General features: G+C 45.3%; 52 protein-coding genes and 1 rRNA gene. 42 read left to right on the forward strand and 11 right to left on the reverse strand.

Features of this window, described 5'->3' with window-relative positions; genetic code table 11:
• The 7 genes from EGV91_RS01900 to dnaA all read right to left on the reverse strand — a co-directional run.
• Positions 1–478: ribosomal RNA gene (locus tag EGV91_RS01900) — 16S ribosomal RNA — on the reverse strand; the annotation flags it as partial.
• 362 nt (positions 479–840) lie between these two features.
• Positions 841–3,423: a DNA gyrase subunit A gene (gene gyrA, locus EGV91_RS01905; protein ID WP_135500493.1), complete on the reverse strand. Its 2,583-nt coding sequence runs from the start codon at positions 3,421–3,423 to the stop codon at positions 841–843.
• Between the two features lie 33 nt (positions 3,424–3,456).
• Entirely contained in the window at positions 3,457–5,385 is a 1,929-nt protein-coding gene (gene gyrB, locus EGV91_RS01910; RefSeq protein WP_135500494.1) for a DNA topoisomerase (ATP-hydrolyzing) subunit B, read from the reverse strand.
• 266 nt (positions 5,386–5,651) lie between these two features.
• A complete protein-coding gene (gene recF, locus EGV91_RS01915; RefSeq protein ID WP_135500495.1) occupies positions 5,652–6,764 on the reverse strand; it encodes a DNA replication/repair protein RecF in 1,113 nt (370 codons plus the stop codon).
• Positions 6,754–6,993 carry a S4 domain-containing protein YaaA gene (gene yaaA, locus EGV91_RS01920; RefSeq protein ID WP_135500496.1) on the reverse strand — a complete coding sequence of 80 codons (240 nt, stop codon included), beginning with the start codon at positions 6,991–6,993 and terminating at the stop codon, positions 6,754–6,756. The genes recF and yaaA overlap by 11 nt, the downstream gene beginning before the upstream one ends.
• 107 nt (positions 6,994–7,100) lie before the next feature.
• The gene (dnaN, locus tag EGV91_RS01925) at positions 7,101–8,237 is read right to left on the reverse strand and encodes a DNA polymerase III subunit beta (protein ID WP_135500497.1); all 1,137 of its coding nucleotides are present in this window, start codon (positions 8,235–8,237) and stop codon (positions 7,101–7,103) included.
• Positions 8,238–8,393: 156 nt separating this feature from the next.
• Positions 8,394–9,755: a chromosomal replication initiator protein DnaA gene (gene dnaA / locus EGV91_RS01930; protein ID WP_135500498.1), complete on the reverse strand. Its 1,362-nt coding sequence runs from the start codon at positions 9,753–9,755 to the stop codon at positions 8,394–8,396.
• A gap of 913 nt (positions 9,756–10,668) precedes the next feature.
• Between dnaA and rpmH the strand changes: the two genes are divergently transcribed.
• From rpmH to EGV91_RS02005, 15 genes are all read left to right on the forward strand, one after another.
• Positions 10,669–10,806, forward strand: a complete 138-nt coding sequence (gene rpmH, locus EGV91_RS01935; RefSeq protein ID WP_033544046.1) for a 50S ribosomal protein L34 — start codon at positions 10,669–10,671, stop codon at positions 10,804–10,806.
• A gap of 82 nt (positions 10,807–10,888) precedes the next feature.
• Positions 10,889–11,230 carry a ribonuclease P protein component gene (rnpA, locus tag EGV91_RS01940; protein WP_135500499.1) on the forward strand — a complete coding sequence of 114 codons (342 nt, stop codon included), beginning with the start codon at positions 10,889–10,891 and terminating at the stop codon, positions 11,228–11,230.
• 61 nt (positions 11,231–11,291) lie between these two features.
• Positions 11,292–12,143 (forward strand): membrane protein insertase YidC, encoded by an 852-nt coding sequence (yidC, locus tag EGV91_RS01945; protein ID WP_135500500.1) that lies wholly within the window; start codon positions 11,292–11,294, stop codon positions 12,141–12,143.
• A complete protein-coding gene (gene jag / locus EGV91_RS01950) occupies positions 12,140–12,883 on the forward strand; it encodes an RNA-binding cell elongation regulator Jag/EloR (protein WP_135500501.1) in 744 nt (247 codons plus the stop codon). The genes yidC and jag overlap by 4 nt, the downstream gene beginning before the upstream one ends.
• A gap of 299 nt (positions 12,884–13,182) precedes the next feature.
• A complete protein-coding gene (mnmE, locus tag EGV91_RS01955) occupies positions 13,183–14,568 on the forward strand; it encodes a tRNA uridine-5-carboxymethylaminomethyl(34) synthesis GTPase MnmE (protein ID WP_135500502.1) in 1,386 nt (461 codons plus the stop codon).
• A 22-nt stretch (positions 14,569–14,590) separates the two neighbouring features.
• Complete coding sequence (mnmG, locus tag EGV91_RS01960; protein ID WP_135500503.1) at positions 14,591–16,480, forward strand: tRNA uridine-5-carboxymethylaminomethyl(34) synthesis enzyme MnmG; 1,890 nt, start codon at positions 14,591–14,593, stop codon at positions 16,478–16,480.
• Positions 16,481–16,561: 81 nt separating this feature from the next.
• Positions 16,562–17,275, forward strand: a complete 714-nt coding sequence (gene rsmG / locus EGV91_RS01965) for a 16S rRNA (guanine(527)-N(7))-methyltransferase RsmG (protein ID WP_135500504.1) — start codon at positions 16,562–16,564, stop codon at positions 17,273–17,275.
• Positions 17,276–17,388: 113 nt separating this feature from the next.
• Complete coding sequence (noc, locus tag EGV91_RS01970; protein ID WP_135500505.1) at positions 17,389–18,282, forward strand: nucleoid occlusion protein; 894 nt, start codon at positions 17,389–17,391, stop codon at positions 18,280–18,282.
• A gap of 173 nt (positions 18,283–18,455) precedes the next feature.
• Positions 18,456–19,217, forward strand: coding sequence for a ParA family protein (locus EGV91_RS01975; RefSeq protein WP_135500506.1), 762 nt, complete (start codon positions 18,456–18,458; stop codon positions 19,215–19,217).
• Positions 19,210–20,043 (forward strand): ParB/RepB/Spo0J family partition protein, encoded by an 834-nt coding sequence (locus tag EGV91_RS01980; protein ID WP_135500507.1) that lies wholly within the window; start codon positions 19,210–19,212, stop codon positions 20,041–20,043. The genes EGV91_RS01975 and EGV91_RS01980 overlap by 8 nt, the downstream gene beginning before the upstream one ends.
• A gap of 79 nt (positions 20,044–20,122) precedes the next feature.
• Entirely contained in the window at positions 20,123–20,836 is a 714-nt protein-coding gene (locus tag EGV91_RS01985; protein ID WP_135500508.1) for a DUF554 domain-containing protein, read from the forward strand.
• Positions 20,837–20,859: 23 nt separating this feature from the next.
• On the forward strand, positions 20,860–21,768 hold the full coding sequence (locus EGV91_RS01990) for a mechanosensitive ion channel family protein (protein WP_241666088.1): 909 nt from the start codon (positions 20,860–20,862) through the stop codon (positions 21,766–21,768).
• 15 nt (positions 21,769–21,783) lie between these two features.
• Entirely contained in the window at positions 21,784–21,984 is a 201-nt protein-coding gene (locus tag EGV91_RS01995; RefSeq protein ID WP_135500509.1) for a DUF951 domain-containing protein, read from the forward strand.
• Between the two features lie 123 nt (positions 21,985–22,107).
• Positions 22,108–23,208 (forward strand): redox-regulated ATPase YchF, encoded by a 1,101-nt coding sequence (ychF, locus tag EGV91_RS02000; RefSeq protein ID WP_135500540.1) that lies wholly within the window; start codon positions 22,108–22,110, stop codon positions 23,206–23,208.
• A 172-nt stretch (positions 23,209–23,380) separates the two neighbouring features.
• On the forward strand, positions 23,381–23,767 hold the full coding sequence (locus EGV91_RS02005) for a gamma-glutamylcyclotransferase family protein (protein ID WP_135500510.1): 387 nt from the start codon (positions 23,381–23,383) through the stop codon (positions 23,765–23,767).
• Positions 23,768–23,788: 21 nt separating this feature from the next.
• Here the strand turns inward: EGV91_RS02005 and EGV91_RS02010 are convergent, their stop codons facing one another.
• Entirely contained in the window at positions 23,789–24,349 is a 561-nt protein-coding gene (locus EGV91_RS02010) for a DUF3267 domain-containing protein (protein WP_135500511.1), read from the reverse strand.
• Between the two features lie 175 nt (positions 24,350–24,524).
• On the opposite strand from EGV91_RS02010, the gene rpsF reads away from it, so the two are divergent.
• The 21 genes from rpsF (at position 24,525) to EGV91_RS02120 (ending at position 46,638) form a co-directional block, all read left to right on the forward strand.
• On the forward strand, positions 24,525–24,812 hold the full coding sequence (gene rpsF / locus EGV91_RS02015) for a 30S ribosomal protein S6 (RefSeq protein ID WP_135500512.1): 288 nt from the start codon (positions 24,525–24,527) through the stop codon (positions 24,810–24,812).
• Positions 24,813–24,863: 51 nt separating this feature from the next.
• A complete protein-coding gene (gene ssb, locus EGV91_RS02020) occupies positions 24,864–25,358 on the forward strand; it encodes a single-stranded DNA-binding protein (RefSeq protein WP_135500513.1) in 495 nt (164 codons plus the stop codon).
• Between the two features lie 51 nt (positions 25,359–25,409).
• Entirely contained in the window at positions 25,410–25,646 is a 237-nt protein-coding gene (rpsR, locus tag EGV91_RS02025; protein ID WP_006830564.1) for a 30S ribosomal protein S18, read from the forward strand.
• A gap of 973 nt (positions 25,647–26,619) precedes the next feature.
• Positions 26,620–27,570, forward strand: coding sequence for a YybS family protein (locus tag EGV91_RS02030; RefSeq protein ID WP_135500514.1), 951 nt, complete (start codon positions 26,620–26,622; stop codon positions 27,568–27,570).
• Positions 27,571–27,583: 13 nt separating this feature from the next.
• Positions 27,584–29,560, forward strand: coding sequence for a DHH family phosphoesterase (locus tag EGV91_RS02035; RefSeq protein WP_135500515.1), 1,977 nt, complete (start codon positions 27,584–27,586; stop codon positions 29,558–29,560).
• On the forward strand, positions 29,557–30,006 hold the full coding sequence (gene rplI, locus EGV91_RS02040; protein WP_135500516.1) for a 50S ribosomal protein L9: 450 nt from the start codon (positions 29,557–29,559) through the stop codon (positions 30,004–30,006). The genes EGV91_RS02035 and rplI overlap by 4 nt, the downstream gene beginning before the upstream one ends.
• Before the next feature lie 13 nt (positions 30,007–30,019).
• Positions 30,020–31,375: a replicative DNA helicase gene (gene dnaB, locus EGV91_RS02045; protein WP_135500517.1), complete on the forward strand. Its 1,356-nt coding sequence runs from the start codon at positions 30,020–30,022 to the stop codon at positions 31,373–31,375.
• A 132-nt stretch (positions 31,376–31,507) separates the two neighbouring features.
• Positions 31,508–32,794, forward strand: a complete 1,287-nt coding sequence (locus EGV91_RS02050; protein ID WP_135500518.1) for an adenylosuccinate synthase — start codon at positions 31,508–31,510, stop codon at positions 32,792–32,794.
• A 641-nt stretch (positions 32,795–33,435) separates the two neighbouring features.
• Positions 33,436–34,143 (forward strand): response regulator YycF, encoded by a 708-nt coding sequence (yycF, locus tag EGV91_RS02060; protein ID WP_135500520.1) that lies wholly within the window; start codon positions 33,436–33,438, stop codon positions 34,141–34,143.
• Between the two features lie 5 nt (positions 34,144–34,148).
• A complete protein-coding gene (gene walK, locus EGV91_RS02065) occupies positions 34,149–35,972 on the forward strand; it encodes a cell wall metabolism sensor histidine kinase WalK (RefSeq protein WP_135500521.1) in 1,824 nt (607 codons plus the stop codon).
• On the forward strand, positions 35,969–37,306 hold the full coding sequence (locus tag EGV91_RS02070; RefSeq protein WP_135500522.1) for a YycH family regulatory protein: 1,338 nt from the start codon (positions 35,969–35,971) through the stop codon (positions 37,304–37,306). The genes walK and EGV91_RS02070 overlap by 4 nt, the downstream gene beginning before the upstream one ends.
• On the forward strand, positions 37,293–38,111 hold the full coding sequence (locus EGV91_RS02075; protein WP_135500523.1) for a two-component system regulatory protein YycI: 819 nt from the start codon (positions 37,293–37,295) through the stop codon (positions 38,109–38,111). The genes EGV91_RS02070 and EGV91_RS02075 overlap by 14 nt, the downstream gene beginning before the upstream one ends.
• 12 nt (positions 38,112–38,123) lie before the next feature.
• Entirely contained in the window at positions 38,124–38,912 is a 789-nt protein-coding gene (locus EGV91_RS02080; RefSeq protein WP_135500524.1) for an MBL fold metallo-hydrolase, read from the forward strand.
• A gap of 468 nt (positions 38,913–39,380) precedes the next feature.
• Positions 39,381–40,598, forward strand: a complete 1,218-nt coding sequence (locus EGV91_RS02085; protein ID WP_277751529.1) for a S1C family serine protease — start codon at positions 39,381–39,383, stop codon at positions 40,596–40,598.
• Positions 40,599–40,707: 109 nt separating this feature from the next.
• Positions 40,708–41,211, forward strand: a complete 504-nt coding sequence (locus EGV91_RS02090; RefSeq protein ID WP_135500526.1) for a DinB family protein — start codon at positions 40,708–40,710, stop codon at positions 41,209–41,211.
• Positions 41,212–41,506: 295 nt separating this feature from the next.
• Entirely contained in the window at positions 41,507–41,671 is a 165-nt protein-coding gene (locus EGV91_RS02095; RefSeq protein WP_135500527.1) for a CxxH/CxxC protein, read from the forward strand.
• Between the two features lie 89 nt (positions 41,672–41,760).
• Positions 41,761–42,240 carry a 23S rRNA (pseudouridine(1915)-N(3))-methyltransferase RlmH gene (gene rlmH / locus EGV91_RS02100; protein ID WP_135500528.1) on the forward strand — a complete coding sequence of 160 codons (480 nt, stop codon included), beginning with the start codon at positions 41,761–41,763 and terminating at the stop codon, positions 42,238–42,240.
• Between the two features lie 123 nt (positions 42,241–42,363).
• Positions 42,364–43,242 (forward strand): hypothetical protein, encoded by an 879-nt coding sequence (locus EGV91_RS02105; protein ID WP_241666089.1) that lies wholly within the window; start codon positions 42,364–42,366, stop codon positions 43,240–43,242.
• A gap of 275 nt (positions 43,243–43,517) precedes the next feature.
• A complete protein-coding gene (locus EGV91_RS02110; RefSeq protein ID WP_135500529.1) occupies positions 43,518–43,868 on the forward strand; it encodes a hypothetical protein in 351 nt (116 codons plus the stop codon).
• Between the two features lie 43 nt (positions 43,869–43,911).
• On the forward strand, positions 43,912–45,096 hold the full coding sequence (locus EGV91_RS02115) for a phosphoribosyltransferase-like protein (protein WP_135500530.1): 1,185 nt from the start codon (positions 43,912–43,914) through the stop codon (positions 45,094–45,096).
• 519 nt (positions 45,097–45,615) lie between these two features.
• Positions 45,616–46,638: a reverse transcriptase family protein gene (locus EGV91_RS02120; RefSeq protein ID WP_135500531.1), complete on the forward strand. Its 1,023-nt coding sequence runs from the start codon at positions 45,616–45,618 to the stop codon at positions 46,636–46,638.
• 266 nt (positions 46,639–46,904) lie between these two features.
• Here the strand turns inward: EGV91_RS02120 and EGV91_RS17445 are convergent, their stop codons facing one another.
• Together EGV91_RS17445 and EGV91_RS02125 are read right to left on the reverse strand one after the other, a co-directional pair.
• Positions 46,905–47,126: an SDR family oxidoreductase gene (locus EGV91_RS17445; RefSeq protein ID WP_338325006.1), complete on the reverse strand. Its 222-nt coding sequence runs from the start codon at positions 47,124–47,126 to the stop codon at positions 46,905–46,907.
• Positions 47,127–47,128: 2 nt separating this feature from the next.
• The gene (locus EGV91_RS02125; protein WP_277751528.1) at positions 47,129–47,653 is read right to left on the reverse strand and encodes an SDR family NAD(P)-dependent oxidoreductase; all 525 of its coding nucleotides are present in this window, start codon (positions 47,651–47,653) and stop codon (positions 47,129–47,131) included.
• A gap of 410 nt (positions 47,654–48,063) precedes the next feature.
• Here EGV91_RS02125 and EGV91_RS02130 point away from each other — a divergent pair, with 410 nt between their 5' ends.
• Positions 48,064–49,077: an HNH endonuclease gene (locus EGV91_RS02130; protein ID WP_135500532.1), complete on the forward strand. Its 1,014-nt coding sequence runs from the start codon at positions 48,064–48,066 to the stop codon at positions 49,075–49,077.
• Positions 49,078–49,489: 412 nt separating this feature from the next.
• On the opposite strand, the gene EGV91_RS02135 is transcribed toward EGV91_RS02130, so the two are convergent.
• Positions 49,490–50,764: a DUF4153 domain-containing protein gene (locus EGV91_RS02135; protein WP_221300910.1), complete on the reverse strand. Its 1,275-nt coding sequence runs from the start codon at positions 50,762–50,764 to the stop codon at positions 49,490–49,492.
• A 465-nt stretch (positions 50,765–51,229) separates the two neighbouring features.
• Here EGV91_RS02135 and EGV91_RS02140 point away from each other — a divergent pair, with 465 nt between their 5' ends.
• The 5 genes from EGV91_RS02140 to EGV91_RS02160 all read left to right on the forward strand — a co-directional run bounded on the left by EGV91_RS02140 (position 51,230) and on the right by EGV91_RS02160 (position 56,446).
• Positions 51,230–51,835, forward strand: coding sequence for a DUF4230 domain-containing protein (locus EGV91_RS02140; RefSeq protein WP_135500534.1), 606 nt, complete (start codon positions 51,230–51,232; stop codon positions 51,833–51,835).
• A 365-nt stretch (positions 51,836–52,200) separates the two neighbouring features.
• Positions 52,201–53,490 (forward strand): ABC transporter substrate-binding protein, encoded by a 1,290-nt coding sequence (locus EGV91_RS02145; RefSeq protein WP_135500535.1) that lies wholly within the window; start codon positions 52,201–52,203, stop codon positions 53,488–53,490.
• Positions 53,491–53,575: 85 nt separating this feature from the next.
• Positions 53,576–54,517 carry a carbohydrate ABC transporter permease gene (locus EGV91_RS02150; RefSeq protein WP_135500536.1) on the forward strand — a complete coding sequence of 314 codons (942 nt, stop codon included), beginning with the start codon at positions 53,576–53,578 and terminating at the stop codon, positions 54,515–54,517.
• Between the two features lie 4 nt (positions 54,518–54,521).
• Positions 54,522–55,364, forward strand: a complete 843-nt coding sequence (locus EGV91_RS02155) for a carbohydrate ABC transporter permease (RefSeq protein WP_135500537.1) — start codon at positions 54,522–54,524, stop codon at positions 55,362–55,364.
• An 80-nt stretch (positions 55,365–55,444) separates the two neighbouring features.
• A complete protein-coding gene (locus EGV91_RS02160; protein WP_135500538.1) occupies positions 55,445–56,446 on the forward strand; it encodes a LacI family DNA-binding transcriptional regulator in 1,002 nt (333 codons plus the stop codon).
• The last annotated feature ends 85 nt before the right edge of the window (positions 56,447–56,531 follow it).

The following is a 56,531-nucleotide window of genomic DNA, read 5'->3' on the forward strand; positions in this document are numbered from 1 at the left end:
CCAGTAGTTACTTGGTACTTTGTTCTTCCCCTTACAACAGAGTTTTACGATCCGAAAACCTTCGTCACTCACGCGGCATTGCTCCGTCAGACTTTCGTCCATTGCGAGATTCCCTACTGCTGCCTCCCGTAGGAGTCTGGGCCGTGTCTCAGTCCCAGTGTGGCCGATCACCTCTCAGGTCGGCTACGCATCGTCGCCTTGGTGGGCCGTTACCCCACCAACTAGCTAATGCGCCGCGGGCCCATCCTGCAGTGACAGCCGAAACCGTCTTTCCGTTCCGCCCCAGGAGGGGCAAAAAACTATTCGGTATTAGCACCGGTTTCCCGGAGTTATCCCGATCTGCAGGGCAGGTTGCCCACGTGTTACTCACCCGTCCGCCGCTAAACGAAGGGAGCAAGCTCCCAACGTTCCGCTCGACTTGCATGTATTAGGCATGCCGCCAGCGTTCGTCCTGAGCCAGGATCAAACTCTCCATTATAGAGTAGTGTTGATTGCTCAATACTGCTGGCGTATCGCCGTCCGAAGACGCACGATTCGCTTTGATCTGCACGAGGCTGATCAGTAAGTTTTGCGCGGGCCGTTTTGCGCGGCCGTTGCGTGTTGTTGACGTTTTGCTGTTCAGTTTTCAAGGTTCATGTTTTTGTGCCGCGCTCATTGGCGACTTGATAAATATACCACGCTCATTCAATCGCGTCAACACTTTCTGAGAAAAAATCTTCATTCAGTAAATTCTTTTTCGCTAAGGAAACTTTTCAGAATTTCGCGTCAGCTTGAACTCCAAAAAACGCGCCAGAATTTCAGCAAAATAAAAACCCGCTGATCGCTCAGCGGGCTTGAAGATTACTCGTCGTCTTCTGTTGTTTCTTCTTCTACATCATCGACTGTTTCATTAGCCACTGCTTCATCTTCAGCGTAGACGTCTGCTCCAGCACTTTCTTCAATAAGTGCTTCATCCATCTCCGCTTCCATTTCTTCAGCGTCTTCCGGAATTTCAATATCTTTCTTCACGCGGGCCACGGTTGCAACCGTCTCATCTTCTGACAGACGGATCAAGCGGACGCCTTGCGTGCTTCTTCCAGTCGTAGAAATATCATTGACGTCCATGCGGATCAGAATGCCTTTAATCGTGATCAGCATGATGTCTTCAGTTCCATTGACTGTACGCACCGCGACAAGCGGTCCGTTCTTGTCAGTGATCTGGCACGTCCGGATCCCCATACCGCCCCTTGACTGTACGCGGTACTCGGATTCTTTCGTCTGCTTGCCATAACCCTTTTCGGTGATAACAAGAATATTGTCTCCCGGCTCAAGGATTTCCATGCCGACGACACTGTCGCCTTCACGCAGACGGATGCCCCGCACGCCGCTTGCTGTCCGGCCCATGCTGCGGATGTCCGTTTCCGGGAAACGGATCAATGCGCCATCACGCGTTCCGATCACCATCTCCTGGTTGCCGTCCGTCAGTTTCACGGAAATCAATTCATCTTCTTCACGCAGGCTGATCGCTATCAAGCCGTTCTGGCGGATGTTGGCATAATTCGAAACCGGTGTCCGCTTGCTGACGCCATCGCGTGTTGTAAAGAAGAAGAAATCATCGTCCTTGAATTCTTCGACACGGATTACCGCTGTCACTTTCTCGTCTTTGCTGATTTCCAGCAAATTGACTAAAGGCAAGCCTTTCGCAGTCCGGCCATATTCAGGAATCTGGTAGCCTTTCTTGCGGTACACTTTCCCTTTGCTCGTAAAGAACAGGATTGTGTCATGCGTTGACGTATATAGAAGGTGTTCAACGAAATCATCGTCGTTCGTACCCATTCCTTGTACGCCGCGCCCTCCGCGTTTCTGGCTGCGGTACGTATTCGCTGGCAAGCGTTTAACGTAGCCATTATGCGTCAATGTAATAACAGACGCCTCTCTCGGAATCAGGTCTTCATCTTCGAACATTTCAGCGCCGCCCGTAGTAATTTCTGTTCTGCGGTCATCGCTGAAACGTTCTTTCACTTCAGTCAATTCTTCACGGATGATTTCAAGGATGCGGTATTCATTCGCCAAAATCTCACGAAGTTCATCAATCAGCTTAATAAGCGCTTGATATTCTTCTTCAATTTTGTCGCGCTCCAGTCCGGTCAAACGCTGCAAGCGCATATCCAAAATCGCTTGGGACTGCCGTTCCGACAAATTGAAATCGTTCATTAAGCCGTTGCGGGCTTCTTCAGCTGTCTGGGAACCACGGATCAATGCGATGATCGCATCAATATGGTCGAGCGCAATGCGCAGTCCTTCAAGAATGTGTGCCCGGTCTTCCGCTTTCGTCAAATCGAATTGCGTACGGCGGCGAATCACCACTTTTTGGTGTTCTAAGTAATGGTAGAGAACTTCTTTCAATCCAAGAACTTTCGGATGGCCGTCGACCAATGCAAGCATATTGATGCCGAAGCTTGTCTGCATCGCCGTTTGTTTATAGAGGTTATTCAATAATACGCTGGCGCTTGCATCACGGCGGACTTCGATGACAATCCGCATGCCGTTGCGATCGGATTCATCGCGAAGGTCGGTGATGCCGTCAATTTTCTTGTCGCGCACAAGCTCCGCAATTTTTTCAATCAAACGCGCTTTATTGACCTGATAAGGAAGTTCGTGCACCAGAATGACTTCTTTGCCATTCGGTTTTGTTTCAATTTCAACAACAGAACGGATCAGAACAGACCCTTTACCAGTTTCATAAGCGCGGCGGATGCCGCTCCGCCCAAGGATAATCCCGCCTGTCGGGAAATCAGGGCCTGGCAGGAATTCCATCAATTCTTCTGTGCTGATCGCCGCATTTTCCGCCAATGCTAAAACTGCGTCAATCGTTTCGCCCAAATGATGGGGGGGAATGTTCGTTGCCATCCCTACTGCAATCCCTGACGTACCGTTAACCAGCAAGTTCGGGAATCGGCTAGGCAAGACAATCGGCTCTTTTTCCTGGCCGTCGTAGTTTTCTTTGTAATCAATCGTGTTTTTGTTCAGATCGCGCAGCATTTCCATGGCGATTTTCGACATTCTGGATTCGGTGTAACGCATTGCAGCTGCTGCATCGCCATCAACCGAACCGAAGTTGCCGTGCCCGTCAACGAGCATATAACGGTAGCTGAAATCCTGTGCCATGCGGACCATTGTTTCGTAAACCGCGCTGTCACCGTGCGGATGGTATTTACCAATTACATCCCCGACGATACGCGCCGATTTTTTATAAGCTTTATCTGAAGTGATTCCTAAATCATGCATCGCATAAAGGATGCGGCGATGAACAGGCTTCAGCCCATCGCGTACATCCGGCAAGGCACGGGAAACGATAACGCTCATTGCATAATCCAAAAAGGATGTACGCATCTCCGTGCTTATATTTATTTCTTCAACACCACTGCTTGGCCGTTCAGCCATAACCGCAGCCTCCTCTCAACTACTCGATCCAAATTAAATATCCAAGTTTTTAACGTAACGTGCATTTTCCTCAATGAAGTTCCGGCGCGGTTCCACGTCGTCACCCATCAGGATGTGGAAAGTTTCATCCGCGGTCATGGCGTCGTTCAGCGTAACTTGCAGCAATGTCCGTACATCCGGGTCCATTGTGGTATCCCATAATTGTGTAGCGTTCATCTCGCCGAGCCCTTTATAGCGCTGAATATTCGGTTTAGGCGTACTCGGCAGTTTGCCAAGCGCTTCTTTCAGCTGTGCATCGGTGTATACATAATCCACATGCTTGCCTTGCTTGATCTGGAACAATGGCGGCTGGGCAATGTAGATATAGCCTGCTTCAATCAATGGGCGCATGTAACGGAAAAAGAATGTCAGCAGCAATGTGCGGATATGGGCGCCGTCGACATCAGCATCAGTCATGATGACGACTTTGTGATAGCGCGCTTTTTCCAAGTTGAACTCTTCTCCGATTCCTGTGCCAAGTGCCGTAATGATGTTGCGGATCTCCGCATTCGACAAGATTTTGTCGAGACGCGCTTTTTCAACGTTTAGGATTTTACCGCGCAGCGGCAGAATCGCCTGGAAATGGCGGTCACGGCCCGATTTGGCCGAACCTCCGGCCGAATCACCCTCAACAATGTAAATTTCACTGACTTTCGGATCGCGTGAAGAACAATCCGCCAATTTGCCGGGCAGGCTCGATACTTCGAGAACCGACTTGCGGCGTGTGAATTCACGGGCTTTTTTGGCAGCCATTCGGGCATGGGAAGCCATGATCCCTTTTTCAACAATTTTGCGTGAAATGGATGGATTTTCCAAAAGGAAACGTTCAAAACCTGCCGAGAATAAATTATTGACGATTGGGCTTACTTCGGTGTTGCCGAGTTTCGTCTTAGTTTGGCCTTCAAACTGCGGATCCGGGTGCTTGACGGAAATAATCGCAGTCAACCCTTCCCTAACGTCATCGCCTGTCAGATTCGGATCTTGTTCTTTCAACATGCCATTTTTGCGTGCGTAATCATTGATGACGCGCGTCAAGGCCGTTTTAAAGCCGGATTCATGCGTTCCGCCTTCATGTGTATTGATATTATTGGCAAATGAGAAAATATTGGCTGCATAGCCCGCATTGTATTGCATTGCGACCTCGACAGTAATGCCATCTTTTTCAGACTCGACAAAAATCGCTTCCTCGTAAAGAGGGTCTTTGGATTTATTGAGATGTTCGACGTACGATTTGATGCCGCCTTCGAAGTGGTAGATTTTCTCTTTTTCTTCGCCTTCACGTTCATCACTGGCCACAATTCTCAACCCGCGGTTCAAGTACGCAAGTTCGCGCAGACGATGGTCCAGGATATCAAATTCATAAACCGTCGTTTCCTTGAAGATATCGGAATCCGCTTTAAAACGGATCGTCGTGCCTGTATTTTCAGCGTCGCCGATGACGTGCAATTCTTCAGTCACCGCTCCGCGTTCAAATTTAATGTAATGGCGTTTGCCGTCCCGGTTCACATAAACTTCTGTAACTTCAGACAAAGCATTGACCACTGATGCGCCAACGCCGTGCAAACCGCCGGAAACTTTATAGCCTCCGCCGCCGAATTTACCGCCGGCGTGGAGTACAGTCATAATGACTTCTACAGCTGGGCGCCCCATTTTTTCCTGCATGCCGACTGGAATTCCGCGTCCGTTATCAACGACGCGAATCCAATTGTCGGATTCGATCGTGACTTGGATTTCATCGCAATAGCCTGCAAGCGCCTCATCGATGCTGTTATCAACAATTTCCCAAACCAAGTGGTGAAGCCCTTTCGCACTTGTAGAACCAATATACATTCCGGGTCTTTTGCGGACAGCTTCCAACCCTTCAAGAACTTGGATTTGACTAGCTTCATAAGATGGTTGAAGATTTTTTTCTTCCATTGCCATTCCCGTTCACCTGCTCTTCCTTACTGCATTCTTTTTTGCACTTTTTTTGCTAATGGCCCAATGTCCATGAGTTGTTTAATAATGGCCTGCGCCTTTAAGGGCGATCCATAAATGAAATCATCCGTGATCACGAATGATTTCACTTTATCTATCGGTACGAGCAGCCGCGTAAAAGCGGACGGCGCATAATTTGGGGTTGAAATGACGGCGATAATCCTGCTGGCCTGAATGGTCTGCTCGGTGCTTATTGAGATATAAACGGGAAATCACTCCTTGACTTCGCCTTTCACAACTTCAAAAAGGCGCGCATTTTGAATGGTTTCGTGCTGTATCCCTTCCACGCTGGTCGTAGTGACGAACGTCTGGACCGAGCCATGGATCGTATTCAATAAATGCGATTGCCTGTAATCATCCAATTCCGATAGCACATCATCCAGCAACAGCACAGGTGCTTCTCCGACTTCCTGTTTGATCAATTCGATCTCAGCCAGTTTCAGCGATAAAGCCGTTGTTCGCTGCTGGCCTTGAGAACCGTAAGTCTGAATATCGTAGCCATTGACGAAAAATTGGAGATCATCGCGGTGTGGGCCAATAAGCGTCACTCCCCGCTCAATTTCCCGTTTCCTTGACTCTATAAGTTTTTGCTCTAAAAAAGACGCCATTTCTTCGGGCGTCCACTCAGGCTTTAGTCCACTGATCGGCTGATAGCGGATTTGAAGTTGTTCCAGCCCCCGGGAAATTCCGGAATGGATCGGTTCAGCCCATTTTTGCAACAGCTCCATGAACTGGTAGCGTTTGCGGATGATTTTCACCGCTGCTTCGATAAACTGTTCTGTATAAACGTCGAACATGACATCATTGATTGTCTGTTTTCCATAATGCTGCTTAAGTATATGATTGCGCTGTTTTAAAAGTTTTTGGTACATCAATAAATCATGCAAATAAACCGGGGAGATCTGGCCGATTTCCATATCGATAAAGCGTCTGCGCACTTGCGGGCTGCCTTTTACGAGATGAAGATCTTCAGGCGCAAACATGACCACATTCAATTGCCCGATATAATCGCTAAGCCGCCGTTGTTCAAGATGGTTGACTTTCGCTTTTTTGCCTTTTTTCGACAAGATGATTTCAAGAGGCAATTTACCGTATTTACGGTGCACATCACCCTTTATTTTACCATATTCAGCTTCCCAGCGTATCAATTCTTTATCATTAGCCGTCCGATGTGATTTTGCCATTGACAATACATACAGCGATTCCATGATATTGGTCTTCCCTTGTGCATTCTCTCCTATAAAAACATTGATGCCCGGCGAAAATGTCAGTTCAAGCTTTTCGTAGTTCCGATAATTCGAAAGCTCGAGATGCTCAATCCACATCGAAGCTCAAGCCTTCAGCTACCACAATACGAAACTCCCCGACTTCTGGGATCGATACGGTATCTTCCGGACGGAGTTTTTTGCCTCTGCGATTTTCAGCTTCGCCATTGACGAAAACTTCATGTTCGCTTAGGAACCATTTCGCCATTCCTCCTGAACTGATTGTGTCAGTCATCTTAAGCAATTGGCCAAGTGTAATAAATTCTGTCTCAATACCGATTTCTTTCAAAATGCACTCATCCTTCGCTTCGTAGTCTATCCCTCTATTTTACCCTATTTAGGGTAAAAAGTAAAAAGGATAGCCGTATAGGCTATCCTCGAGGGTCTTTTTGTTTTTTAATACGTTCGGACAGGAAGAATCAACTGTAAAATCGAATCGTCCAAAGCCGACTTCAAAATGAATGGGCGCATAGGTCCTGTGAATTGGATCAGCACGTCTTGCCCGTCAATCGCTTTCAAAGCGTCCATCATAAATTTCGCGCTGAACGAAATTTTCAAATCTTCGCCTTCAATGCTTTGTGCTTGAAGCTGCTCTTCAACTTTCCCGACTTCCGGTGAATTAGAAGAAACTTCGATTTCATTGCCTGAATTTGTCGAGAAACGCACCACATTATTGCGTTCTTCACGTGCCAATAATGACGCACGGTCAATAGCCTGCAGCAAAGAACGTCCATTGACTGTCACTTCCGTTTTGTATTCAGCAGGAATCAAGCGGGATGTATCCGGATAATTGCCTTCCAGCAAACGGGAGAAAAATAGGATGTGCTTTGTTTTGAACAAAACCTGCTGGTTGGTCATAACGATTTCAACCGGATCGGAATTGTCATCCAAAATTTTGTTCAGTTCGTTCAAGCTCTTGCCTGGAATAACTACGCTGTATTCATCTTCTGGCAAAGTTTCCAACTTCGTCTTACGGCGCGCCAAACGGTGGCTGTCAGTTGCGACACAAACCAATTCCCCGTCTTTCACTTCCCAATGGACGCCAGTCAAGACAGGTCGAGTTTCAGAACTCGATACTGCAAAGATCGTTTCGCGGTTGATTGTTTTCAAAAGATCTGCCGGGATTGAGAATAAACGGTCATCCTGGATTTCAGGAAGCTGTGGATAATCCATTGCATCCAGTCCGATTAAATGGAATTCCGATTTCCCTGAACGAATATGCGTCTGGAAGTTCCCCGTAATTTCGATTTCAACATCGTTTGTCGGCAATTTGCGGATAATTTCCCCGAATACTTTTGCTTGAAGAACAATGCTTCCTCCTTGGGATACGCGGATGATCTGTTCTCCATCTTCTTCAGCCGGGATGAATGTCTGGATTGTGATATCGGAATCACTTCCTGTCAATCTCATTCCTTCAGAAGACACGTCCATTTTAATACCAGTCAAAATTGGAATTGTTGTTTTTGAACTGACTGCTTTCATTACATCGTTTAAACCTTCGACTAACCGTTCACGCATTATCTCGAATTTCATTCTCGAACCTCGCTTATATATATATTTTATTTAATGCTTTTAAAGTAATAATAGTAGTAGGGCCTGTGAATATGTGGATAAGCCCAAAATTCCGAATCACAGCAGGTTATCCACATGTAGATAGGCTGTGTACAAACCCGTTGGGCATTTTGTGGGTTATCCACAAGCGATTTCACCTTTGCCGAGCGTACTCCGGATATCTTTGACTTCTTGCTGGAGCTGCTGGTTGTCTTTCAGCATCCTCGAAATCTTCTCGTGGGCATGGATGACCGTCGTATGGTCCCGCCCTCCGAATTCCTCCCCAATTTTAGGCAGCGAAAAATCCGTCATTTCCCGAGATAAATACATCGCAACTTGGCGCGGATAGGCAATGTCCTTTGTCCGGCGCTTGGTCTTGAAATCTTCTAATTTCACATTATATTGATCGCCTACAGCATGCTGAATGTCTAAAATCGTGATCACTTTAGGTTTTGAGTTCGGCATGATGTCTTTTAAGGCTTCAGCGGCCAGTTCAGCGCTCATATCACGGTTGATCAGCGAAGAATACGCCACTACCCGGATCAGAGCTCCTTCAAGTTCACGAATATTCGAATCGATTGAATTGGCGATATACGTCATGACGTCATTCGGAATATCCAGGCCGTCCGCTTTCGCTTTTTTGCGCAGAATCGCAATGCGCGTTTCAAGGTCCGGCGGTGTGATATCGGTGATAAGGCCCCATTCAAAGCGGGATCTCAAGCGATCTTCCAGCGTCGGAATCTCTTTTGGCGGCCGGTCGCTGGAGATGATGATCTGTTTGGATTCTTCGTGCAGCGTATTGAATGTATGGAAGAATTCTTCTTGCGTCTGCTCTTTTCCAGCCAAAAACTGAATATCATCAATCAATAAAATGTCGACGCTGCGGTATTTATTGCGGAAATCGACGGTTTGGTTGTCACGGATCGAGTTGATGAACTCATTGGTGAATTTTTCCGAAGACAAATAAACCACCTTGGCGTTCGGGTTGTGTTCAAGGACATAATGTCCGATTGCGTGCATTAAATGTGTCTTGCCAAGTCCAACTCCACCGTAGATAAACAACGGATTATACGCTTTAGCTGGCGCTTCGGCGACCGCTAGCGAGGCAGCATGGGCAAAACGGTTGCCGGACCCGATTACAAACGTATCGAATGTATATTTCGGGTTCAACATCCCAGGAAGAAATTCCTGCAGCTCATTCTGGCCAGGCTTTACACGTGGGGCTGGTAGTTGAAAATCATCCATATCCTGATTTTTGGGCACAACAAACTTTATCAGCAGATCATCGCCCGTCAAATCTGAAAGGATTCCAGTAATTAAATGCACGTAATGGTTTTCCAACCAATCACGTGCAAACGAATTTGGCGCTGATATTGTGACTGTATCGCTCTGATAAGACAAAAGTTTTGTTGACTTTAACCACGTTTCAAAACTGGGTTTGGAGATTTTTGTTTCAACTTGGGCTAAGACACTTGACCATATTTCGTCTAAGTGTTCCAATAGCGTTTCTCCTTTATATGTAAATATTTTTTTAGTATACCATACACAAAATCACAGCCTGTGGATAACACTTGCAAACAGACAGTTTATTAACTGTCCACACCTTACCCACAGTTTGTGGATAAGTTTTTTGGACGAAAAATTATCAACAAGTGAAAACAAGTTAATGTTATCAAAATAATTGAGACATTACAAGCGATTAATTAAGTTATCCACATTACAATTATTACACACAAAAATTCTATCCACAGGGGGTTTGTATGTGAGGAAGTTGTAGATAAGGGGTGTGGATAAAATAGTTTACCAAAAAAACGGCGCACAGGGAAATATAATTTTTCTGGAGGGTGTGTGGATAACTTTATGGTGAGAGAAGAACGGAGAAAAGAGGGAGGAGAGAAACTTTTTGCCTGACTTTTCATTACGCTGGATAGAAAGATTTTTAATTGTTGATAGAGATACTCCGCAAAACCGCCTCGCTTGCCGCGGGCAAGAAATGGTACGAAGCTAGCGAGGCCCATTTCTTTGCGACGAAGCGTGTAGCGCTGCAGGAGCAGAGCTCTATCCCGCAGGCGTCTCGGCAGTTTTGCTCCGTATCTTATAAGAATTTTATTCTTGTATCCTACTTAATTTTCAAAGAGTGCATCTAGCGGAGGCGCAATAATCTTTGCTCTGCCCAAAGCGACCGAAGCGGCATTCAGTAGAATTTCTATCTTGGTTCTATTTATATAAGAATGAAGATCCGGCAGTATATTTAAACTTCCGAGGGAGGGAGTAAAACTATTTCAATTCCTTAGGCGGGAATTGGACAATGGCTTCTTTTTCAATAAGACATTGACATTTGATGCACAGCGACTATATAATAGTCAAGACTGTCTTTGAGAAATAGTTAACTTATATTCAGGAGGTGTCACCAATGACATTACGCACATACCAACCAAATAAACGTAAACACAGCAAAGTACACGGCTTCAGAGCACGTATGAGCACAAAAAACGGACGTAGAGTAATCGCAGCACGCCGTCGTAAAGGAAGAAAAGTACTATCAGCTTAAGTCCACTGACCGCATCAGTGGTCTTTTTTTTCTTTTCTGCCGATTTTTGAGCAGAAATGAACCACAATAAGCAGGTGAAAAAATGAATAAGCACCAACGGATCAAGAAGAATAAAGAATTTCAGCGGATTTTCAAAAAAGGGAAATCTTTCGCAAATCGCCAGTTTATCGTCTATGTATTGAAAAACGATCAGCCGGAGTTTCGCCTGGGATTGTCCGTCAGCAAAAAAGTGGGGAACGCAGTTACGCGGAACCGCATCAAGCGTTTTATAAGGCAGGCATTTCTTGAAAATCACACCCTTTTGATGCAGAACGCTGATTATGTCATCATCGCACGGCCGCAATCGGCCGATTTGGATTATCATGAAAGCAAAAAGAGTCTGGAGCATGTGCTGAAAATCGCGCGCGCTTTGCCAAAGAACTAGAAAACACCGCAAATTGAATGTTATTATAGAAGCAACTGAAAAGTAGTTTGGGGGAACAAGCTTGAATAAACGCATCGTACTGCTTATTTCACTGATAGCGGTTTCATTGCTGCTAGCCGGTTGTACTGAATTCGAACAGCCGATCAGTGCCGACAGCGAAGGATTTTGGAACAAGTTTATCGTTTGGCCGCTGGTTTCAGCGATAACGTATTTTAAAGAGTTGCTTGGAACGTACGGATTGGGAATTATTGCTGTAACCATCATCATCCGGGTGGCTTTATTGCCGCTGATGGTCAAACAGACGCGCAGCTCGAAGCGCATGCAGGAACTTCAGCCAGAGTTGGCGAAACTAAAAGAAAAGTACAAATCGAAAGATGCGGTAACGCAGCAGAAATACCAGCAGGAAATGATGGCGATGTTTTCAGAGCGCGGCGTCAATCCGATGGCTGGCTGTTTGCCGGTATTGGTCCAGATGCCGGTATTGATCGGTTTCTACCATGCGATCAGCCGGATGAACAATACGCCGACAATCGATTTGGGCTCGTTCTTGATTTTCCCGCTCGCTGAACCAAGTATCATTTTGGCAATCATTGCCGGATTGATGCAGTTTGTGGTTCTGTTGACGGGGCCTGCGATGGATAATCCGCAGATGAAAATCATGATGTATTTCATGCCGATCATGATTATCGGATTTGGTATCATCCTGCCATCTGCACTGACATTGTATTGGGTAATCGGGAATATTATTTCCCTTATTCAGAACTTGGTCATTTATCGTCCGTGGGAAAAGAAAAAGAAAGTTGCTTCGGCGGCTGTTGAGCTTGAAAAGCAACCTGCTGGCAAAAAGCAGACGAAACAAGTGAAACAAACGAAACAGCCTGTTAAAACGAAAGCAGGAGGGGCTAAAAAGTGAAACAGATTACGCAAACGGGTCTTACTGTTGAAAACGCGATATCTGCAGCATTGGAAAAACTCCAAGTAACTCGTGAAGAAGTCACAGTTCATGTAATTCAAACCGAAAAAAAGGGATTTTTAGGCTTCGGATCAAAGCAAGCTGAAGTTCAAGTGACTGTAAACGAACCGGTGCCTGTTGAAAATCCTCCAGCAATGGAGGAAGAAGAGGCAGCAGATGAGGTTGTTTCCAGTGAACCGGAAGAAATTTTAGAGGAATTGGTCGAAGAAGCGTCCGAAGAGTGGAACGAGCGGGCAATTGAAGAAACCAAAGCTTATATCCAATCGATTTCAAAGGGCATGAACATCGAAGACCTGAAAATCACGCATAAGCGCAAAGGCAAGCAAGTCAGTTTTTATCTGGAAAGTGAAAAAGTGGCGATGCTGATCGGAAAACGTGGCAACACGTTGAATTCCCTCCAGCAATTAGCACAGCTTGTCGCCAATAAACATTCGGACCAATTCATGATCGTTGAGCTTGATGCCGAGAATTACCGGGAGCGGCGCCAGGAAACATTGGAGCAGCTGGCTGATCGGATGGCTGACAAAGCAATCCGCACAGGCGGCCGCGTCCAGTTTGAGCCGATGCCTTCCTATGAACGGAAAGTTATCCATCAGGCGCTGTCAAGGCGGCTTGATATCGACACGTATTCAGAAGGAAAAGAACCGAATCGTTATCTGGTCATTGAACCTCTAAGATAATAAATAGCAAGGAGCCGCCGGGAAATCTCCCGGCGGCTATTTTTATGGAGCGAATTCCGGTAAAAAATAAATGGAAACGGAGCGCTCACCCTTTCGAAATAAGGGCATTTATGCTAATGTAATATGTTAGAATGTCACGGGCATTTATCGGTTGTCCACATGTGGACAACTTTCAAAGTGCAAAGGTGAATCCCGGGCTAACGAAATCTTGGGGATAATTTTTTGATTTTACATTTCAGGGCTTCGGAGTTTTGTGGAAGCTGTTCGTTTTTTTTCGATACTAAGGAGGATACAATTACATGGAATTCGATACAATAGCCGCGATCTCCACGCCGAGCGGTGAAGGAGCTATAGCAATCGTCCGTTTGAGCGGGCCGGAAGCTATCGGGATTGCAGATCGCATATTCCGGGCACCAAGCGGAAAAAGTTTGGCCTCACAAGCTACCCATACGATCCATTATGGCCATCTCAATGATCCGTGGACGGAGGAAATCGTGGAAGAAGTCATGGTATCGTTCATGAAAGGGCCAAAAACCTTTACGCGGGAAGATGTCATCGAGATTAATTGCCACGGCGGCATTGTTTCAGTCAACCGCGTGCTTTCCCTCGTTTTGCGGGCAGGGGCGCGTTTGGCGGAGCCGGGGGAATTCACAAAGCGTGCATTCCTCAACGGCCGCATTGATTTGTCGCAAGCGGAAGCGGTAATGGATTTGATTCGCGCCAAAACGGACCGGGCAATGGACGTGGCGCTCAACCAGATGGAAGGGCGCTTGTCGAAACTGATCGGCACCTTGCGCCAGGCGCTGCTGGAATCGATTGCCCAAATGGAAGTGAACATCGATTACCCGGAATACGACGATGTGGAAGAAATGACACGCCCGATTATGCTGGAAAAAGCGCAATGGGTGCGTGCCGAAATCGATAAGCTGCTCCAGACATCGTCCCAAGGTAAAATTCTGAGAGAAGGGCTTTCTACGGTCATTGTCGGCCGCCCGAATGTCGGAAAATCTTCACTTCTCAATAGTTTGGTGCAGGAAAACAAAGCAATTGTCACAGAAATAGCGGGCACAACCCGTGATATAATAGAGGAATACGTCAATGTCCGTGGAGTGCCGCTGCGTTTAGTGGATACTGCAGGGATCCGGGAAACCGAAGACATCGTCGAACGCATCGGCGTTGAACGCTCCCGAAAAGTGCTGAAAGAAGCGGATCTCATCCTTTATGTACTGAATTATTCGGAGGCGTTGACGCCGGAAGATGTTTTGTTATTTGAAGCGGTGAAAGGCATGGATTATATTGTCGTCATCAACAAGACCGATTTGCCGCAGAAAATCGATTTGGCTGAAGTGCAAAAGCTCGCTGGCGACAAACAGCTGATCACCACTTCTTTAATAGAAGAAGAAGGCATCGACCAGCTGGAAGAAGCCATTGCAAAACTGTTTTTTGAAGGATCGATCGAATCAGGGGATATGACGTATGTTTCCAATGCACGCCATATTTCGTTGCTTCACCAAGCACACACAACCATTTCAGACGCCATTGAGGCAGCCCAAATGGACGTGCCGGTGGATATGATCCAAATTGATGTTACGCGAACGTGGGAACTTCTCGGGGAAATCGTCGGCGATACCGCAGATGATGGGTTATTGAACCAATTGTTCTCGCAGTTCTGTCTAGGGAAATAAAACTCGAAGGGAATGAACGGACATGCCACAATATGAAGCAGGCACGTTCGATGTCATCGTCGTAGGCGCTGGCCACGCAGGAGCGGAAGCTGCTCTTGCATCAGCACGGATGGGCGCAAAAACGCTCGTTTTGACGATGAATCTGGATATGATCGCATTCATGCCTTGCAACCCGTCAATCGGCGGACCAGCAAAAGGCATCGTAGTACGCGAAATCGACGCACTTGGCGGAGCCATGGGGCGCGTTATCGATAAAACACACATTCAAATGAGAATGTTGAATACAGCAAAAGGACCGGCAGTGCGCGCTTTGCGTGCGCAGGCCGATAAAGTGCTTTACCAGCAGGAAATGAAGCGTTTGATGGAAGAAGAGCCGAATTTGTCGCTCCACCAGGGCATTGCGGAAGAATTGATCGTTGAAGACGGCAAAGTCCAAGGCTTGATCACACAAGTAGGCGGCATTTACCGCGCCAAATCTGTCGTTATCACGACAGGGACGTTCCTGCGCGGTGAAATCATCATCGGGGATCTGCGTTATTCAAGCGGCCCGAACAACCAGCAGCCGTCGATCAAGCTTGCGGAAAACCTGGAAGCGCTCGGTTTTGAAACCGTCCGTTTCAAAACAGGGACACCGCCGCGCGTCAACAGCAATTCGATCGATTACAGCAAGACGGAAATTCAGCCGGGTGATGATGTGCCGCGTGCTTTCAGCTACGAAACGACTGAATTCATCATGGACCAGCTGCCTTGCTGGCTGACCTATACAAATGAAAAAACCCATCAAATCATCGATGATAATCTGCATTTGTCACCGATGTATTCCGGCATGATAAAAGGCACCGGGCCGCGTTATTGCCCGTCCATCGAAGACAAAGTGGTGCGTTTCAACGATAAGCCGCGCCACCAGATTTTCCTGGAGCCGGAAGGCCGCAATACGCGCGAGGTTTACGTACAAGGGCTTTCGACAAGTTTGCCTGAACACGTCCAGCGCCAATTGCTGGAATCGATTCCAGGGCTTGAGAAAGCCGAAATGATGCGTGCTGGCTACGCGATTGAATATGATTCCATCGTACCGACGCAATTATGGCCGACGCTCGAGTCGAAACAGCTTGAAAACCTCTACACCGCAGGCCAGATCAACGGTACATCCGGCTATGAGGAAGCAGCGGGGCAAGGCTTGATGGCCGGCATCAATGCGGCAGCGAAAGTGCTGGGCAAAGAAGAAGTCATCCTGAGCCGTTCAGACGCTTATATCGGTGTGCTGATCGATGATTTGGTGACAAAAGGCACAAACGAACCGTATCGTTTATTGACATCGCGCGCGGAATACCGCTTATTGCTGCGCCATGACAATGCGGATATGCGTTTGACGGAGCTTGGTTTCAACATCGGCATGGTATCAGCGGAACGCTACGCGCGTTTTATCGCGAAAAAAGAGCGCATTGAAGAAGAAATCAAGCGCTTAAGAGCCATTATGATCAAACCGACTGAAGCGACCCAACAAGCTATACGGGATGCCGGCGGCAGTGAGCTGAAAGACGGCATTCGTGGAGCGGATTTGTTGAAGCGCCCGGAAATGACCTATGATATGATTTCACAATTGACCGCTTCCGAAGTGGAACTGGAAGATGAAGTGAAAGAACAGGTCGAAATCCACATCAAATACGAAGGCTACATCGAAAAATCGTTGCAGCAAGTCGATAAGCTGAAGAAAATGGAAAACAAAAAAATCCCAGAAAACATCGATTACCACGCGATTTCCGGGATTGCGACCGAGGCCCGCGGCAAGCTGACGGAAGTCCGGCCGCTCTCCATAGCACAGGCTTCACGCATCTCCGGCGTGAACCCTGCTGACATTTCGATTCTTTTGGTGTATATTGAACAAGGAAGAATTGCGAAAATACCCAGTTAAGTAATACCGATAAAATGTGGGCTGGTCTGCGCCAGCCCATTTTTACATAGAAAATAGAACGGAAGAGGGAGGGAAGAGCGCATGAACGAACAACAATTCAAAGACGCCCTCAGCGAAAAAGGGATTGAGCTCACGGATGGACAATTGGCTCAATTCCGGACATATTTCGAAGAATTGGTCGAGTGGAACGAAAAGATGAACTTGACCGCAATCACGGATCAGCCTTCTGTTTACTTGAAGCATTTCTACGATTCGATTACGGCCGCTTTCTACTTGGACTTCACAAAGCCGATGAAATTATGTGACGTCGGAGCGGGTGCCGGATTTCCGAGCATTCCACTGAAAATCTGTTTCCCACATATTGAAGTGACAATTGTCGATTCATTGAATAAACGGATTCAATTCCTGACGCATTTGAGCGACAAGCTGAATTTGTCCGGCGTGCGCTTTGTCCATGCCCGGGCAGAGGATTTCGGCCAGTCGGAACATCGTGAAAAATACGATTTGGTGACGGCCAGAGCGGTTGCCCGCTTGTCGGTGCTGGCAGAATTATGCGTGCCGCTTGTGAAAAACGGCGGATTATTCGCAGCGATGAAAGCTGCTTCGGCACCGGATGAACTGGCCGACGCAAAAAATGCGTTGGAAAAGCTCGGCGTTAAAAATGAGAACGTATATTCGTTTAAATTGCCGGTCGAAGAAAGCGAACGCTATATCCAAGTGTTCCGCAAATTCAAAGCAACACCGAAGAAATACCCGCGTAAACCGGGAATGCCGAACAAATCACCCATTGCTTAAGCAACAGAAGCCAAAGACCGTTATTGTTTCACGTGGAACATTGACATAAAGGTATCGAGTCACGGAATAGCGAATACTATGCAAGTGAGCTTTTTAAAAGGTGGTGCTTGAGGATGAAAAGTCCTTTCTCCCGTTTCTTCGGGGGCAGCGATAAAGCAAATGAACCAACAGAACAAGTGAATGAACAAGCGGAAGTCCAAGAGGCGGCAGAAAGTTCCGAGGAAGTTGTTAAAATTCCGCGGGATAAAATCAGCGCCAATAAATTTCAGCCGCGGACCGTCTTTGATGAATCCAAAATTGAAGAGCTGGCCCGCACAATCCATATGCACGGCGTCATACAGCCGATTGTGGTACGCCTTGCTGAAACAGGCGAAACGGGCGACCCACATTATGAAATCATTGCAGGTGAGCGGCGTTTCCGCGCCATGTCTTCGCTTGGCTGGGATGAAGTGCCGGCGATTGTCCGGAACTTGAGCGATAAGGAAACAGCTTCTATTGCATTGATAGAAAATTTGCAGCGGGAAGAGCTGACGTCGATCGAAGAGGCGAATGCTTACCAAAACCTGCTGGAACTCCATGGCATCACCCAGGAAGCGCTTGCCCAGCGCCTTGGCAAAGGGCAGTCGACTGTCGCCAATAAATTAAGGCTGCTGAAGTTGCCAGCGGAGATCCAGCAGGCATTGCTGGACCGCAAGCTAATGGAACGCCATGCGCGTGCATTGCTGAAAGTGAAAGATGTGGACATGCAGAAAAAGCTCTTTGATGAAACATTGGAAGAGAACCTGAATGTGAAGCAGCTTGAGCTGAAAGTGGAAAAGCTTTTGTCGACCGAGCCGAAAAAGGCAAAGCCTAGGCGCAAAGCGTTCAGCCGTGATGTGCGTATTGCTGTCAACACCATCAAGCAATCGTTGACGATGGTGTCAAAAAGCGGCATCGATGTATCCACGGAAGAAGAAGAGCACGATGAATATTACCAGATAACGGTGAAAATCCCGAAGAAAAAATGACGAAAAGCTCTTTCCCTAGGCGGAAAGAGCTTTTTTAATGTGAATGTAACCATAATTTGTACATGGATTTGCTACAATAGATAAAGATATATCATTATTTTATGTGTTATAGATGGTATTAACGCTGTGTGCGCAGTAAAATGAGAGAAGTATGAAAGAAAGTTGGTGCAAGTGTGGGTAGAATTATTGCGATCGCCAATCAAAAAGGCGGCGTAGGAAAAACGACATCTTCAGTGAATTTGAGTGCCTGCCTTGCTTATTTGGGCAAAAAGGTCCTTTTAATAGATATTGATCCGCAAGGGAACGCCACCAGCGGAGTAGGTGTCAATAAAGGCGATGTAGACCAATGTATTTATGAAGTGCTCATTGATGATGTGGATGTGAAAGACACGATCATGGAGACGAAAGTGGAAAACCTCCATGTCGTACCTGCCACCATTTCACTGGCGGGAGCGGAAATCGAACTGGTTTCGACGATGTCGCGCGAAGTTCGGCTGAAGACCGCGTTGCAGGAAGTCAAGGAAATGTACGATTACATCATCATCGACTGTCCACCATCGCTGGGCTTATTGACGATCAACTCGTTGACGGCTTCTGATGCGATCGTCATTCCGGTTCAATGTGAGTATTATGCATTAGAAGGACTGAGCCAGCTGCTGAGCACAGTGCGTTTGGTGCAAAAGCATTTAAATCATGACCTGGAAATCGACGGTGTTTTATTGACAATGCTCGACGCCCGTACGAATTTAGGGCTGCAGGTGATTGAAGAAGTGAAAAAATATTTCCAGGATAAAGTGTACCGGACGATCATTCCGCGGAACATCCGTTTGAGCGAAGCGCCAAGCCACGGCGAACCGATCATTATCTATGATCCGAAATCCAGAGGCGCAGAAGTCTACTTAGATCTAGCAAGGGAAGTGATTCGTAATGGCTAAAGGATTAGGAAAAGGGATTAACGCGTTATTCCCGGGCGAATCATTGAGCGAGACAGAAAAAATTACACAGCTGAGCATCGGCCAATTGCGCACGAACCCTTACCAGCCGCGCAAAGTTTTTGATGAGACGGCATTGCAGGAATTGTCGGAATCGATCAAAGAACACGGCATCCTTCAGCCTGTGGTGGTCCGCAAAAAAGGCAATAATTTTGAGTTGGTAGTAGGGGAGCGGCGTTTCCGTGCGGCTAAACTCGCGAAATTGGAAGAAGTTCCAGCGATCATCAAAGAGCTGAACGACCAGCAAATGATGGAACTTGCTATTCTGGAAAACCTTCAGCGTGAGGATTTGACGCCTATCGAAGAAGCAGAAGCCTACCAAAAGCTGATGGAAGCATTGAGCCTGACGCAGGAACAACTGGCATTCCGCCTTGGGAAAAGCCGTCCACACATCGCAAACCATGTGCGCCTGCTTGCCTTGCCGGAAAAAGTCCGTGAGATGATTTCAGACAAAAAGCTGACAATGGGCCATGGCCGCACGCTTCTAGGTTTGCGTTCCAAGAAGCTGATTCCGGAAACAGCGGAAAAAGTAGTAAAAGAAAGCTTGAACGTCCGCCAATTGGAAAATTTGGTGCAGCGCCTGAATGAAGATGTTCCACGTGAAACAATCGAAAAGAAAAAAGACCTTTTTATAGAAGAAAAGCAATCCGAGCTGAGAGACCGCTTCGGGACGAGTGTCCAAATCAAAAAAACGAAAAATAAAGGGAAAATCGAAATTGAATTTTTCTCTGAAGAAGACCTGGAACGCATCCTTGAACTCCTAAACTAAGACGCGCCTATTCCTCAAAAGGGAATAGGCTCTGTTATGCAAAGAACTGGGAAGCACAGGCGGAAGGGGAAATGAATAGATGGTTCTCTTAGGGACATTGATTAATGCCGTTTTAATCGTTGCCGGCACCTTAATCGGGCGGGCACTTCGCAATATTCCTGAAAAGATGAAGGAAACGGTATTGTATGTAATCGGTTTGGCAGTTGTCGTACTGGGCTTGCAGATGGGGATTGAGAGCGAGAATTTTGTGGTGGTCATCATCAGTCTCGTATTCGGAGCAGTAATCGGTGAGTGGATCGACTTGGATAAAAAGCTGAACAGTTTCGGCCATTGGATTGAAGTCAAAATGGGTGCGAAAGAAAGCAAAGGCAGTATCGCACAAGGATTCGTCACAGCAACGCTGATTTTCGTCATTGGCGCTATGGGCATTATCGGCGCACTTGAAAGCGGCTTGGCAAACGAACACGGCGTGTTGATCTCGAAAGGGCTGATTGATGGATTCACTTCAATCATCCTGGCATCGACGCTTGGCATCGGTGTATTGCTGGCTGCCATCCCGGTTTTCGTCTACCAGGGGCTGATAGCGCTATTCGCTACACAAATCAGCTTGCTGATTCCGGAAGCGGCGCTTGACATGTTCATTACGGAAATGTCAGCGACAGGCGGCGTCATGATTGTCGCCATCGGCTTGAATTTGATGGGCGTCACCAAAATGCGCGTCGCTAATTTATTGCCAGGAGTATTGGTTGTTGCTATCATCGTCACGGTCATGTTTAAGCTGAATTTGGGTTAATTGTAAGTTAGGATGGTGTAATAATGAGTGCAAAAGCTATGGCAGATGTAGAACAGGCGGCAGAACAAGGGAAGAAGTTATTATTGGATGAAGAAATGTGGCTAAGCATCGGATTTGTCGGATTGAAAGTGGTTTTGATCGTCCTCCTGGCGGCGATTGTCGTAAGGGTGGCCAAGGTGCTGATCCGGAAAACATTTGCGGTGCGCATCAAAGGGCCGTTGAAATACAATGAACGGCGGCAGCAGACAATGTCGAAATTGCTGGAAAACGTCATTGCGTATGTGGTATATTTCATGGCCATCATTGCGGTGCTGTCAGCATTTACGATTGATATAACCGGTTTGATCGCCGGGGCCGGGGTGCTCGGGCTGGCCATCGGTTTTGGCGCACAAAACTTGGTGCGCGACATCATCACCGGATTTTTCATCATTTTTGAAGACCAGTTCTCGGTCGGCGATTATGTCCGCATCGGCCAAGCCGAAGGGACCGTCGAAGAAATCGGGCTCCGGACGACGAAAGTCAAAGGCTTTACAGGAGAATTGTTCATCTTCCCGAATGGCAATGTAACGGATGTCGTGAATTTCTCCATCCACAATTCCATTGCGGTGGTCGACATCAACATTTCGTACGAATCGGATATGGCGAAAGTTGAGCAATTGATCCAGGAATTCCTCGAGGACATACAGGATAAATACGAACAAATCATCAAGCCGCCTGAATTGCTGGGCGTACAGAATTTGACGACGACGGAAGTGGTCATGCGCATCATTGCGGAAACGCTGCCGATGCAGCATTTCGCCGTTTCGCGTGGACTGCGCCGCGACTTGAAGGAATACCTCGACAAACAAGGCGTAGAAATTCCATATCCGCGGATGGTCATGGTGCAGCGGTCGCCAGAAGACACCAACCCGTCAGTGATTGCCAAAAAGTAAGAAGGGGGCAAAGTCATGGAAATGAAGGAATTCGGACTGAACGACATCGTGGAAATGAAAAAAGGCCATCCATGCGGGGCGAATGCCTGGAAAATCATTCGCATGGGTGCTGACATCCGCATCAAATGCGAAGGCTGCCAGCACAGCGTCATGATTCCGCGCGTTGAATTCAATAAAAAGATGAAACGGGTACTGGTCAAGGCTGAGCAGGAATAGAATTATACTTAAATAGTATATTTGTATAAGTTTGGAAAAATGGACAGATTTGATTTTCATTCCTATAATAGAATGGTTGCAAAAAAATAATTCGTTTTTAAAAGAAGAGAGGTCGTGAATCCTATGGCATTGACTGCAGGGATTGTAGGATTACCAAACGTGGGGAAATCCACATTATTTAACGCTATTACAAAAGCGGGGGCTGAAGCAGCCAATTACCCGTTCTGTACGATAGATCCGAACGTCGGGATTGTAGAAGTTCCGGACGAGCGCTTAGACAAATTGACGGAATTGGTCGATCCGAAGAAAACGGTTCCTACCGCTTTCGAATTCACCGATATTGCGGGCATCGTGAAAGGCGCCAGCAAAGGGGAAGGTCTTGGAAATAAATTCCTTTCTCATATCCGTGAAGTGGATGCAATCTGCCAGGTTGTCCGTTGCTTCGCCGACGACAACGTCACGCATGTATCCGGCAAAGTGGATCCGATTTCCGATATCGAAGTCATCAACTTGGAATTGATCCTTGCGGACATGGAAAGCATCGAAAAACGCATTGCGCGCGCTGCCAAACTTGTGAAGCAAAGAGACAAAGATGCAGTTGCCGAAGAGCCGGTTCTGATGAAGTTGCGCGAAGCATTCGAAGATGGCCAAATGGCCCGTTCAATCGACTTTACGGAAGACGAGCTGCGCATCGCGAAAAACCTGAACTTGCTGACGCTTAAGCCGATGCTGTATGTAGCGAACGTAGCGGAAGATGAAATCGCGGAAGCGGACAACAATGAATATGTGCAGCAAGTACGCGATTACGCGGCACAACAGAATGCAGAAGTTATCGTGATTTGTGCGAAGATCGAGGAAGAAATGGCTGAATTGGACGACGAGGAGAAAGCGATGTTCCTTGAAGAACTGGGCATCAAAGAATCCGGTCTGGATCAATTAGTCAAAGCATCTTACAGCTTGCTCGGGCTTGCTACTTACTTTACTGCTGGTGTGCAGGAAGTGCGTGCATGGACATTTAAAAAAGGCATGAAAGCACCACAATGTGCCGGCGTCATCCACTCCGATTTCGAACGCGGCTTTATCCGTGCCGAGACCGTAGCTTACGAAGACCTTGTGGAAGCGGGTTCGATGGCGGCTGCAAAAGAAGCCGGAAAAGTGCGCCAAGAAGGCAAAGAATACATCGTTAAAGACGGCGACGTCATGCTTTTCCGTTTTAACGTTTAAGCCAAAAGCTTTAAATTTTTAAAATTTTTTTCAGGGACCAGGTTTAGAAAACGTCCTGAACGGCAATTAACATTTCAGAGCTATCATACAAGACAATGCATCACGCCACGGAACATTATGAAAGGGACCGAATGCCTTAGCGCTCGGTCTTTTTGAATTAGGAGGATCAGAAATGCTTTTGTTCGTATATGGAACATTGAAAGAAGGCGGGAAATATCATTGCTATTTGGGTGAAGCCGCTTTAGTCGCAGAACACGCCATGGCAAAAGGAACGTTATATGATACAGGGATGGGCTATCCGGCAATGGTCAAAGCTGCACAAGGGGACATCCAAGGGCAGGTTTACGACATTCCGGAAGAGCTATGGCCGGCTATCGACGATCTTGAAGGGTATGCTGCTCAAGCAGAAACTGACCTCTTCGATAAACAGACGACCGAGGTCTACGCGAACGGTGAAGTTGTGGAAACCATTGTGTACGTGGCGAATGCAAAAGGGTTATTGAAAGAAAAAGTGGAAACGGGCGTCTGGGATGTCCGGGTTGCACAAGAACAAATGTAAATCAGAAAAGCACCGGAGGATTTATTCTCCGGTGCTTTTTTCGTTCGGGTTGTCGGCGTAGACCCGCAGGCGCGGCAGCTTGGGGTCGTCAAGGACCCAGCTGTCATTGCGCTCTTGCAGCAGCGCCCGGTACATGTGAAAATCGCCGTAGGTACCCGCAGCGAGCATGGCGCCCAACAGCATGAGGGTCTGGCTTTCGAGCCAAAAGCCGAGCGCTGCCGGTATGGCTGCGGTCATCCAAAACGGCAGCAAAAGGGCCTTTTTCATGGCTTTGATCGGAATCGCTCGGCTTGTGGTGGCGTACGCGATGCCCATATCCAAATCGAATCCGTAATCGAGCGATGAAATCGGCGTTTTGCCGAATACGACGAAGCCGATCAAATGGAATAATTCATGGAGCACGATCAGTGCGGCGTAGCCTGCCGTGAAGAACAAGACTGCCCACCAGGAAAAACTGAACGACAGCGGCTCTGCGAAGAAATGATAGGCAGCGGCAAAAATCACCACGAGCAGGACGTTCGCCCACAGCGCTTTTGGTGCGATTTCCCTGATATCCAATTCAATGATGCGGACCGGTTCCACTCAATCACTTCCTTTGGGCATTTGCCTAAAGTATAGCGCAAGCGGCAGTGAAAAACATGCTTGCGGCGGCTATCCAAACGTGGTACAATACATTGATGTGAGTAATAATATGAATTGCTTGCTCCTTGCCCGCTGGAAACAGCAGGGCCCAAGTCCATGAGGAGGTGACAACACGATGAGAGAATATGAATTAATGTATATCATTCAGCCTGCAATTGAAGAGGAAGCTAAAAAAGCTCTAGTTGAGCGTTTTAACGACATCCTAACTACAAACGGCGCTGAAATCATCGAGTCGAAAGAGTGGGGTAAACGTCGTTTAGCTTACGAAATCAACGATTTGCGTGAAGGTTTCTACCAGATCGTAAAAGTAAACGCTGGTTCTGAAGCTATCAACGAATACACACGTCTTGCGAACATTAACGAAGACATTATCCGTCATATCGCTGTACGCAAAGACGTATAAGCAAAAGACGGCAGCCTTAAAAATATTGACTTAAAAGGAGGTTGAATTCTGATGATTAACCGAGTTGTTTTAGTCGGAAGACTGACAAAAGATCCAGACCTTCGCTACACGCCAAGCGGTGCGGCAGTTGCCCGTTTTACACTTGCTGTAAACCGGACATTCTCCAATGCGCAGGGTGAGAAGGAAACTGATTTTATCAATTGTACTGTTTGGCGCAAACAAGCTGAAAACACAGCGAATTTCCTGAAAAAAGGAAGCTTGGCTGGCGTAGAAGGCCGCATTCAAACTGGAAGCTACGAGGGGCAGGACGGAAAGCGCGTTTATACGACGGAAGTCGTTGCAGACAGCGTCCAATTCCTGGAACCGAAAAGTTCTGGAGCTGGTGCAGACCGTTCACAAGGACAACAGCCGTCCTATCAACAGAACCAATCGCCAAGCCCAAGTCAGCAAAACCCAAGCCAACAAAACTATACACGCGTAGACCAGGATCCGTTCTCAAGCGGTAGCGGCCCGATCGAAGTATCGGACGACGATCTGCCATTCTAATGAACGCTGGAACTAGCGGCTAAAATCCAACAAAAAAGGAGGTAATTCGATATGGCACCACGTCGCGGAGGCAAAAAGCGTAAAAAGGTTTGTTATTTTACGTCAAACAACATCACGCACATCGATTATAAAGATACTGACCTATTGAAGAAATTTATTTCTGAAAGAGGAAAAATCTTGCCACGTCGTGTTACAGGCACTAGCGCTAAATGGCAACGTAAGTTGACAATCGCTATCAAACGCTCACGTATCATGGCACTTCTACCATTCGTAGCTGAAGAAAGATAATTTTCGAAAAGACCGGGAAACCGGTCTTTTTTTTGTTTTCATACTCCTTCATACTCCTTTTCATTGCGCTTCAGGCAGACGCTTTCCGCGGGCCTGGCTTCTGTCTCCTCGTCGCTGCGCTCCTGCGGGGCCTTCAGCTCAGGCTTTGCCCGCTGGAGTCGCTGCCCTTCGCTTCATTTCAAAGGGTGTTCTTAATAGTGAGCCAGTTCTTTGATCAAAGAGCTTCAAGATAGCGATAGCTGTAGTTTCTCTGTGATTCTATTTGGTTTTTGAGAGAAGCTTCTTCTATTAACAAGCCTTATTTCTTGGTTATCAGGAACTATCTTGAATTTAACATGCACTGGCAGAGAATCAACAGGCGTTGCTCGGATTTTAACCGGCATTATGTAAGGGGCGTCGCTTTTCTCCAAGCTCAAGAGCCCAATATGAAAAGCCGTTCGCCTCGGCGAACGGCTCCTTTAATTGAAAGGGCGCATTCCGCCATTGGCAAAATGCCATCAAGGACCTTTCTTAATAGAGAACTCCTTCTATTATCAAGAGATGGAAAGGTACACTTTCTTCTGCTTCTTCAACTACTCCAGATATGGAGCAAAACAGCGGAGAAAACCTTACTGCTCCTGCAGCGCTGCGCTGCTTCGTCGCAAAGACTTGGCCTCGCTAGCTTCGACCAATGTCTTTCCAGCGGGCTAAGCGAAGTGTCGAAATCCGCTCGGGCCAAAGCCCGAGTTAGTTCGGCGCGAGCCCCGCGGAAAACATTGTGCTCCTGCAGCGCTACGCGCTTCGTCGCAAAGGCATTGCCCCAATTCTTGGGTCCATGCCTTCGCAGCTGTTTTGCGGAATATCGGCTTTCATTTTCACAAACATTTTCATGTTTGTACGAGACAGCCAGCATTCCGTTCTTTTGTTCAGGTTCCTTAATCATGATACAATTACAAGGATGAAATAAACCCGAAAGAAGGGGACACTCACACGGATGCAAAATCAACAAACAAGAAAACTTACAAATGGTGCGATGATGGCCGCAGTGTTTACAGTGCTATTGGCTGTCTCGGTTTATGTGCCTCTTTTAAATGTAGTAACGACGCTCTTTTTGGCGCTGCCGGTTGCCTGGTACAGCGCGAAATATGATTGGAAGGCTTCTGCGCTTTTCGCTGCGGTGTGCCTGTTTTTGGCGTTCATTATCGGGGGGCTGTTGTCCTTGCCACTGGCGCTGATTCATGTGCCGCTCGGTTTGGTGATCGGATTGTCGATTTATTACGGCAAAAGCAAGCTCTTCATGTTCATGGGCTCAGGGGTAGTGCTTCTGTTTTCAATCATGCTGCAATACCTGGCTTCTATCTGGCTGTTCGGCATCAACGTCATCGAAGAAATGATGACGGCGATGGAAGCTTCCTATAAACAGACGAGCGCTATGATGGAAAGGTTCGGCGCGCCGAATGAAGATTACGATGAGTTCATCAGCCAAATCATGTTCTCGTTCGAGACTTTATTGCCGGCGCTGCTTGTGCTGTCGGTATTTATGGTTGTTTGGATCTTGTTATTGCTCCTTTTGCCGATTTTAAAGCGGCTGGGCACGGACGTTCCGAAATTTCCTCCTTTTCGGGATATGAAATTGCCGAAAAGTGTATTATGGTATTATTTAATCGTTTTGCTCGTCCCGCTATTGTCTGATTTCCAGCCGGGGACCATGCCTTACATGATATTCATCAATGCATCCATTGTGCTGCAATTCCTGATGTTCCTGCAGGGCGTTTCGTTCTATCATTTCTATATCCATCAAGAAGGATGGCCGAAATGGGTGACGGTCCTTGTCAGCATTCTGGCTTTCCCGCTGCTGTCGTTTACGAGCATCGTCGGGATCGTCGATCTTGGATTCGATATCAGAGGCTGGGTGAAACGGGCACACGAGTTTAAAGGAAAATGAGGAGCTGAAACGAATGTCGGCTTTTTTTAGACAACGAAAACTTCGGTATCCGCTCTTGGCGCTGCTCCTCCTGGGAGCGGCCGCAATCGTTTTGATCACCCTCTGGTCCGAATGGGCCGCCGGCATTTTTACGTTATTGTTCGGTTTGGCTTTTACCGCCGCCTGGGTGACCGAAAAACGGGTATATGAAGAAACTGAAAAACACATAGAGACCTTGTCCTACCGGATGAAAAAGGTCGGAGAAGAAGCACTCCTCGAGATGCCGATCGGGATTCTCCTCGTCAATGAGAATTTTGACATTGAATGGGCGAATCCGTATATGACCTCGACTTTGGAGTACGATACGCTGATCGGCGAATCGCTTTACAGCTTATCGGATGAATTCCATACATTGGTGAAATCGGATGAAATAAAAGACATGACCATCACGCTTGGCGAACGGAAGTACCGGGTTTATTACCGCGCGGATGATCGGTTGTTTTATTTGTTCGACATTACCGAGCAAGTGGAAATCGAGACGCTATATTACGCAGACCGCACCGTCATCGGCATCCTGTTCATCGATAATTACGATGAATTGTCGCAAGGCATGGACGACCAGACGCGGAGTAATTTGAATAGCCTGGTCACGTCGCTAGTCAACGAATGGGGAGCGAACCACGGCATTTTCGTCAAACGGATTTCGTCAGACCGCTTTCTTGCCGTGTTCAATGAATCGATTTTGAAAGATCTTGAGCTGTCGAAATTCGCGATTCTCGATGACCTGCGCGAAGTAACGTCGAAAGACAATCTCGCATTGACTTTGAGCATCGGCGTCGGCGCCGGTTCGGCATCGCTTGTCGAGCTTGGCAGCATGGCGCAGTCCGGCCTGGACCTCGTCCTTGGCCGCGGCGGCGACCAAGTGGCCATCAAGCACCCAAGCGGAAAAGTGAAGTTTTACGGCGGCAAGACGAATCCTGTCGAAAAACGCACCAGAGTGCGCGCACGCGTCATTTCACATGCGCTGCGCGACTTGATCCAGGAAAGCGACCAAGTCTTTGTCATGGGCCATAAAATGCCCGATATGGACGCGATCGGCGCCGCTGTCGGCGTGGCCAAAATGGCTGCGATGAATAAAGTCCAAGGCCGCATTGTCCTCGACTTCAATGAATACGACCGCAGCGTCATGCGCTTGATGGAAGAAATTGAAGGGGATGACGAGTTGTTCGAACGTTTCATCACGCCGGAAGAAGCGTTGGCGGATATGACGGAGAACTCTTTGCTTGTCATCGTCGATACGCATAAGCCCTCGATGGTCATTGATGAACGGCTGCTCCAGCGCATGGAGCGCGTCGTGCTGATCGATCACCACCGCAGAGGCGAAGAATTCATTACCAATACATTGCTCGTTTACATGGAACCTTACGCATCGTCCACGGCGGAGCTGGTGACCGAATTGCTTGAGTACCAGCCGAAGCACGAGAAATTATCGATGCTGGAAGCGACTGCAATGCTTGCGGGCATCATTGTCGACACCAAAAGCTTTACGCTGCGGACAGGATCGCGGACCTTTGAAGCGGCATCGTATTTGCGCTCGAACGGCGCGGATACCGTATTGGTCCAGCGTTTGCTGAAGGAAGACCTGGAAACCTATATGGAACGCGCGAAAATCGTCCAAACGGTCGAATTCGTCGCGAACGGCATCGCGATTGCCAGAGGCGAAGCAGGCAAGATCTACAGCCCGGTGCTGATCGCCCAAACCGCGGATATTCTGTTGACGATGAAAGACGTCAATGCATCGTTCGTCGTCGCGGAGCGCGCGGAAGGCGGCATCGGCATTTCAGCCCGTTCGCTGGGTGAAGTCAACGTCCAGATCGTTATGGAAAACATGGGAGGCGGCGGCCATTTGACGAATGCCGCGACCCAAATGCCGGATGCGACGCTGGATGAAGCGATTGCCCAATTAAAACAAGTGATAATGGAACAATACGAGGGAGGCCAAACAGAATGAAAGTGATATTTCTAAAAGACGTTAAAGGCAAAGGCAAAAAAGGGGAAGTCAAAAACGTGGCGGACGGCTACGCACACAACTTCCTATTGAAGAATAATTACGCCATCGAAGCGAATACGGCGGCTGTCAGCAAATTGGACGGCCAGAAGAAAAAAGAGCAAAAAGAAGCTGCGGCTGAATTGGAAGAAGCGCAAAAGCTGAAAGCGACATTAGAAGGCTTGACGATCGAATTGACGGCTAAATCAGGCGAAGGCGGCCGGTTATTCGGTTCGATCACCACGAAACAAGTAGCCAAAGAACTTGAAAAAACACACGGCATCAAATTGGACAAACGCAAAATGGAATTGGACGATGCCATCCGCGCGCTCGGCTACACGAACGTTCCGGTTAAAGTCCACCCGGATGTTGTCGCGACGCTTAGAGTCCATGTAACAGAAGAAGCGTAAGGTGATGAACTCGATGAATGAAGCAATAGATCGCGTCCCGCCGCATAACCATGAAGCCGAACAATCGGTCATTGGTGCCATTTTCCTGGAACCACAGGCGTTGATCACGGTCGCAGAGATTGTAAATCCTGAGGATTTCTATCGCATTGCCCACCAGAAAATCTTTGATACGATGATCAATTTGTCAGACCACGGCAAAGCGATTGACGTGGTGACGGTGACAGAAGAACTGTCGGTCAAAAAAGAGCTGGAAGATGTCGGCGGCCTGTCGTATTTGGCGGAAATCGCCAATGCTGTCCCTACCGCGGCGAATGTTGTGCATTACGCGCGCATCGTTGAGGAGAAAGCGCTGCTCCGGCGCTTGATCCGAGTAGCGACAACGATTGTCGAAGACGGTTTCACGCGCGAAGATGAAGTGGAAACACTTCTCGCCGAAGCGGAAAAAAAGATGATGGAAGTATCGAGCCGCAAAAATGCCGGTGACTTTACCCACATCAAGGACGTTTTGGTCAGCACCTATGACAATATTGAATTGCTGCATACCCGCAAAGGCGATGTCACCGGAATCCCGACCGGCTTCCGCGACCTCGACAAAGTCACTGCCGGTTTCCAGCGCAACGACTTGATCATCGTGGCTGCACGGCCATCTGTCGGTAAGACGGCATTCGCGCTGAATGTCGCACAGAACGTCGCAACGAAAACCGACGAGAACGTCGCCATCTTCAGTTTGGAGATGGGCGCCGAACAGCTCGTCATGCGTATGCTGTGCGCAGAAGGCAACATCGACGCGCAAGTGCTCCGTACAGGGGCTTTGCAGACGGAAGACTGGCGCAAACTGACGATGGCCATGGGCAGTTTATCGAATGCCGGCATCTTCATTGATGACACGCCGGGCATCCGGGTCAACGACATCCGCGCCAAATGCCGCCGCTTGAAACAGGAGTATGGCCTTGGCATGATCATGATCGATTACTTGCAGCTGATCCAAGGGCCTGGACGCTCAGGCGAAAACCGCCAGCAGGAAGTATCCGATATTTCCCGTTCATTGAAAGGGCTGGCGCGTGAACTTGAAGTGCCGGTCATCGCATTGTCGCAGCTGTCCCGTGGAGTGGAACAACGCCAGGACAAGCGGCCGATGATGTCGGATTTGCGGGAATCCGGCTCGATTGAGCAGGATGCCGATATCGTTTCCTTCCTGTACCGGGAAGATTATTACGACAAGGAAACCGAAGACCAGAACATGATTGAAATCATCATCGCCAAACAGCGTAACGGCCCGACCGGTACGGTGAAATTGGCTTTCGTCAAAGAATACAATAAATTCGTCACCATCGACTGGAGCCAGCACGAATCCGGCGGAGACTTTTAAACACGAACGATTAATGTGAAGACACATTAATATGTTCGTGTTTTCTTCTGTTTAGGATTGACGAAGGGCGATTTCGTTGGTACAATGAAGACTGTTTGAAACAAGGGCATAAGCCTAACGGAGGTGCGGACGATGACATCAGTCGTAGTAGTAGGAACGCAATGGGGAGACGAAGGAAAAGGGAAAATCACTGATTTTCTATCTGAACACGCAGAAGTGATTGCGCGTTACCAAGGCGGAAATAACGCAGGGCATACCATCATTTTCGGCGGAGACACGTATAAATTGCATTTGATTCCATCCGGGATTTTCTATAAAGACAAGATTTCCGTAATCGGCAACGGCATGGTCGTTGACCCGAAAGCGCTTGTCAAAGAATTAAAAGGCCTTCACGAGCGTGGCGTCACAACGGAAAACCTGCGCATTTCAAACCGCGCACATGTTTTATTGCCATACCACATCAAGCAGGACGAAGTGGAAGAAGCACGCCGCGGAGTAAATAAAATCGGAACAACGGGCAAAGGCATCGGCCCTGCTTATATGGACAAAGCAGCGCGTGTCGGAATTCGCATGGCGGATTTGTTGGACCATGTTGTGTTCGAAGAAAAGCTGCGCATGAACCTAAAAGAGAAAAACCGTCTGTTCGAGAAATTCTATGAGACAGAAGGATTCACGGTAGAAGAAATCATGGAAGAGTATTACGCGTACGGACAGGAAATCGCGAAATACGTAACCGATACATCAAAAGTGCTTAACGATGCCATCGACCACGGCCGCCGCGTATTGTTTGAAGGCGCGCAAGGCGTCATGCTCGATATCGACCAGGGTACATACCCATTCGTTACGTCTTCGAACCCGGTAGCGGGCGGCGTGACAATCGGAGCCGGCGTTGGCCCGACAACGATCCAGCACGTCATCGGCGTCTGCAAAGCATACACATCACGCGTCGGCGACGGACCGTTCCCGACCGAATTGTTCGACGAAGTCGGCAACCGCATCCGCGAAGTCGGCAAAGAATACGGCACGACAACAGGCCGTCCGCGCCGCATCGGCTGGTTCGACAGCGTTGTTGTCCGCCACGCGAGACGTGTCAGCGGATTGACGGACCTGACAGTCAACTCGATCGACGTATTGAGCGGACTGGATACGGTGAAAATCTGTACAGCTTACCGCCACAACGGTGAACTGATTACAGAATACCCGGCGAACCTGCGCATGCTTGCTGAGTGCGAACCGGTATACGAAGAGCTTCCAGGCTGGTCTGAAGACGTAACAAACTGCAAATCATTGGATGAACTTCCTGACAACGCGCGCCATTACCTTGAGCGCATCGCACAATTGACAGGCGTCCAGATTTCCATCTTCTCAGTAGGGCCAGACCGCAACCAAACAAACATCGTCACAAGCGTGTGGCGTTAAATACCAAGATTTAGATGAAAGAGCTGAAACGGCATCGTTTCAGCTCTTTCGCTTTAAGGAGCCGTTCACCGAGGTGAACGGCTTTTCATATTCCGCCTTTGAACTTAGAATATGTATGGCACTAGTTAGCTAGTGCTGGTTAAAATTCGAGCAATGCCTGAGGATTCTCTAATAGTGCATGTTAACTTCCAGACAGGCCCTGATAACCAAGAAATAACGCCTGATACTTGTTAACGGAAGAACCTTCTCTCAATGACTAAACAGGATCACTAAGAAACTCCAGCAATCTCTATCGTGAAGCTTTTTAATCAGAGAACTGCTTAACTATTAAGAGTTCTCTTTGAATGGAGCGGCAGGCGGCGACTCCTGCGGGATTAGCGAGGCAGGCGAGACCCTGCAGGAGCGAAGCGACGAAGCGGCTCGGCGCTCGCCCCGCGGAAAGCGCTCGCCTAGAGCGCAATGAAAAGACTGTACAATACGCCTCATCTATTTCAATTCTACTACGCATTATTTCCCGGGAAATAACCGCCGGGGAATGAGAGATGCGAAACATGCAAAACAGTGATAAAGTAAGGGTAGAAAAGAATGCATAACGGTGGGAATTCCATATACAAAAGCTGGAATACGAAGGGGAGAAAATGATGAATAAGACGATTTTAGTTGTAGACGATGAAAAGCCGATTGCAGATATTCTGCAGTTTAATTTAAAAAAAGAAGGCTTCAATGTCGTGTGTGCTTATGACGGCGATGAAGCGGTCAAATTGGCGGAAGAACTTCAGCCGGATTTGATGCTATTGGATATCATGCTGCCGAACCGCGATGGCATGGAAGTATGCAGAGAGATTCGCAAGAAGTTCGATTTCCCGATCATCATGCTGACGGCCAAGGATTCGGAGATTGATAAAGTCTTAGGCCTTGAGCTCGGAGCGGACGATTACGTCACGAAACCGTTCTCGACGCGCGAATTGATTGCGCGGGTCAAAGCGAATTTGCGCCGCCAGAACGTCGTGCCGCCCGATGAAACCGGACCTAACTCGAACGACATCGAAGTCGGCGTGCTGACGATTCAACCGGACGCTTATCTGGTCCAGAAACGCGATGAGACAATCGAGCTGACGCACCGTGAATTTGAATTGCTGCATTACCTTGGCAAGCACATCGGCCAAGTGATGACGCGTGAACATTTGCTGCAGACGGTATGGGGATATGATTATTTCGGAGATGTCCGCACAGTGGATGTCACCATCCGCCGCCTGCGTGAAAAAATCGAAGATAATCCGAGCCACCCGGCCTGGATCGTAACCCGCAGAGGAGTAGGCTATTACTTGCGGAATCCTGAACAGGAGTAGGTTGAATGCATAAAGTAAGTTTTTTTAAATCGATTCACGTTAAGTTTGTGCTTATTTATATCCTGCTGATTTTATTGGCGATGCAGATCATCGGCCTTTACTTTGCCCAGCAGCTTGAAGAAACGCTGATCGATAATTTCAAAAGCTCGATCGAGGACCGCATGAACATCGTAGAGTTCAGTGTGCGGGAAGAATTGATCAAAGAGCGGACGGATGAGGACTTGACCGCTGAGCAAAGCTTGCGGTCGGTCCTTAATGGCTTTAAATCGGACGATATCGACGAAATTCGCGTAATTGACTCACGCTACCGGATTTTGGCGTCTTCTGCTGTGGAAAATCAGTCGCTTGTTGGCCAGCGTTCGACAAGCGACGTTGTCATGCAGTCGATTGTCGGCGAAACACCTTATGACCGAAATTACGTCAACGGCCAAGCCGAACGCATTTGGGTCCGCACGCAGCCGATCATGGCTGAAGGCGGCGAAGTGCTCGGCACTTTGTATATGGAAGCGGATATTGAAAATGTCTATAACCAGATGGACGACATCAACTCGATCCTGGCAGGCGGAACAGCGATTGCTCTCGCAGTCACTGCGATTCTCGGTGTGCTGGTCGCGCAGACAATCTCCAAACCGATTTCAGATATGCGGAGGCAGGCGCAGGCAATGGCCAAAGGGAATTTCTCCCGCAAAGTACGCGTCTATGGGGACGATGAAATCGGCCAATTGGCGAAGTCGTTCAATAACCTGACCAACCGGCTGCAGGAATCCCAGCAGTCCACAGAAAGCGAACGGCGCAAATTGGCGTCGGTGCTGTCGAATATGACAGACGGCGTTTTGTCGACCGATCGGCGCGGCCGCGTCATCCTCATCAACGACCCGGCGCTGCGCCTGCTCAATGTTTCACGTGAAACGGTTATCAACCGCCCGATCACATCGGTCCTGAAATTGGATATGGAGTATACGTTCGAGGACTTGATCCACCTGAAAGAAGCGATTACGCTCGATTTCAGCAAATACGACGAAAGCACGCTGCTGCGCACGAGTTTCTCGGTCATCCAAAAAGAGACCGGCTTTGTCAACGGAGTTATCGCCGTGCTGCACGACAATACCGAGCAGGAGAAAATCGATGTCGAGCGGCGCGAATTTGTTGCGAATGTATCGCATGAGCTGCGGACGCCGCTGACGACGATGAGAAGCTACCTCGAGGCGCTGGCAGATGGCGCATGGGAAGATCCGAACTTGGCACCGAATTTCCTGAACGTCACGCAGACAGAGACGGAGCGGATGATCCGCCTGGTCAACGATTTGCTGAAACTGTCCAAGATGGATGCCGCTGAAACGGAACTCAATAAAGAAATGGTTGAATTCGGCCGTTTCTTCAACCGCATCATCGACCGGTTCGAAATGTCGAAATCCCAGAAAGTGCGTTTCGAGCGCTATTTGCCGAAAGAACAATATTTCGTGGAAATCGATCCGGATAAATTGACGCAAGTTATCGATAACATTGTCTCCAATGCCTTGAAATACTCACCGGAAGGCGGGAAAGTGCGCTTTGACATGACCGTTGAAGATGGCTTCTTGCTGATTCGCATCAGTGACCAAGGCATGGGGATTCCGAAAGAAAACGTCGACCGTATTTTCGACCGGTTCTACCGTGTCGACCGTGCCCGTTCGCGTGCAATGGGCGGTACAGGGCTCGGCTTGGCGATTTCCAAAGAAATGATCAATACACATGGCGGTGCCATTTGGGCGGAAAGTGAATTTGGAAAAGGCACATCCATTTTCTTCACGCTGCCATTCGAAGAGGATGACGGAGGTGAGTGGGAATGAAATACGTTGAACAAGTAAAAACGATCTTTTTATTCCTGCTGATTTTCCTCAGCTTGGCGCTGACATTCACAATCTGGACCTTTACGCCGACATTTCCGCAAATTGAAAGCACTCCGGCCACCGAAGTGGCATTAGGTGCGAGTAAGGCGGTTGACGAAGTGGTGCAGCCGACGAAAGTGCTTTACCATTCGGAAGAAGAAGCAAAAGGCACAACGAACCAGGAGCAGATCGATTTGCTGCTGGGTGTCATGAAACTATGGCAAATCCATGATATTACAACGATTTCAGAAGATACGCCGGTCAAGAAATTGACATCTTTCATGCACGGTCCTGACCGCGCGGCGATTTACTTTCCTGGCCCTGTGCCATTCCCAGTCATCGACAGCATTATGAATATTACCGATGACAGCATGCCGGAGGCGTCATTCGACCGCATAGTTGTTGCATGGGGAGAAGCGAGTGAAACGGATTTCATGTTGTATTTCATCAATTCCAAATCCGGCCGTGTCCATCAGGGCAATGTCTCAACAACGGAACTGGAGAACTTGAAGAACCAAGTCGTAGAACCGGCTTTCGCAAATTATTCAACATATATCACCAGCAAAGAAGTCGGTGTGCTGCCGATTTACATTCCGGAAAGTGCGGAAAAGCTGAACACCTATCGCTACCTGCAGGAAGACATTCCGGAGCAGAAGCTGGTTGACGGCTTGTTTGAAAATCCGAGCAGCGTGACAACGACCGGCGATTTGGTGAACCGGGAGTACAGCGATGAATCAGATGCGCTGATGAACTTCGATGAAAGCGCCAAAAGCGTCAATTACGTGCAGCCGCAGGCAGAAACGAACGATCCAGCCATCCCGTCCGAATTGATTTTTAAGACGGCGGATTTTATCAATACCCATAGCGGCTGGACGAATGATTACCGCTATTTCGGCATGGAACCGCTGAATCAGAAAATCGATTACCGCCTGTATCAGGACAATCTTCCGGTCTTCAGCCAGACATTCGAAACCGATCTGGAAGTGGTATGGGGCATAGAAGATGAGACGGAAAAGGTTTTCCGCTACAAACGCCCATATTATGTACTGGAGTCGTTGGGGGCATCGGGTTCGCAGGAATTGCCTTCCGGCGCAGCCGTTTTGCACGCCATCGAGCATATGGACATCGAACCAAAAAATGTTTCGGAAATCGTACAGGGATATACCATGGCCCGTGATGAAAAAGAACCGGAGCGGCTGATCAGCCTGCAGCCAGCCTGGTATTACAAAACGAACGGCATTTGGACGCAGCTGCCGGAAGACGTGTTAGGAGGCGATCAGTTTGGATTGGAATAAAACCAAGTCCATATTCATCATTGTTTTTGCCATACTGAACATCTTCCTGTACTGGCTGTACCTTGACCGCTACAATGAATCGCAGAACGTTGTTTTCCTTGTCGAATCTTCCAATGAAGAAAAGCTGGAAGCCGATAAAATCAGTTATTCCAATCTTCCCGAAGAGGTGGAAAGCCAACCTTATGTGACAGGCAAGATGAAATCTTTTGTGGCATCGGATGTTCCGGGTTCAGGCTCTGCAGGGGACGTATTGAACGATAAATCCTTGGCCGTGAGATTCAATGAACCGATGCCGCTTGGCGAAAAAGTGAGCACAGAAGTGCTGCAGGAATTTGTGGATACAACGGTCTACAAAGGCGACAATTACGTCTTGTGGCGGATTGATGAAAAAGAGCGCCAAGCCATCTTTTTTCAGGAAATCAGCGGCCAGCCGCTTTATTACAGCGATGGCGGCAAGTTGACGGTTTACTGGAACGAAAATGCAGAAGTGGTGAACTACGAACAGACGATTTTTGAAAATGTGGAAGAAAGCGAACAGCAGAAAACCTTGATCCCGGCTATCCAAGCGATCCATACACTTTATCAGAAGCTTTTGCTGCCGACGAATACGGAAATCGATTCAGCTGAAATCGGCTACTCGGAATACGTGACCGTATCGGAAGACACGCAGATGTTCCTGCCCACATGGCGCATCAAAGCGACGCTCGAAGACGGCACCCAGAAAGAGTTTTTTGTGAATGCTGTAAAAGACGGTGTCATCGAGCTGAAGGATAAAGAAGAGGAAGAGGAAGAACCTGCACAATAAGGAGTTTTTATTATGCGTTTTAGTGTATTAGCAAGCGGCTCTAAGGGCAACGCTATTTATATAGAAAGCGGCAATCAATCGTTCTTGGTCGATGCCGGACTGAGCGGACGCAAGCTGGAAGCCTTGTTTGCGTCGATCGGCAAAAGCATGAGCGACCTGGACGGCATCCTGGTGACGCACGAGCACAGCGACCACATCAAAGGCCTCGGCATCGTGGCGCGCAAGCACAAGGTGCCTGTATACGCCAATGCCAAGACGTGGACGGCGATGGATGGGCTTGTCGGTGCGATTCCGGTCGAGCAGCGCTTCCATTTTGACATGGAGACGGTGAAAACTTTCGGCGGGCTCGATATCGAGTCGTTCGGGGTGTCGCATGACGCCGCCGATCCGATGTTCTACGTCTTCCATGAAAATGGCCGCAAGCTATCGCTCATTACGGATACGGGCTATGTCAGCGACCGCATGAAAGGCATCATCCAGGCATCGGATGCGTTCGTCTTCGAAAGCAACCACGACGTCGGCATGCTGCAGATGGGGCGCTACCCGTGGTCAGTCAAACGGCGTATTTTAAGCGACGTGGGCCACGTGTCGAATGAAGATGCGGCAGTAGCGATGAGCGAAGTGATGGCCGAAAAGCCGACTCGGATTTATCTGTCCCACTTAAGTGCGGATAACAATATGAAAGACCTGGCGCGCATGAGCGTCGAGCAGACCTTGCAGACAAAAGGCATCATCGTCGGCGAGTATGTCGATCTCCTGGACACGGATGCCAATATCCCGACCGAGCTGGTTATTGTATAGAGGAACCAAAAGGCTGCACCGAAACCAGGTGCAGCCTTTTTTCTTTTACTATATAAATTGAACTAAGGATACTAACGTTTATAAAACGCTGCGGACGCTTTGGGCATGGCTCTCGCAAGAAGCCGAGAAGAACACTCGTCTCCTTGCTTCGCCTAGCCCTTTGCCGCGCCTCCGCTAAGAGATTTCTCGATATGGAGCAAAACAGCGGAGACGCCTGCGGGATAGCGAGACAGCCGAGACCCCGCAGGGAGCGAAGCGACTGAGGAGGCTTGGCGCTCGCCCGCGGCAAGCGCAGCTGTTTTGCGGAATATCGACGATTAAAAATCATTAGTTCATCTTTTAGAAAAAGAGATGCGAAACAGCAGATTCAAATTACATTGTCGAGGCAGTTGCTGTGGCTTGCCAATGCCGTTTCGGATTCTTAAACTAAGGCTATACAACAGTAAAGAGCAGGAGAGGATGGGTGCAGTGGGATATTACAATCAGCCGCCAGAGAGCCGGCGACGGCCGCGGCGTACGAGTTCGTTTTTAGCAGGGCTTGCCGGAGTTGCGGTCGGGGCATTGCTGGTGTGGTTTTTGTTTCAGTCGGTGCCGCAATTGATGCCGGGCGCAGGCAATAATAACGCAGGGAATGGCGCAGGCAACGGTGCGGGAGCCGGCCAGCAGGAGCGGCAGTCCGAATCGGTTTCTGTGGATGTGACGACCGATGTGACGGAAGCGGTGGATAGTGTGGCGGATGCGGTTGTCGGAGTGACGAACCTGCAGGAAACTTCGGATTTTTGGTCGCAGACCGAGGAGCAGGAAGCCGGGACAGGATCGGGCGTCATTTACAAAAATGACAATGGACGTGCGTTTGTGGTGACTAACAATCATGTTATTGACGGTGCCAATAGCATCGAGGTGACGCTCGCAGACGGCACGAAAGTAGCAGCGACGCTTGTCGGCACGGACGTTTGGACAGATCTCGCCGTCATTGAAATGGACGGAGCAGCTGTCCAGGATGTAGCGGAATTCGGCGACTCGGATGCGTTGAAGCGCGGCGAACCGGTGATTGCGATCGGCAATCCGCTGGGCCTTGATTTTTCCGGGTCGGTGACGACGGGCGTCGTGTCCGGCAAGGACCGGGCCATTCCTGTCGATTTGGATGGAGACGGTACGGAAGACTGGCAGGCGGAAGTGCTGCAAACGGACGCAGCGATCAATCCAGGCAATAGCGGAGGCGCGCTGGTCAACCTCAGCGGGCAGCTGATTGGCATCAACTCGATGAAAATCGCCACATCGAATGTCGAAGGGATCGGTTTTGCGATTCCGATCAATTCAGCAATCCCAGTCATTGAGTCGATTGAAGAAAACGGCGAAATGATCCGCCCGGCAATGGGCGTCACCTTGATTGATCTGGCGCAGGTGCCGCAAGCACAGCGTGAAGAGACACTGAGCCTCCCTGCAGACGTCAAGGAAGGTGTTGTCGTCAATTCGGTGCTGGATGATTCCGCAGCCGCTAAAGCGGGCATGCAGCAGTTTGACGTCATCATCGAGTTGGATGGCGAAGCTGTGGGCGATTTGATTGAGCTTCGCAAGCATTTGTACAATACGAAAGAAATTGGCGACACGATGGCCGTCAAAGCTTACCGCAATGGCGAATTGATGGACTTTGAACTGGAGCTTGTCGACAATTCCGCGTTATAGCATTTGAAAAAGATCCGGGAGCCCTCACTTCCGGATCTTTTTTATGGGCAGGAAATGGCGAAGCAGTGGCGAATAAAAGAAAAGACAGTAAATGACCTGGAGGGATTCGATGTTTAGAACCTTGGAAGATTTTTTCAAAGAATGGAAAGCCGAAGAGCAAGCGACGCAGAAAGTGCTGGATGCGCTGACAGATGAATCATTGAGCCAGCCGGTTGCGGACGGCTACCGCACGCTCGGCCGTTTGGCTTGGCATATCGCAACGGCACTCGATGAAATGGTTGGCCATACAGGCTTGCAGTTCTCGGCGGCTCGATTCGGCAATCCGGTGCCGGACACGGCGCAGGAAATTGCGGAAGCATACCGTTTTTCCAACCAGTCGATGGTGAGGGCGATGCGGGACAATTGGACAGATCAGACTCTGGCGGAAGAACACAATATGTACGGTGAAATGTGGAGTGTCGCAACCATTTTGAAAGTGCTGATGACGCACCAGATCCATCACCGTGGACAAATGACGGTGCTGATGCGCCAGGCAGGTTTAAAAGTTCCAGGGGTCTACGGACCGGCAAAAGAAGAATGGGCAGCAATCGGAGCAGAGCCTCCGGAAGTATGAAAATTAAGTCCCCGATGCGAAGCCTCGCATCGGGGACTTTTTCGTTCTCTTTTCCTCTTTATTGTTATTGTAAGTTTTGTAAACAATCCAGTTGGTTTTGACCCCTAATGTTCGTGAAAGCAAAAAAACGTTATGTGGATAACTTATTTCTATCATCGAAGGAAATAACTATCCACAGGCTTTTGAAGCTTTGCTATTCCCGGGCTTTCACTTCTGTTAAAATAGGGTGTGGATAAACGTGAACGAAATGTGTATAACTATGTAGAATATTCGGAAATCGAAAGGATTTGATAAAATGAAGATTTTTTGCTGTAAAACCCATGTGGAGCATGCGTTAGACGTGTTTGTTGCCAAGACAGAAAGTTATCCGATTCTTACAGAATTGCCAGACGAAGAAAAGTTATCCACAAAGTGCGAATACTGTGAAGAGCCCGCGATGTATCTTGTGGCAAATGCTTGAAGGAACACAATATGTAGAAACGCCTGTGGATATGTGTATAACATCTGGGGGTAACTTGTTTGTAAATTTTAAGTAAAGGGGGATAAGTTGTGAATATCTCAATTATCAGCGTCGGCAAGCTGAAAGAGAAATACCTGAAAGCCGGCATTGAAGAATACACGAAACGGTTGGGAAGCTACACAAAGATCAATGAAATCGAAGTAGCGGACGAAAAAGCGCCCGAGCAATTGAGCGACGCCGATATGGAGATTGTAAAGAGGAAGGAAGCCGACCGGATCCTGGCGAAAATTTCTCCGGACGCCTACGTCATCGCGCTTGCGATCGACGGCAAGATGAAAACGTCCGAAGCGCTGGCCAAAGACATCGAATCGCTCATGACATACGGCCGCAGCAAAATTGTCTTCGTCATCGGCGGCTCTCTTGGCCTCCATGATGACGTATTGAAACGTGCCGATGAGAAATTGTCGTTCTCTAAAATGACGTTTCCGCACCAATTGATGAGACTGATCTTGGTGGAGCAGGTTTATCGGGCTTTCCGGATAATGAAAAATGAGCCTTATCATAAGTAAGTGAGGTTTTCTGTATAATATGTATTGTTTATCAAACACACAAAATTTTTATAATCATGCAGAGGTTTAATAAGTTTAGTAAATCTTTTTAAATATAATTGAATAAAAATGGAGGAATACTACTTGTATAGTAGAGACCATATAGATTTTTTAGAAAAAATAGATGCTTTACAATTAATCGAGAAAATTAGTAAATTTAGAAGTTTGAATATAGCATTAATGACCCCATCTGCAATTAGAGATGCCATTTATGATGTTTTAACATATGAAGGAAAATTTATTTATTTTACTAATTTAAATAGCTATAAAAAAGGTACTTTGTTTTATCGTGCTAGAATATTGGATTCCTCTTTACTACCGAATGAAAATTTATTGTATGAATCTCATTTTTGGAATGCGCCACCAGAGTATATAAAGACTTATGGCAGGCTAAATAAACCAAGTGAGTCTTTATTGTATACTACACCTATGATTCCTGAAATTACCTTAATGGAAACAAAGATTCCAGATAATTCAAACTATGCTTTGATGGTATATGAAGCTATGGATGACATTAAAGTCAATTTAATTGGTCAAAAGTATGATTATGAAATGGTAGGTATTTTTAATGAAAAAGTTAAATTGATTAATAATATCTATAATGATTTTTTGAAAGATGAATTCAGCAGAGATATTGGAGTGGGTACAGAGTACTTGTATATGGTCTCTGAATTAATTACTAAAGACTTTTTCGATTTACCACCAAGGGATGTGCAAGACGCCTGGGCTTACCCGTCATTAAAGGATAAAGAGAAATATAATGTATGTTTTAGACCAGACATTGCAAAACAGGTATTGAAATTAAAAGGAACTATGATTTGTGAAAAGCTACCGCAATCTTATGAAATCAATGTGAAATTTATCCAATCAGGTTTTGATAAGTTAGGTAAAGCTAAGTTCTATAAATTAGGTAGTAAAGAACAATTAAAAGTTTTTCCGGAAATTAAAATTCATAATAAGTAATTTATAATTGCATCTAGATATTGAATACAATCGCTACTTACCAGCAGTTCCCAAATCGTCCCTGTGTACGAAACAATTATGGCTATTTGTTAACTCATATAAACATGAAAAAGGAATCCGCTCCATTTTTGGTTTTAGCGGATTCCTCATGCAGGTTTGCTGTATATTTGGAATTGTGTTCAACACAGGGGCGCGATTTTTAAAAAACAGAACTAGTCAATACATGAACGAGCCATGTAGACGGAGTTTTGAGCCACTCATTCCTTTCAAGCAGCATGTTGATTTTTGAAGAGCTCGGCCGGTTTTCTTCTTTGCTGTATATTTCAAATTGTGTTCAACACAGGGGAGCGATTTTACAAAGGGAAACTATTCAGCAAACAGAAGGGTTGTTTAGTATTACTTCGGGGAGAAAGTCTTTAACTTACACATTAAGTGAAGAACTTATTGATGAAAGCGATGTAAAAGGAACAATAGTGAGAATGAAAATTAATTTAAGTAATTTAAGATATGTAAATTCCCAAGAAATATTACAAGAAGCTGAAGTAGAAGCCCAAGAGAAAGGTCTTGTTCAAATAGCTTCAACTGCTTCAAAAACACTTAAAAGTAAAACTAGAAAATCCCTCTAGTTTTATTACGGAGATCCTTATCAGTAGAAAGTGTGGCTAAACAGTGATTGATAAACTATCAATATTAAAATTCTGGGAAACACTAAACAAAAAGTTGAAAAATTTTTTAAGAAAAAAGAATATCATAAGTAAAACGATCAATCTAAATAAACTTGTATCAAACTGGGATTTATATCCTGATAAACAGAAAGAAAAAATAGAAATTTTAAAAAATTGGAAGAGTCAACTTAATAAAGATGAATATAATGTTATATTAGAAATTTGTAAAAAATTTAACTATTATTCAGAAAGGTTAACCTCTGAAGTCTATAAAAATATCTACATAGAAAAATCACTTTCTATTAAAGATTTTGAAGATTTTACGACACATTCTTTATTTTTACCGTTAAGAAAAAAAGAGAGAATAGAATCTGCAGTAAGTATGTTTTCTAGTTTTATATACACAAACAAAATAGATGTTAACCGCACTCATGTAAATGGCCCAGCAGACTATTTGAAAAAATTTAAATCAAGTACAGAATATTATGTGAATTTTATTGAGAATTACGATAAAGAAGATAAAGAACTGAGGAATACTATTGAAGTTTTAAAGTTGGAATTAAATAATTATCCTAAAGGACAAAAAATATATTCTAAAGTGAAAAAACGTATTGGGAAATTACAAAAAAGACAAAATAAGAAAGAACTTTTTGCCCAAAAATTGTTAGAAGATTTTCATAGAAATTATCTTTCAATAAAAAATTTAATTCTTATTGATGATTTTATTGGAACAGGTGAGTCTGTAATTAAAGTATTAAAAGAAATAAATAAAATTTTAAGCGGTAGTTCTATTAATATTAATTTATTTTTATGGGTCATTGAAGCTAACGAATCGGGAATAAACTCGATTAAAGATAAAGCAAAAGAATTAGAGATTGAAATCGATATAAGCGCTTATAAGTCATCGATAGATGTATTAGAAGAAGACATAATTTTTCCTTCGGATGATATAAATAACGTAAAAGAAATTATTAAAGATATAAATAAACGTAATAAATTAAAACAAAGTACATATTGTAAAAATCATGCAATTGCTTCTTATGTAAATGCACCCAATAATAATTTAACTTTGCTTTCAGAGGAAAGTGCGACTTGGTCAGCTCTATTTCTCAGAGATAAAAGAAATGAAATTAAAAGAAATGTGAGCAGTTCAGAACTAAAAGACACCCTTCAATTTTTAAGACAGTGAGAAAGAAGGTAATTAAACTGAGATTCTCTCCTTTAAAAAGAAATATTGCACTATTAATTATAAGAGATCAGGAAATGGCCGTAGTTATAGATATGATTAAGGAATATTTAAATATGACAACTGAACAAGTATTATACGTAATTGATTATCTTATTAAATCAAATTGGGTTGAATTTGAAGATGGGAAATTAATTATTACAGCTGATGGAGGAAGTATATTGAAGTCTTCGAAACTTAACACGTTTTCTCTTGAAAACATAAATGAATTCAGGTACACAGTAAAGGACAGATTTTTAGAGACTTATATACCAAAAAAATTCTAGAGGAGGTATAATGTTTAATAGTGACTAGACTTTTAGCAAGTGCTAATCGAAGTAAGTATGTACTTAATTCTTACTTCAAAACCCTAATGATAATTCTGCAAAAAGACGCAGAATCATCATCACCTTTAAATTAAGAATTAAAACACTAAAAGCTTCTTAATTTAAAGGTGAAGTAGTCACTAAACATATTTAAAATATGATAAAACAAATTTTACATAACATTATATCAAGTAATTTATCGAAGGAAGACAAAGAAATTCTCACACAATACGCTGAGAACTTATATTTAAAAAATTTTCCAATTATCTTTGACGTTAATCAATTTTTTCTGCTTTTTGAGTTGACAGATAATGATTTAGAAAAATTTATAATAGATAATACTAATCATTATCATATCAATAAACGCAATGGAGAATTAAGGGAAGTTTGGCAACCCAATCATAAGGTCAAAATAATTCAAAAATGGATACTCAAAAACATCTTAAATAAAATTGAAGTATCCCCTTATGCCCATGGCTTTATAAAGAATAAATCTATTCTAACAAATGCAGAAGTACATTTATATCAAGAACCTTTTTGGATATTTTCCACAGATATCAAAGATTTTTTCCCTTCTATTAGTTATAATGACGTTAAGAAAATATTTATGGAAATTGGGTATTCAGATAAAGTGAGTGAAGCATTTAGTCTATTGACGACAGTAGATGGAAAGCTAATACAAGGATTTCCAACTAGTCCAATGTTATCTAATATTTTCTTACGTGATATTGATGAAGAGTTTCAAAAAATAGCCGTTCGATACAATATTCGATATTCAAGGTATGCAGATGATATTACTTTTTCAGGGATTCAAAAAAAAGGATATCTGACATTAGTGAAAAATATAAAAAGAATAGTTTCTTTTATATTAGAAAAGCATGACCTTGCTATTAATAATGAAAAAACTAGATTAATGAAAGATAAACATACAAAAATCGTTACAGGTTTAATTGTTACATCCAAAGGTGTCAAAATACCTCAAAGGTTCATTCGAAAACTAAGTAAAGAAATTTATTATTGTCAAAAATTTGGCGTAAACGACCATTTGAAATACCAAGGAATTATTACTATTGCTAATTATAAAGGGTATTTAATTGGATTAGCGAGATTTATTTACATGGTTGATAAAATTCAAGGTGCAAAATTTATTAAGGAAATTTATGATTTAGATTGGGATTAATTAATAACTTTAAATGATAAATGGTAATTATAATAAATAATATAACGTCCTTCAGATATAGTACGAAGAGCCTTATCGTAAATAAACGTAACACTACTAAGGGACTCTATTGGGTCCCTTTTATATTTATTAGCTGAAATAGAGCTTAGTGACCAAATATTTAGCTGCTGTTCGAGCTCTTTCCTAAAGTAAAGGCCAATCATAGTAGCATAAAAAAAGGGGCAGAGACTTTGTCTTAAAACAAAGTCCCTGTCCCCTAAATCTGCTTATTTTAATGAGTAGCCGCCATCTATGACTATTTCTGCACCGTTTATATAGGATGCTTTGTCTGAAGCTAAGAACAGCACGACTTCTGCGATCTCGCTTGTTTTCCCGTAGCTTCCTCTAGGGTGACCCTGTGATTGTTTTTCATAATTCTCTTTTCCGCCATATGCAGTAATGGCCAGGTCGGTTTCTGTAGGGCCGGGGGATATGCAATTGACTCGGATTCCTAGTTAGCAAAGCGAAGGGCCGTGCTTTGCGTCATTGCGACAATTGCTGCTTTTGTTCCGCTATAAGCCGGCAGCATAGAATTGACCTTATGGTTTCCAAGGATGGCCGCATTATTAATAATGACACCTTTTTTTTGTTTATTCATTACAGCTAAAGAATATTTCATGTAGAGGAAGATCGCCGTTTGATTGACGGCAATCAACTGATTCCAGTCATCCAGCTTTACTCGAGATAATGGTCCCATTCCTGTAGACAGAATACCGGCATTATTGAATAGAATGTCAACAGTATGCCCATCATTTTCAAGTGCTTTAAAAAAGCTTTCGATTTCTTCCGCGTTTTCGTTATAGACTTGGTAAAAATGAGCCTTTCCGTTGCATTCACTTTCTACCTGCGAGCCTTTGTTGCGATCTCTTCCAGTAAAATGGACAGTAGCCCCTTCTTTACAAAAGAAACGAGCCACTTCCTTGCCAATTCCATCCGTTCCACCATTAACAATGACTACTTTGTTTTCGAACATCATGAGATCTCCTCCGAACGTCATAGTAAAGTCATAGAGCATGTAATCAGTATATAACATTTGTATAACCATAGGAAATCTAGGTACTCACCACTTATGGGAACGTATACGTTATCTTAGCAGTATGTTCGTAGATAGCTATATTCTACATACACACTGCCTTTTAGCTAAGGTTAATGTTTTACTCTATTCCAACGCTACAGTGAACCTTGTCATAAGTGAGTGAGGTTTTTGTATAGGGTTATTTAAGTAAATGATTAGTTGAAAAACTTTTATAACAAATATACTTTGATATTAGAGACAGCAGAGTTTAATTTTCTGCTGTCTTTTTAACATTTAAAATTTCATAATACTATGTATACGCCAATGAATTGATATAAAAATATACATATTGAATGTAAGGAGATTATTTAATGGCCAATCCAATAACAATTGTGAAAAATGATGAATTTTTATTTGCAGCAACAAATATTCAAGAAGCAGCAAGATTCTTAGAAGAGCATCTTAATACAAGGAAATCTAAATTTTATGATCCGATTGAAAGGGGATATGTATATAAAATTCCCTTCTATTTTGAGAAGGATACATATCGATTTGTTGCCTCCGAAGAAATCGCAACAAATCGTCGTAAAGAACTAGAAGAAAAAGGTCACAAAAATGCGCGTCGTGTTTGGTTAATACCGGCTAATCCATCTGAATATGATTTAGAAAGAGCATTTAGCCGCTACGATACATTGGATTGGAAACGTTCATTTAAATATGAGAATGGAGACATCTTATTAATATACGTCTCTGGAAATGTGCAAAAAGTCCGCTATAAAGTTGAAGTAATAGAAGGATTAATTAAGACAAAAGACGTTTTTCATAATAAAATATTTTGGAATAATGAAGAAAAGTTTAAGAAATCGAAAGAAAAGGATTGGACCCGTATTCGACTTGTAGATGAAGTTAATACAACGAAATTATCTCTAGAACAATTACGTCAACATGGTTTAAAAGGAAACATTCAAGGGTCAATGAAGCTTATTGGAGAATTATTGGATTATATTATGCCGTTTTTTAAAAATGATTTAACTGAAGGGTATTATCCGGATGAAGTCTCTGATACTTTAGAAGAAGGAAAGCGGAAATCTGTAATGGTGAATATTTACGAGCGTAATCCTATCGCTCGCAAACAATGTATTGATCATTACGGAGTCCTCTGTCAAGTTTGTGATTTAGATTTTGAAAGTGTATATGGCATAGTAGGTAAAGATTTTATACATGTACATCACATTAAGCCACTTCATGAAATCCAGCATGATTATACTGTAAATCCAAGACAAGATTTAATTCCAGTATGTCCAAACTGCCACGCTATGCTTCATCGAAAAGAAAATGGAATGTTTTTATCAGTAGCGCAATTAAGAGAACGTGTTTTGAAATGAGAAAGCGTGTCTCCATATCCATGGAAACATGGTAGTGCTCGAAAAATTGGCAAAAGAAGAAATATTGAATGTTGATTTATATTAAGTTATGATTATTGTGAACTTGCGGTGTCCTTGTTCGGCTTAAAATCGAATTAAGCAAGGACATATTAGTTCTGTGAAGAGCTAGTAGACTTATTTAGTAACGCAATCTCGCAAAAGAGCTTAGTCATCTGACTGAGCTCTTTTTGTTTAAAGTAGAATAAATTGAATAAAACCTCATTTAGAACTAATACGGTGAGCCTTATCATAAATCTGGTTTTATAAAAAACAAGCCAAGAACACCAAGCTAGAGAGAAAACTTGCTTGGTATTCTTGGCTTTTATTGATTCACGATGAAAAAAATCCTATTGCACAAACAAAGCTTTTCTAATTAAAAAATTAGCGGAAAAGTAAAGATAACGATAGCCGCCCAAATTCCGTAGACCGGCAAATATTTCGTAACGGCATCTTGGATGGTGGAAGGGCCGGTTTTGTTTCGCAGAAAACGCAGATAGGAAAGCATGATCCAGATTAAATTGGCCCAAATCACGATGTTTACGCCTAAAACCGCAATCCGGTTGGGCGTAATGCCATAAGAAGTCAGCCTGAACATGATGGCGGATAAAGCGACACTGTCGATGATAAGCGCCAGACCAATCAAGGAAAAATTTACATAATCAGAGATGTTCTTTTTCTCATCTGAGCCGCTTTCGGTAATGGAAAAGATGGTGACGGCCAGCACGCCAAGAAGGATGCCATTGAAGATTAGCAGGAAATCACGGTCCAAGAATGGATTTTTCCCCAGCCAAATAATTGCGATAAGATAAGCTATTAATGTTACCAGGACGAGCGGGCTGAAAATCTTCGCTATATACGGGGCAACATTTTTAGCGAGTTTCAGGTTCCGTGAAACCACGTATGCTGTCACGACAGCGAGGGCAGCAGCTCCAAATAAAACGATATTGCTGAAATAGAAGTCTTCGATATTTAATCCGATAAAGCTGAACAGCTGCATCGTAACTGCCGCCAGTAGCATGCCGCTGATCGCCAAACTGGCGTAGAGCATAGCGAAATTCAAATTGAATTTGAGATACGCTAACCGGGTGCTGTCATTGCCGAATTTATTCCCTGCGAATGCAAGGCCAACCAATAACCATAGGAATACGGGAAGGTGCAAGTAGGCAAGAATGATGCTGTCTGTATATTCCAAGGGCAGCAGATTGAGGTAAACTCCCGAGATTAAGAACAGCAGCACAAGAAAGTACAGGACGCTTTTTTTCGGTGGATTTTTATAGACAAAATAGGCGGCAATAAAGGGAAGCACGCCGAAAGCAAGGTTAATGGGGGCGATTGTCTGCAGTTCGACAAAATGGAAGATGATCCGGGTGCTGATGCCGGCCAGAATGGCCAACATGCCCATGAATAAGAATTCCTTTTGAAGAAAGAAATCTTTTTCGGTAGTTGCCGCTTCCTTGAAATGCAAGCGCTCATGCCAAACGGCAAGAACCGGTGAATCAGGATTTTGTTCGAAAGCCTCTGCAAAATCTTTTTTAAAGTCTTTTGGATCTTCCCGGAACAATCTTTCCAGCCCGGTGGGATCTGCGATATTCTCAATGACCTTATTGTTATTCTCCACAATTTTACCTCCTCTTTTAATAGTTATCATTCAATGATTGGCGTTTTATGAAAGTAGTTCATATCGGTAGCGCCGATTTGATTTTAACAGATTATTTATTGATTAACAATAAATAAGTATTTATTATCATTGTATTTTTATTGTTAATTGGTTTGCATAAAGGGGATATGAGAGGGAGTGGTGAGATTATCATATTGCTGTTGAATACAAGTGAAGTTAAAGTCGAATTCATTTAAAATGAACTTCCCATATAAATATTTCATCCTAAACTCTATAATAAATAAATGAGAATATAAGTTAATTTTTTCAATTTATTGGGTATTAGATGTGTATAATAATAAAAGATATAGATGGAATACTAAAAAAGAAATCAAAGATATTTAGCAAGCGATTAATAAGCGGACTTTTCCAAGCATGATTTAGGTTTCGAGTGTAAAAAGTGTACGAGAGAATCTTAGAATAATTAAAAACGAGAAGTATAAGAGGAGAAGTTAAATGATGAAAAGAATGATAATAAGTATGTTAGCTTTTGTAATGATCATTGTTGTAATTGGTGTATCTTTGGTTGTATTTTTTAAACCATTTGGAATCTCTAATAATGAAAGTTCTGATGTATCTTTAGTAAAAGATAGAGTAGTAGAGTTGTCGGAGTGGACAACATTAAAATATGAGTACAGCAATGTGATAATAAGTCAGACAGATAAGAGTCTTGCTCTGCCTGGTATATCAGATATTAAATTTGCAGAGGCAATAAAGCTAATCGAGTATTCGGGTTACTTAAAAGCAGGATCAGATTTATCAAAATTAGAAGTATCACACGATAATGAAAAAGAGCAATTATCTATTAGAGTCCCAAAAGCTCAAATACTCGATAATGTTGCACAGACTGAAACAGCGGTTGTCAAAGATATTAAAGGTGAATTATTTTCAGATTATCCTACTCAAAAAGTTTTTGACGATATAAATACTAATAAAAAACAACTTGCAGAAGAAAAAATTGACCAAGGTTTTTTGGACGAAGCAGACAAAAGAACAAAGGAATTATTAACTTCTCTTATAAGTTCTATGGGGTATAATGATATTGAAATCGAGTTTTACTAAAATAATAACGAAAAAACAGAAAGGGGCTGCAATATGCTTCTTCTTTTTTATGCCAGCTTCGATGCTCCTATCTATTTTCCAAAAAAATTTTATCCCCTTAAAAAACTCCCAACAGCGCCACATATACGTTTTATCAGAAATTACCGACAATTAACGAAACCGGTTTACATATTTTTTGAAATATTAGATTGATTTATATAAAAATACCGTTTATATTGTAAATGTAAGCGGTTTAACTCTATTTTTTTTACAAATTAACGAAACCGGTTTCGTTAATTATCGAAAGAAATAGACTTTCTGTACTCGGAATCGGAATTATCGTTTTTTTGTAAGACAAGACAATTTAAAAAATAGGGGGAAACACATTGAAAAACACGAAAAAATGGCCTGTACTTGGAGCTGCATTCGCTTTATCTCTAGCACTTGGAGCATGCAACTCAGAAGAAGAGGCAAGCGGATCTGGCGATGGCAATGAAGAAGTAACATTGGATTTCTGGTCTTTCGGCGCCACTAATTACGAAGAGCTGGCAAAAGCATATGAAGCGGAAAACCCGAATGTCACGATCAAGGTGAAGGCGTCGGAAACGGCAGAACACCATGACTCATTGTTCACATCTTTATCTGCCGGCAGCGGTGCACCTGATATCGCGATGCTGGAAGTCGATCAATTCGACCGTTTCAAAGAAGCACAAGGCAGTTTTGAAAACTTATATGATCTGGGCGCTGAAGATGTCCAAGATGAATACTTAGAGTGGAAATGGAATTCAGGCGAAAACCAGGAAGGTGATTTCCTATTCGGCTTGCCGACGGATATCGGACCAAAAGCATTGTACTACCGTGCTGACGTATTTGAAGAAGCCGGATTGCCTACGGATCCTGCAGAAGTGGAAGCGTTGATCAATTCTCCGGAAGCGTTTAAAGCAGCTGGCGAAAAAGTCTTGGCGGAAACAGGGAAACCGTTTGTTGACAGCATTGAAATGGCGTTTAGAGCATATTTGGATGCTTCAGAACAAACGTATTTAAATCCTGAAGGTGAGTTATTGATTGCTGAAGGAGATAACGACGTGAAGAAAGCGTACGACTACGCTGTTGAATTGAACGAAGCAGGCGTCGTCGGGAAATTTGAAATGTGGTCGCCTGAATGGGCGAACGCTGTGAACGACGGTGAATTTGCAGTCGAGCTTGGCGCAGGCTGGCTGAAAGGCTGGATGGAAGGGAACGCACCGGATGCTGTAGGCAAATGGAAAGTTGCTACACTTCCTACTGAGTTCGCAGCAAACTGGGGCGGATCGTACCTGGCAGTTCCAAATGAAACAGAAAATGCACAAGCAGCCTATGATTTTGCTGAATGGTTAGTTTCTGCTGAAAACCAATTGGAATCGTTCCAAAGCAAAGGCTTGTTCCCATCAGCCCCAGCGGTTTACGAAATGGATGAATTCAAAGCCAACGAAGATGAATTCTTTGGCGGCCAAGTAACATCTTCTGTCTTCGCTGAAGCAGCGCAAGATATCGATACAGCTGTTTACAAAGGCGTTAAATACTTCCCTGTAAACAATGAAATATTGAATGCATTGAAAAACGTACAAAATGGCGCAGATCCTGAAAAAGAATGGGATGCAGCCGTTAAACGTGCGCAAGACTTAGTAGACCGTTAAAGCTTGGCTTAAACAGACATTTTCAATGGATATGGTGACCTGACGGAAGCCATATCCTTATTTTATGTAGAAACGGGGAGTGAAAATGGACTCTGCTTACCAAAAAGAAAAAAAAGTGAAGAAAAGAAGATTGTCTGAAAAGAAGAAGGATATGGTTTCTGCCTATTTGTACATAGCACCTTTCTTTGTGATTTTCGCAGTGATCGGTCTTTATCCGGCAGTTTTCAGTTTCTATCTGGCTTTCCAAAGCTGGAATGGCTTAGGTGATATGAGCTTTGTTGGCTTGAATAACTTTCGAATCGTACTCGAAGATCCTCTTTTTTGGAAGTCCCTCTATAATACGATCATTATCGGTTTAATGGGGACAGCCCCACAAATCGTGATCGGCATCATTTTAGCTATTCTACTCAATGCTGCATTTCTCCGTTTCAGAAGCTTTTTCAGAGTTACGATCTTTATGCCATACATTACGTCGATGGTTGCCGTCGCCTTGATTTTCAGCGTATTGTTCAGCGACCATGAGTCTTCATTAGCCAATTACGTGCTCGGACTGTTTGGTATGGATCCGGTCAGCTGGGGATCTTCCGAATGGGGCACGAAAATCGCCATCTCGATCATGGTGTTCTGGAGATGGGTCGGCTACAACACAATCATTTACCTGGCCGGCATCCAGAGCATTCCGAAAGATGTCTATGAAGCTGCCACAATAGACGGCGCAAGCAAATTTCAGCAGGCGATCCACATTACGCTGCCTTTGCTGAAACCGTTCATTATTTTAACGGTGTTCTTCTCAACCGTCGGCGCCCTGCAATTATTTTCGGAACCGACCGTGTTTTTAGGCGCATCAGCCTTCACGCGGGACGAAGCGATGACTGTTGTTATGTATCTGTACCGTGATGCGTTCAGGCTACAATCGTTCGGGACTGCTTCAGCAACCGCCATCATTTTGCTGGTGATTATTGTGATTTTTGCGTCAATTAATACGTATTTAACATCTGGAATTGGTAAAAAGAAGAGAAGGGAGTAAAATAATGCATAAACCAACTAAAAAAAGAAAATTATCTGCGGGTACATTAGTTGCTTATCTATTTTTGTCGCTTGCTTCCATCCTTTCTCTTTTCCCGTTTTACTGGATGTTCGTAATGGCTACTCAAACAAGTTCAGCTTATAATTCCATCCCGCCTACGATTACACCGGGCAATATGATGGTCGAAAACTTTCAGAAGGTTTTGTCCCAGATTGATTTCTTTGGGGCATTATGGACCTCTTTCGTTTTGTGTTCGGTTGTCACACTTGTCGTTTTGTTTATCAGTTCATTGGCAGGATTCGCTTTTGCGAAATTCAATTTCCCTGCCAAAAACGTGCTGTTCGTCACCATTTTGTTGACGATGATCATTCCGCCTCAACTCGGGTTGATTCCGCAGTATTTTCTGATTGCCAATGCTGGATTGCTCGATACCTTACCAGGGGTTATGATCCTCTTCTTCTTGAATCCGCTCGGGATCTTCCTGATGCGGCAATATGTCAACGACTCGGTGCCCGATGAGCTGATCGAAGCCGCAAAATTGGATGGCTGTTCGAACTTCAGAATTTATAGAAGCATCGTGCTGCCGATCATTTTGCCTGCTTTTGCAACACTCGGCATCATTGTTTTTACAGCGGTTTGGGGCGAGTTCTTGTGGCAGTTCACGGTCTTAAGAGATCCGGAAAACTACACTATCCAAGTGGCGTTAGCCTCTTTGAGCAATACGTTCAATGTCGACTTCGGCATGATCTTGTCCGGCGTATTCTGGGCAACGGTGCCATTGATCATCATCTTCTTATTGTTCAACCGTTTATTTATCTCCAGCATTACCGAAGGTTCGGTAAAATAATCGTATATTTCGTTGCCGTGCCTGCAGTGTGGGCAGGGCAAACATAGCAGTCCTCACTGGGGCAATAAAAGGAGTACACCATGAGCCTAACAATAAAAGATATCGCAAAAATGGCCGGTGTATCGCCGGCAACTGTATCCAAAACCATCAATAATTACCACGGCATCAGTGAAAGCACTAAGAAGAAAATAACCGATATCATCAACGAAACAGGCTACCAGCCAAACTTTTCAGCTAAATCATTGGCCACGAAAAAATCCAATTTGATCGGGTTGATTTACGCCGGAAAAATAAACGTTGAATTTACACATCCATTTTTCGTTGAAGTCGTCACGGCGTTCAAAAAAAATATGGGGCTCTTAGGCTACGACATCCTGATGTTTTCAAATGAAAACCTGTCGCAGGATAACGGCAGTTACTTGGCCCGCTGCAAGCATTTCCACGTGGATGGCTGCGTCATTATCACAGGGGAAGAAATCGAAGACTCGATCTATGATTTGGTTAATAGCGAAATTCCGTGCATGGGCATCGATTTGGTATTGGACGGGCCGCATTCGAGTTATGTCATGACCGACAACATCGCGCTGTCCGGCAAAGTCATTCAGCATCTCTACCTGAATTCCATGCGCAGCATCGGCTTTATAGGCGGACAGCAAGATTCTGAAGTGACTAAGTTGAGAGAACGCGGCTATTTGCAGGCCATGAACCAATTTGGGCTTGAAGTAAGAGAAGAATGGGTCAAATACGGCGATTATTACGAAGACAGCGGATACGCCGCGATGAAAGAGATCCTGGAAGCGCCGATGCGCCCGGAAGCGATTTTTGCAGCGTCAGACATGATGGCGTTCGGTGCGTTGCGGGCGATCAAGGAAGCCGGACTCAATGTACCGGAAGACATTCGCCTGGTCGGCTGTGACGACATCGACGCCTGCCGCTACAGCTCACCGATGCTGTCGACGGTCAAGCAGGACAAGGAACGTTTAGGGAAAATGGCAGCGTATATGCTGAATGATCTAATCAATGGCAAGTCGGAACTGAAGCCAGTGTTCATCGATTCAGAGCTGATTGTCAGAGAATCCTGAGCGAGTTTGATTGATGAAATGAATCTTTATAATCGATACTACGCAAAACTGCCTCGCTTGCCGCGGGCAAGAGTTGACCGAAGCC

Source organism: Planococcus koreensis, assembly GCF_004761975.1.
Classification (GTDB): Bacteria; Bacillota; Bacilli; order Bacillales_A; family Planococcaceae; genus Planococcus; species Planococcus koreensis.

Coding starts and splice junctions, on each gene's coding strand:
- gyrA (WP_135500493.1), bottom strand. CDS start 3,423: ATGGCTGAACGGCCAAGCAGTGGTGTTGAAGAAATAAATATAAGCACG.
- gyrB (WP_135500494.1), bottom strand. CDS start 5,385: ATGGCAATGGAAGAAAAAAATCTTCAACCATCTTATGAAGCTAGTCAA.
- recF (WP_135500495.1), bottom strand. CDS start 6,764: ATGTGGATTGAGCATCTCGAGCTTTCGAATTATCGGAACTACGAAAAG.
- dnaN (WP_135500497.1), bottom strand. CDS start 8,237: ATGAAATTCGAGATAATGCGTGAACGGTTAGTCGAAGGTTTAAACGAT.
- rpmH (WP_033544046.1), top strand. CDS start 10,669: ATGACATTACGCACATACCAACCAAATAAACGTAAACACAGCAAAGTA.
- rnpA (WP_135500499.1), top strand. CDS start 10,889: ATGAATAAGCACCAACGGATCAAGAAGAATAAAGAATTTCAGCGGATT.
- mnmE (WP_135500502.1), top strand. CDS start 13,183: ATGGAATTCGATACAATAGCCGCGATCTCCACGCCGAGCGGTGAAGGA.
- mnmG (WP_135500503.1), top strand. CDS start 14,591: ATGCCACAATATGAAGCAGGCACGTTCGATGTCATCGTCGTAGGCGCT.
- rsmG (WP_135500504.1), top strand. CDS start 16,562: ATGAACGAACAACAATTCAAAGACGCCCTCAGCGAAAAAGGGATTGAG.
- noc (WP_135500505.1), top strand. CDS start 17,389: ATGAAAAGTCCTTTCTCCCGTTTCTTCGGGGGCAGCGATAAAGCAAAT.
- EGV91_RS01980 (WP_135500507.1), top strand. CDS start 19,210: ATGGCTAAAGGATTAGGAAAAGGGATTAACGCGTTATTCCCGGGCGAA.
- EGV91_RS01985 (WP_135500508.1), top strand. CDS start 20,123: ATGGTTCTCTTAGGGACATTGATTAATGCCGTTTTAATCGTTGCCGGC.
- EGV91_RS01990 (WP_241666088.1), top strand. CDS start 20,860: ATGAGTGCAAAAGCTATGGCAGATGTAGAACAGGCGGCAGAACAAGGG.
- EGV91_RS01995 (WP_135500509.1), top strand. CDS start 21,784: ATGGAAATGAAGGAATTCGGACTGAACGACATCGTGGAAATGAAAAAA.
- ychF (WP_135500540.1), top strand. CDS start 22,108: ATGGCATTGACTGCAGGGATTGTAGGATTACCAAACGTGGGGAAATCC.
- EGV91_RS02005 (WP_135500510.1), top strand. CDS start 23,381: ATGCTTTTGTTCGTATATGGAACATTGAAAGAAGGCGGGAAATATCAT.
- rpsF (WP_135500512.1), top strand. CDS start 24,525: ATGAGAGAATATGAATTAATGTATATCATTCAGCCTGCAATTGAAGAG.
- ssb (WP_135500513.1), top strand. CDS start 24,864: ATGATTAACCGAGTTGTTTTAGTCGGAAGACTGACAAAAGATCCAGAC.
- rpsR (WP_006830564.1), top strand. CDS start 25,410: ATGGCACCACGTCGCGGAGGCAAAAAGCGTAAAAAGGTTTGTTATTTT.
- EGV91_RS02030 (WP_135500514.1), top strand. CDS start 26,620: ATGCAAAATCAACAAACAAGAAAACTTACAAATGGTGCGATGATGGCC.
- EGV91_RS02035 (WP_135500515.1), top strand. CDS start 27,584: ATGTCGGCTTTTTTTAGACAACGAAAACTTCGGTATCCGCTCTTGGCG.
- rplI (WP_135500516.1), top strand. CDS start 29,557: ATGAAAGTGATATTTCTAAAAGACGTTAAAGGCAAAGGCAAAAAAGGG.
- dnaB (WP_135500517.1), top strand. CDS start 30,020: ATGAATGAAGCAATAGATCGCGTCCCGCCGCATAACCATGAAGCCGAA.
- EGV91_RS02050 (WP_135500518.1), top strand. CDS start 31,508: ATGACATCAGTCGTAGTAGTAGGAACGCAATGGGGAGACGAAGGAAAA.
- yycF (WP_135500520.1), top strand. CDS start 33,436: ATGAATAAGACGATTTTAGTTGTAGACGATGAAAAGCCGATTGCAGAT.
- walK (WP_135500521.1), top strand. CDS start 34,149: ATGCATAAAGTAAGTTTTTTTAAATCGATTCACGTTAAGTTTGTGCTT.
- EGV91_RS02070 (WP_135500522.1), top strand. CDS start 35,969: ATGAAATACGTTGAACAAGTAAAAACGATCTTTTTATTCCTGCTGATT.
- EGV91_RS02080 (WP_135500524.1), top strand. CDS start 38,124: ATGCGTTTTAGTGTATTAGCAAGCGGCTCTAAGGGCAACGCTATTTAT.
- EGV91_RS02090 (WP_135500526.1), top strand. CDS start 40,708: ATGTTTAGAACCTTGGAAGATTTTTTCAAAGAATGGAAAGCCGAAGAG.
- EGV91_RS02095 (WP_135500527.1), top strand. CDS start 41,507: ATGAAGATTTTTTGCTGTAAAACCCATGTGGAGCATGCGTTAGACGTG.
- EGV91_RS02110 (WP_135500529.1), top strand. CDS start 43,518: ATGTTGATTTTTGAAGAGCTCGGCCGGTTTTCTTCTTTGCTGTATATT.
- EGV91_RS02120 (WP_135500531.1), top strand. CDS start 45,616: ATGATAAAACAAATTTTACATAACATTATATCAAGTAATTTATCGAAG.
- EGV91_RS02125 (WP_277751528.1), bottom strand. CDS start 47,653: ATGATGTTCGAAAACAAAGTAGTCATTGTTAATGGTGGAACGGATGGA.
- EGV91_RS02130 (WP_135500532.1), top strand. CDS start 48,064: ATGGCCAATCCAATAACAATTGTGAAAAATGATGAATTTTTATTTGCA.
- EGV91_RS02135 (WP_221300910.1), bottom strand. CDS start 50,764: ATGATAACTATTAAAAGAGGAGGTAAAATTGTGGAGAATAACAATAAG.
- EGV91_RS02140 (WP_135500534.1), top strand. CDS start 51,230: ATGATGAAAAGAATGATAATAAGTATGTTAGCTTTTGTAATGATCATT.
- EGV91_RS02150 (WP_135500536.1), top strand. CDS start 53,576: ATGGACTCTGCTTACCAAAAAGAAAAAAAAGTGAAGAAAAGAAGATTG.
- EGV91_RS02155 (WP_135500537.1), top strand. CDS start 54,522: ATGCATAAACCAACTAAAAAAAGAAAATTATCTGCGGGTACATTAGTT.
- EGV91_RS02160 (WP_135500538.1), top strand. CDS start 55,445: ATGAGCCTAACAATAAAAGATATCGCAAAAATGGCCGGTGTATCGCCG.